This is a genomic window from Pseudomonas sp. BF-RE-22, assembly GCF_019956155.1.
In the GTDB taxonomy this organism is placed as follows: domain Bacteria; phylum Pseudomonadota; class Gammaproteobacteria; order Pseudomonadales; family Pseudomonadaceae; genus Aquipseudomonas; species Aquipseudomonas migulae.
In genome coordinates this window covers 1-56,761 of sequence record NZ_JAHBDD010000025.1, presented here as the reverse complement: position 1 = coordinate 56,761, position 56,761 = coordinate 1, and the positions used below count along the sequence as shown (strand labels likewise).

At 61.6% G+C, this 56,761-nt stretch carries 50 protein-coding genes and 1 tRNA gene; 20 read left to right on the top strand and 31 right to left on the bottom strand.

Annotated features, from left to right (window positions below):
- The first annotated feature begins 122 nt into the window (after positions 1-122).
- The 5 genes from lon to KGA82_RS15080 all read left to right on the top strand — a co-directional run bounded on the left by lon (position 123) and on the right by KGA82_RS15080 (position 6,108).
- A complete protein-coding gene (lon, locus tag KGA82_RS15100) occupies positions 123-2,519 on the top strand; it encodes an endopeptidase La (protein WP_008034103.1) in 2,397 nt (798 codons plus the stop codon).
- A 147-nt stretch (positions 2,520-2,666) separates the two neighbouring features.
- Positions 2,667-2,939, top strand: coding sequence for an HU family DNA-binding protein (locus KGA82_RS15095; RefSeq protein ID WP_002552737.1), 273 nt, complete (start codon positions 2,667-2,669; stop codon positions 2,937-2,939).
- Between the two features lie 53 nt (positions 2,940-2,992).
- Positions 2,993-3,070 (top strand) — tRNA-Leu (locus KGA82_RS15090).
- Positions 3,071-3,172: 102 nt separating this feature from the next.
- On the top strand, positions 3,173-5,044 hold the full coding sequence (locus KGA82_RS15085) for a SurA N-terminal domain-containing protein (RefSeq protein ID WP_223451027.1): 1,872 nt from the start codon (positions 3,173-3,175) through the stop codon (positions 5,042-5,044).
- A gap of 230 nt (positions 5,045-5,274) precedes the next feature.
- A complete protein-coding gene (locus KGA82_RS15080) occupies positions 5,275-6,108 on the top strand; it encodes a DUF2242 domain-containing protein (RefSeq protein ID WP_207285965.1) in 834 nt (277 codons plus the stop codon).
- A gap of 349 nt (positions 6,109-6,457) precedes the next feature.
- On the opposite strand, the gene KGA82_RS15075 is transcribed toward KGA82_RS15080, so the two are convergent.
- Positions 6,458-7,498, bottom strand: coding sequence for an AraC family transcriptional regulator (locus KGA82_RS15075; RefSeq protein WP_223451026.1), 1,041 nt, complete (start codon positions 7,496-7,498; stop codon positions 6,458-6,460).
- A 3-nt stretch (positions 7,499-7,501) separates the two neighbouring features.
- Positions 7,502-8,632, bottom strand: coding sequence for a carbon-nitrogen hydrolase family protein (locus tag KGA82_RS15070; protein WP_223451025.1), 1,131 nt, complete (start codon positions 8,630-8,632; stop codon positions 7,502-7,504).
- A gap of 264 nt (positions 8,633-8,896) precedes the next feature.
- On the opposite strand from KGA82_RS15070, the gene KGA82_RS15065 reads away from it, so the two are divergent.
- The gene (locus tag KGA82_RS15065; protein WP_223451024.1) at positions 8,897-9,904 is read left to right on the top strand and encodes an Ldh family oxidoreductase; all 1,008 of its coding nucleotides are present in this window, start codon (positions 8,897-8,899) and stop codon (positions 9,902-9,904) included.
- Between the two features lie 39 nt (positions 9,905-9,943).
- Here KGA82_RS15065 and KGA82_RS15060 read toward each other — a convergent pair whose 3' ends face one another.
- From KGA82_RS15060 to KGA82_RS14990, 15 genes are all read right to left on the bottom strand, one after another.
- Entirely contained in the window at positions 9,944-11,524 is a 1,581-nt protein-coding gene (locus KGA82_RS15060) for an aldehyde dehydrogenase (NADP(+)) (protein ID WP_223451022.1), read from the bottom strand.
- Positions 11,525-11,661: 137 nt separating this feature from the next.
- Positions 11,662-13,059 (bottom strand): fosfomycin efflux MFS transporter AbaF, encoded by a 1,398-nt coding sequence (gene abaF, locus KGA82_RS15055; protein ID WP_223451020.1) that lies wholly within the window; start codon positions 13,057-13,059, stop codon positions 11,662-11,664.
- A 71-nt stretch (positions 13,060-13,130) separates the two neighbouring features.
- On the bottom strand, positions 13,131-14,048 hold the full coding sequence (locus KGA82_RS15050) for a dihydrodipicolinate synthase family protein (protein WP_008042630.1): 918 nt from the start codon (positions 14,046-14,048) through the stop codon (positions 13,131-13,133).
- Between the two features lie 128 nt (positions 14,049-14,176).
- Positions 14,177-15,205 carry a trans-3-hydroxy-L-proline dehydratase gene (locus KGA82_RS15045; protein WP_008024643.1) on the bottom strand — a complete coding sequence of 343 codons (1,029 nt, stop codon included), beginning with the start codon at positions 15,203-15,205 and terminating at the stop codon, positions 14,177-14,179.
- 126 nt (positions 15,206-15,331) lie between these two features.
- Positions 15,332-16,054, bottom strand: a complete 723-nt coding sequence (locus KGA82_RS15040) for an amino acid ABC transporter ATP-binding protein (RefSeq protein ID WP_008042626.1) — start codon at positions 16,052-16,054, stop codon at positions 15,332-15,334.
- Positions 16,047-16,697 (bottom strand): amino acid ABC transporter permease, encoded by a 651-nt coding sequence (locus KGA82_RS15035; protein WP_008024645.1) that lies wholly within the window; start codon positions 16,695-16,697, stop codon positions 16,047-16,049. Before KGA82_RS15035 ends, KGA82_RS15040 begins: the two co-directional genes overlap by 8 nt.
- A 10-nt stretch (positions 16,698-16,707) precedes the next feature.
- Positions 16,708-17,373, bottom strand: a complete 666-nt coding sequence (locus tag KGA82_RS15030; protein ID WP_008024646.1) for an amino acid ABC transporter permease — start codon at positions 17,371-17,373, stop codon at positions 16,708-16,710.
- Positions 17,366-19,144 (bottom strand): aconitase X, encoded by a 1,779-nt coding sequence (locus KGA82_RS15025; protein ID WP_223451018.1) that lies wholly within the window; start codon positions 19,142-19,144, stop codon positions 17,366-17,368. The genes KGA82_RS15030 and KGA82_RS15025 overlap by 8 nt, the downstream gene beginning before the upstream one ends.
- Positions 19,145-19,154: 10 nt before the next feature.
- Complete coding sequence (locus KGA82_RS15020) at positions 19,155-19,973, bottom strand: transporter substrate-binding domain-containing protein (RefSeq protein ID WP_008024648.1); 819 nt, start codon at positions 19,971-19,973, stop codon at positions 19,155-19,157.
- 229 nt (positions 19,974-20,202) lie between these two features.
- Entirely contained in the window at positions 20,203-20,952 is a 750-nt protein-coding gene (locus KGA82_RS15015; RefSeq protein ID WP_192229187.1) for an AraC family transcriptional regulator, read from the bottom strand.
- 74 nt (positions 20,953-21,026) lie between these two features.
- Positions 21,027-22,283 carry an FAD/NAD(P)-binding oxidoreductase gene (locus KGA82_RS15010; protein WP_223451009.1) on the bottom strand — a complete coding sequence of 419 codons (1,257 nt, stop codon included), beginning with the start codon at positions 22,281-22,283 and terminating at the stop codon, positions 21,027-21,029.
- Complete coding sequence (locus tag KGA82_RS15005; RefSeq protein WP_008042619.1) at positions 22,280-22,516, bottom strand: 2Fe-2S iron-sulfur cluster-binding protein; 237 nt, start codon at positions 22,514-22,516, stop codon at positions 22,280-22,282. The genes KGA82_RS15010 and KGA82_RS15005 overlap by 4 nt, the downstream gene beginning before the upstream one ends.
- A complete protein-coding gene (locus tag KGA82_RS15000; RefSeq protein WP_223451007.1) occupies positions 22,509-23,624 on the bottom strand; it encodes an NAD(P)/FAD-dependent oxidoreductase in 1,116 nt (371 codons plus the stop codon). Before KGA82_RS15000 ends, KGA82_RS15005 begins: the two co-directional genes overlap by 8 nt.
- Positions 23,621-24,553, bottom strand: a complete 933-nt coding sequence (locus tag KGA82_RS14995) for a 4-hydroxyproline epimerase (RefSeq protein WP_223436323.1) — start codon at positions 24,551-24,553, stop codon at positions 23,621-23,623. The genes KGA82_RS15000 and KGA82_RS14995 overlap by 4 nt, the downstream gene beginning before the upstream one ends.
- A gap of 114 nt (positions 24,554-24,667) precedes the next feature.
- A complete protein-coding gene (locus tag KGA82_RS14990; RefSeq protein ID WP_223451005.1) occupies positions 24,668-25,339 on the bottom strand; it encodes a GntR family transcriptional regulator in 672 nt (223 codons plus the stop codon).
- Positions 25,340-25,621: 282 nt separating this feature from the next.
- On the opposite strand from KGA82_RS14990, the gene KGA82_RS14985 reads away from it, so the two are divergent.
- Both KGA82_RS14985 and KGA82_RS14980 read left to right on the top strand, forming a co-directional pair.
- Positions 25,622-27,661, top strand: coding sequence for an FAD-dependent oxidoreductase (locus tag KGA82_RS14985; protein ID WP_223451002.1), 2,040 nt, complete (start codon positions 25,622-25,624; stop codon positions 27,659-27,661).
- Positions 27,662-27,828: 167 nt separating this feature from the next.
- Positions 27,829-28,764 carry a 1-aminocyclopropane-1-carboxylate deaminase/D-cysteine desulfhydrase gene (locus KGA82_RS14980; protein ID WP_223450998.1) on the top strand — a complete coding sequence of 312 codons (936 nt, stop codon included), beginning with the start codon at positions 27,829-27,831 and terminating at the stop codon, positions 28,762-28,764.
- A gap of 102 nt (positions 28,765-28,866) precedes the next feature.
- On the opposite strand, the gene KGA82_RS14975 is transcribed toward KGA82_RS14980, so the two are convergent.
- From KGA82_RS14975 to KGA82_RS14965, 3 genes are all read right to left on the bottom strand, one after another.
- Positions 28,867-29,427, bottom strand: coding sequence for a cytochrome b (locus KGA82_RS14975; protein WP_223450994.1), 561 nt, complete (start codon positions 29,425-29,427; stop codon positions 28,867-28,869).
- A gap of 269 nt (positions 29,428-29,696) precedes the next feature.
- Positions 29,697-30,524 (bottom strand): phosphonoacetaldehyde hydrolase, encoded by an 828-nt coding sequence (phnX, locus tag KGA82_RS14970; RefSeq protein WP_008040487.1) that lies wholly within the window; start codon positions 30,522-30,524, stop codon positions 29,697-29,699.
- Positions 30,525-30,646: 122 nt separating this feature from the next.
- Complete coding sequence (locus KGA82_RS14965; protein WP_223450993.1) at positions 30,647-31,756, bottom strand: 2-aminoethylphosphonate--pyruvate transaminase; 1,110 nt, start codon at positions 31,754-31,756, stop codon at positions 30,647-30,649.
- Between the two features lie 109 nt (positions 31,757-31,865).
- Here KGA82_RS14965 and KGA82_RS14960 point away from each other — a divergent pair, with 109 nt between their 5' ends.
- A complete protein-coding gene (locus KGA82_RS14960) occupies positions 31,866-32,729 on the top strand; it encodes a LysR substrate-binding domain-containing protein (protein ID WP_008029619.1) in 864 nt (287 codons plus the stop codon).
- Between the two features lie 107 nt (positions 32,730-32,836).
- Here KGA82_RS14960 and KGA82_RS14955 read toward each other — a convergent pair whose 3' ends face one another.
- Positions 32,837-33,709, bottom strand: coding sequence for a LysR family transcriptional regulator (locus tag KGA82_RS14955; protein ID WP_192229194.1), 873 nt, complete (start codon positions 33,707-33,709; stop codon positions 32,837-32,839).
- Positions 33,710-33,977: 268 nt separating this feature from the next.
- On the opposite strand from KGA82_RS14955, the gene KGA82_RS14950 reads away from it, so the two are divergent.
- Positions 33,978-35,303: an MFS transporter gene (locus KGA82_RS14950; RefSeq protein ID WP_223450992.1), complete on the top strand. Its 1,326-nt coding sequence runs from the start codon at positions 33,978-33,980 to the stop codon at positions 35,301-35,303.
- Between the two features lie 4 nt (positions 35,304-35,307).
- Positions 35,308-36,705, top strand: a complete 1,398-nt coding sequence (locus KGA82_RS14945) for an FAD-dependent oxidoreductase (RefSeq protein WP_223451032.1) — start codon at positions 35,308-35,310, stop codon at positions 36,703-36,705.
- Here the strand turns inward: KGA82_RS14945 and KGA82_RS14940 are convergent, their stop codons facing one another.
- Positions 36,706-38,034 (bottom strand): type VI secretion system Vgr family protein, encoded by a 1,329-nt coding sequence (locus KGA82_RS14940; RefSeq protein ID WP_223450991.1) that lies wholly within the window; start codon positions 38,032-38,034, stop codon positions 36,706-36,708. It abuts the gene before it with no gap.
- A gap of 219 nt (positions 38,035-38,253) precedes the next feature.
- Here KGA82_RS14940 and KGA82_RS14935 point away from each other — a divergent pair, with 219 nt between their 5' ends.
- Entirely contained in the window at positions 38,254-38,958 is a 705-nt protein-coding gene (locus KGA82_RS14935; RefSeq protein WP_008029612.1) for a YebC/PmpR family DNA-binding transcriptional regulator, read from the top strand.
- A gap of 108 nt (positions 38,959-39,066) precedes the next feature.
- On the opposite strand, the gene KGA82_RS14930 is transcribed toward KGA82_RS14935, so the two are convergent.
- Positions 39,067-40,368 carry a protein kinase gene (locus KGA82_RS14930; RefSeq protein WP_223450990.1) on the bottom strand — a complete coding sequence of 434 codons (1,302 nt, stop codon included), beginning with the start codon at positions 40,366-40,368 and terminating at the stop codon, positions 39,067-39,069.
- Positions 40,369-40,587: 219 nt separating this feature from the next.
- A complete protein-coding gene (gene zapE, locus KGA82_RS14925; RefSeq protein ID WP_223450989.1) occupies positions 40,588-41,718 on the bottom strand; it encodes a cell division protein ZapE in 1,131 nt (376 codons plus the stop codon).
- Between the two features lie 316 nt (positions 41,719-42,034).
- On the opposite strand from zapE, the gene KGA82_RS14920 reads away from it, so the two are divergent.
- The 7 genes from KGA82_RS14920 (at position 42,035) to KGA82_RS14890 (ending at position 48,431) form a co-directional block, all read left to right on the top strand.
- Positions 42,035-42,523, top strand: coding sequence for a spore coat U domain-containing protein (locus KGA82_RS14920; RefSeq protein WP_263290703.1), 489 nt, complete (start codon positions 42,035-42,037; stop codon positions 42,521-42,523).
- A gap of 106 nt (positions 42,524-42,629) precedes the next feature.
- Positions 42,630-43,154 (top strand): spore coat U domain-containing protein, encoded by a 525-nt coding sequence (locus KGA82_RS14915; protein WP_008040469.1) that lies wholly within the window; start codon positions 42,630-42,632, stop codon positions 43,152-43,154.
- A gap of 20 nt (positions 43,155-43,174) precedes the next feature.
- The gene (locus tag KGA82_RS14910; protein ID WP_008040468.1) at positions 43,175-43,708 is read left to right on the top strand and encodes a spore coat U domain-containing protein; all 534 of its coding nucleotides are present in this window, start codon (positions 43,175-43,177) and stop codon (positions 43,706-43,708) included.
- Positions 43,709-43,712: 4 nt separating this feature from the next.
- A complete protein-coding gene (locus tag KGA82_RS14905) occupies positions 43,713-44,213 on the top strand; it encodes a spore coat U domain-containing protein (protein ID WP_223436310.1) in 501 nt (166 codons plus the stop codon).
- Between the two features lie 44 nt (positions 44,214-44,257).
- Entirely contained in the window at positions 44,258-45,046 is a 789-nt protein-coding gene (locus tag KGA82_RS14900; RefSeq protein WP_192229199.1) for a molecular chaperone, read from the top strand.
- A 53-nt stretch (positions 45,047-45,099) separates the two neighbouring features.
- The gene (locus KGA82_RS14895; RefSeq protein ID WP_223450986.1) at positions 45,100-47,460 is read left to right on the top strand and encodes a fimbria/pilus outer membrane usher protein; all 2,361 of its coding nucleotides are present in this window, start codon (positions 45,100-45,102) and stop codon (positions 47,458-47,460) included.
- The gene (locus KGA82_RS14890; protein WP_223450983.1) at positions 47,457-48,431 is read left to right on the top strand and encodes a spore coat protein U domain-containing protein; all 975 of its coding nucleotides are present in this window, start codon (positions 47,457-47,459) and stop codon (positions 48,429-48,431) included. Before KGA82_RS14895 ends, KGA82_RS14890 begins: the two co-directional genes overlap by 4 nt.
- Positions 48,432-48,548: 117 nt before the next feature.
- On the opposite strand, the gene KGA82_RS14885 is transcribed toward KGA82_RS14890, so the two are convergent.
- The 7 genes from KGA82_RS14885 to KGA82_RS14855 all read right to left on the bottom strand — a co-directional run bounded on the left by KGA82_RS14885 (position 48,549) and on the right by KGA82_RS14855 (position 55,604).
- On the bottom strand, positions 48,549-49,595 hold the full coding sequence (locus KGA82_RS14885; RefSeq protein ID WP_008029601.1) for an ABC transporter substrate-binding protein: 1,047 nt from the start codon (positions 49,593-49,595) through the stop codon (positions 48,549-48,551).
- An 18-nt stretch (positions 49,596-49,613) separates the two neighbouring features.
- A complete protein-coding gene (locus KGA82_RS14880; protein WP_223450981.1) occupies positions 49,614-50,729 on the bottom strand; it encodes an NAD(P)/FAD-dependent oxidoreductase in 1,116 nt (371 codons plus the stop codon).
- Positions 50,726-52,081: an NAD(P)/FAD-dependent oxidoreductase gene (locus tag KGA82_RS14875; protein WP_223450980.1), complete on the bottom strand. Its 1,356-nt coding sequence runs from the start codon at positions 52,079-52,081 to the stop codon at positions 50,726-50,728. Before KGA82_RS14875 ends, KGA82_RS14880 begins: the two co-directional genes overlap by 4 nt.
- 538 nt (positions 52,082-52,619) lie before the next feature.
- The gene (locus KGA82_RS14870; protein ID WP_207285990.1) at positions 52,620-52,910 is read right to left on the bottom strand and encodes a (2Fe-2S)-binding protein; all 291 of its coding nucleotides are present in this window, start codon (positions 52,908-52,910) and stop codon (positions 52,620-52,622) included.
- Between the two features lie 7 nt (positions 52,911-52,917).
- Positions 52,918-53,712: an ABC transporter permease gene (locus KGA82_RS14865; RefSeq protein WP_192229204.1), complete on the bottom strand. Its 795-nt coding sequence runs from the start codon at positions 53,710-53,712 to the stop codon at positions 52,918-52,920.
- Positions 53,713-53,718: 6 nt separating this feature from the next.
- Positions 53,719-54,588: an ABC transporter permease gene (locus KGA82_RS14860; RefSeq protein ID WP_008041222.1), complete on the bottom strand. Its 870-nt coding sequence runs from the start codon at positions 54,586-54,588 to the stop codon at positions 53,719-53,721.
- Positions 54,585-55,604: an ABC transporter ATP-binding protein gene (locus tag KGA82_RS14855; protein WP_008041220.1), complete on the bottom strand. Its 1,020-nt coding sequence runs from the start codon at positions 55,602-55,604 to the stop codon at positions 54,585-54,587. Before KGA82_RS14855 ends, KGA82_RS14860 begins: the two co-directional genes overlap by 4 nt.
- Positions 55,605-55,846: 242 nt before the next feature.
- Between KGA82_RS14855 and KGA82_RS14850 the strand changes: the two genes are divergently transcribed.
- Positions 55,847-56,683 (top strand): IclR family transcriptional regulator, encoded by an 837-nt coding sequence (locus KGA82_RS14850; protein ID WP_008031920.1) that lies wholly within the window; start codon positions 55,847-55,849, stop codon positions 56,681-56,683.
- Positions 56,684-56,761 lie beyond the last annotated feature (78 nt).

The following is a 56,761-nucleotide window of genomic DNA, read 5'->3' as shown; positions in this document are numbered from 1 at the left end:
TTTTCTTTTAAAGCATTTTTAACGTCCTCTTTGCGCTTGTTTTTTTTCAAGGCAGCCCCCATCTTGGTTTCAAGCTTACTTCCATCTGTTTACGGCCTTATGGCCGCCGTAGAGGCGAAATCATGAAGACAACCATCGAATTGCCTCTCCTGCCATTGCGTGATGTTGTGGTTTATCCGCACATGGTTATCCCGCTGTTCGTGGGGCGCGAGAAATCCATCGAAGCCCTCGAGGCAGCGATGACGGGCGACAAGCAGATCCTTCTGCTGGCCCAGAGAAACCCTGCTGACGACGATCCCGGTGAAGAAGCACTTTATCGCGTAGGTACGATCGCTACCGTTCTGCAGTTGCTCAAGTTGCCTGACGGCACGGTCAAGGTTCTGGTCGAAGGTGAGCAGCGCGGCGCCGTGGAGCGCTTCAGCGAAGTGGACGGCCACTGCCGTGCCGAAGTCTCCTTGATCGATGAAGTCGATGCGCCTGAGCGCGAGTCGGAAGTGTTTGTCCGCAGCTTGCTGGCTCAGTTCGAACAATATGTGCAGCTGGGCAAGAAAGTCCCCGCTGAAGTCCTGTCGTCGCTCAACAGCATCGACGAGCCAGGCCGCCTGGTCGATACCATGGCCGCGCACATGGCCCTGAAGATCGAGCAGAAGCAGGAAATTCTCGAAATCATCGATTTGTCGGCCCGGGTCGAGCACGTCCTGGCGTTGCTGGATGCCGAGATCGATCTGCTGCAAGTCGAAAAACGCATTCGCGGTCGCGTCAAAAAACAAATGGAGCGCAGCCAGCGCGAGTACTACCTGAATGAGCAGATGAAGGCCATTCAGAAAGAACTCGGCGACAGCGATGAAGGCCACAACGAAATCGAAGAGCTGAAAAAGCGCATCGATGCCGCCGGCCTGCCGAAAGACGCCTTGGCCAAGGCCCAGGCCGAACTGAACAAGCTGAAGCAAATGTCGCCAATGTCCGCGGAAGCGACCGTGGTGCGTTCGTACATCGACTGGCTGGTTCAGGTGCCGTGGAAGGCTCAGAGCAAAGTGCGTCTGGACCTGGCGCGTGCAGAAGACATCCTCGACGCCGACCACTACGGTCTGGAAGAAGTCAAAGAACGCATCCTCGAATACCTCGCCGTGCAAAAACGCGTGAAGAAGATTCGTGGCCCGGTGTTGTGCCTTGTCGGTCCTCCTGGTGTGGGTAAAACCTCGCTGGCGGAGTCGATTGCTCACGCCACCAACCGTAAATTCGTGCGCATGGCCCTCGGCGGTGTACGCGATGAAGCGGAAATTCGTGGTCATCGCCGGACTTATATCGGTTCGATGCCAGGTAGATTGATTCAAAAGATGACAAAAGTGGGCGTCCGCAACCCGCTGTTCCTGCTCGATGAAATCGACAAAATGGGCAGCGACATGCGTGGCGATCCAGCATCGGCGTTGCTGGAAGTGCTCGATCCGGAGCAGAACCACAACTTCAACGATCACTATCTGGAAGTCGATTACGACCTGTCCGATGTGATGTTCCTGTGCACCTCGAACTCGATGAATATTCCGCCGGCGCTGCTCGACCGGATGGAAGTGATTCGTCTGCCGGGTTACACCGAAGACGAGAAAATCAACATCGCCGTCAAGTACCTTTCGCCGAAGCAGATTACTGCCAACGGTTTGAAGAAAGGCGAGCTGGAATTCGACGCCGAAGCGATCCGCGACATCATCCGCTACTACACCCGCGAAGCCGGTGTACGTGGGCTGGAGCGCCAGATTGCCAAGGTTTGCCGCAAGGCGGTCAAAGAGCATGCACTGGAAAAACGCTTCTCGGTGAAGGTCACTGCCGACATGCTGGAGCACTTCCTGGGCGTGCGTAAATTCCGCTACGGCCTGGCTGAATCGCAGGATCAGATCGGTCAGGTGACCGGCCTGGCATGGACTCAGGTGGGCGGCGAATTGCTGACCATCGAAGCCGCTGTCGTACCGGGCAAAGGCCAGTTGATCAAGACCGGTTCGCTGGGTGACGTGATGGTCGAATCGATCACCGCTGCCTTGACCGTTGTCCGCAGCCGCGCGAAGAGCCTGGGCATTCCCCTGGACTTCCACGAGAAGCGTGACACGCACATCCATATGCCGGAAGGGGCGACCCCGAAGGACGGCCCTAGCGCCGGTGTAGGCATGTGCACGGCCCTGGTGTCGGCGTTGACCGGGATCCCGGTGCGCGCTGACGTGGCCATGACGGGTGAAATCACCTTGCGCGGTCAAGTGCTGGCGATTGGCGGTCTGAAAGAAAAACTGCTTGCTGCCCACCGTGGCGGGATCAAGACGGTGATCATTCCTGAAGAGAACGTACGCGATCTGAAGGAAATTCCTGACAATATCAAGCAAGATCTGCAGATTAAACCGGTTAAATGGATTGACGAGGTCCTGCAAATTGCGCTGCAATACGCGCCGGAGCCCTTGCCCGATGTAGCTCCGGAGATAGTTGCAAAGGATGAAAAACGCGAGTCTGACTCTAAGGAAAGAATTAGCACGCATTAGTACGCATTTGCCTGGAGGGCTTGTTGACAGCTTTTTAGAGCCCTTGTTATAAAGCGGCTCTTAAGTGTCTGTAGGCCATTCAGCACTCGTTTTTGCTTTCACCAAAAAACTTAGAATCATACTCAAATAGATATAAGGGGACTTAGAGTGAACAAGTCGGAACTGATTGATGCTATCGCTGCATCCGCTGATATCCCGAAAGCTGCTGCTGGCCGTGCGCTGGACGCTGTAATCGAATCCGTCACTGGCGCTCTCAAGGCTGGCGACTCTGTTGTTCTGGTTGGTTTCGGTACTTTCTCCGTGACTGATCGTCCAGCTCGCATTGGTCGTAACCCACAGACCGGTAAGACACTGGAAATCGCAGCAGCCAAAAAACCAGGTTTCAAAGCCGGTAAAGCACTGAAAGAAGCTGTCAACTAAGTTCGATTCAGGTTTTTGCCTATCCGGGTCGGGGTCATGCCTGACCTGGCAGCGGAGCGGTAGTCCAGTCGGCAAGTTGCCGGTCCGAGACACCGAGGGTCGCAAGTTCGAACCCTTGGTCCGCTCCGCCAGTTACGAGAAGGCGCATCCTCGGATGCGCCTTTCTTCTATCCGGATTCTACCCACGCTCCACGGTTGCCTAATTTTGAAGTTCAACCGTTTCTGGGGGACGCATGCTGCAGAATATCAGGGACAATTCACAAGGCTGGATTGCCAAGACCATTATCGGGGTCATCGTTGCACTGATGGCTTTGACCGGTTTCGACGCCATTTTTCAGGCCACCACCCATCGTAACGATGCGGCCAAGGTCAACGGCGAAGAAATCAGCCAGAACGAGCTGAGCCAGGCGGTCGATATGCAACGCCGTCAACTCATGCAACAGCTGGGCAAGGATTTCGATGCTTCCTTGCTCGACGAAAAAATGCTGCGCGAATCGGCCCTCAAAGGCTTGATCGACCGCAAGCTGCTGCTGCAAGGCGCAGAAAACTCGAAATTCGCTTTTTCCGAAGCGGCTTTGGACCAAGTGATCCTGCAAACCCCTGAGTTCCAGGTGGACGGCAAGTTCAGCTCCGAGCGTTTCGATCAGGTTATTCGTCAGCTCGGCTACAGCCGCATGCAATTCCGCCAGATGCTGGCTCAGGAAATGCTGATCGGCCAACTGCGCGCAGGCCTGGCTGGCAGCGGTTTTGTTACCGACGCACAGGTGCTGGCCTTCGCCCGTCTGGAAAAACAGACCCGCGATTTCGCTACCCTGAACGTCAAGGCTGACCCGGCGGCAGTGAAGCTGACCGACGATGAGGTCAAGGCCTATTACGACGAACACGCCAAGGAATTCATGACGCCGGATCAGGTGATCATCGATTACCTCGAGTTGAAGAAGTCTTCCTTCTTTGATCAGGTCGCGGTGAAAGACGAAGACCTGCAAGCGGCGTATCAGAAAGAAATCGCCAACCTGTCCGAGCAACGTCGGGCGGCGCACATTCTGATCGAAGTGAACGGCAAGGTGACCGAGGCGCAAGCCAAGGCCAAGATCGAAGAAGTTCAGGCCCGTCTGGCCAAAGGCGAGAAGTTCGAGGCCCTGGCCAAGGAATTCTCCCAGGATCCAGGTTCGGCGAACAACGGTGGTGACCTCGGTTACGCAGGCCCTGGCGTCTACGATCCAGCGTTCGAAACTGCGCTGTATGCGTTGGCCAAGGACCAGGTTTCGGCCCCGGTTCGTACTGATTTCGGCTTCCACCTGATCAAGCTGTTGGGTGTCGAGGCGCCGGAAGTTCCGACCTTCGCCAGCCTGAAAGACAAGCTGACCCGCGAGCTGAAAACCCAGCAGGTCGAGCAGCGTTTCGTCGAGGCGACCAAGCAACTGGAAGACTCGTCGTTCGAATCTTCCGATCTGGCCCAGCCGGCACAGGACCTGAAACTGACCGTTCACACCTCCAAGCCGTTCGGCCGGGAAGGTGGCGACGGCGTTGCAGCCAACCGTGCGGTGATCGCTGCCGCGTTCAGTCCTGAAGTGCTGGATGAGGGTGCCAACAGCACCGCCATCGAACTCGATCCGGAAACCGTGATCGTGTTGCGTGCCAAGGAACACCTGAAGCCTGCGCAACTGCCTCTGGAAAGCGTGTCTGCCGCCATCCGTGGGCAATTGGCCAAGGAGCACGCCAGTGCTGCCGCCAAGACCAAGGCTGATGAGCTGATTGCCGGCCTGCGCGAAGGCAAGACGCCGCTGGACAAGGCGATTGATGGTCAGAGCTGGAAAGTCACCGCTGCGGCGAATCGCGCTCAGGAAGGGATTGACCCGACTGTGCTGCAAGCGTTGTTCCGCATGCCGAAGCCGGTTGCCAAAGACAAACCGACCTTCAGCAGCGTGACCCTGGCTGATGGTAGCCTGGTGATCGTGCGTCTGAACGGCGTCAACGAAGCCGCTGCGCCGACCGACGAAGAGAAGGCTCAATACCGTCGCTTCCTCGCCTCGCGTATTGGCCAGCAAGACTTTGCGGCCTACCGCAAGCAGCTGGAAGCCGAAGCGGACATCAAGCGTTTCTGATGCCTGACTGAGTTTCCCGCGACACAAAAACCCCGGCCAAACCGCCGGGGTTTTTTGTGGGCACAGAAAAAGCGGGCAGGGACTGTCCGTCGGCTGAGGTTTTTCCGGGCGACTTTTTCCTGTAAATGGCAGTCATTACACTTGTAACTGTTTCAAGACACTAATCGATGCGACGCTAAGCATCGATCTGTTGCACAATACGCCCCGGACCGTTTTTCTCAGGATGTTCAATGTTTAAATCATTTCCCGTGCGGGTTGTTGGGCTGGCGTTGGTGCTGGCCGTCGCGGCCGGTTGCTCTTCGAAAAAAGCCCCGATCTATGAGCATGAGAACTTCGACGACTCCGGAACCTTTTCGCGCAATTACCCGGTCACCGATGCGCAATCCTGCGAAGCCGCCCGTCGCGCGTTGCTCAGCCAGGGTTACATCATCACCAGCAACGACCCGAAGCTGATCAGTGGTCACAAGAGCTTCCAGCAGACTGGCGAGACCCACATGGAGATCAGCTTCAGTGTGGTCTGTGCCGATGATGGCAGCGAAGGCCATCACGCGACCATGTTCGCCAACGCCTTGCAGGATCGCTATGCGCTGAAGAAGACCAACAACTCCGCGAGCCTCGGTGTCGGTGTGTTGGGTTCGGTATCGATGCCGATCGGCTCGTCCGACGACTCGATGGTCAAGGTCGCCAGCGAAACCGTCTCGTCGGCTAAGTTCTACGAGCGTTTCTTCGCCCTGGTCGAATTGTTCCTGCCGCCGGAAGCGAAAAAAGCCGCGCACATCGTCGAAAAGCCGAAAACCGATCTGGGCGTGCCTGAAGCCAAGGCCGCACCGGCGCCTGAGCCGGCCTCTGCCGCTCAATCAGCTCCAGCTCCCGCTCCGGCAGCTGAGCCTGCGCCGGCACCTGCTGCGGAACCGGTTGCACCGCCACCTGAGCCTGCACCGGTTGCACCGGTCGAGAACGCTGAATCGGCGGCACCGTCGACGGAAAACGTCACGCCACCGGCGCAATCGAATTTACCTCCTCCGAGCGAACCGATTCCTGCCATGCCTGTGACCAGCCAATAATCGGTGACTGACGTTCCGGGATCGGCTCGCAGCCTGTCGATCCCGGAATCGTGTTCAAGTTTGATCCGCGTCAACCCAGGCCACATTCCGATGGCCTGTATCGAAAAATCCTGTGATAAATTCCTGACCACCTGCTACGTTTTATTCAGTAGCGACGGAGTGTCGTGCCTGCGTCATTTTTCTTTCACGCGGGCACTTTATGCTCAAGGTGCAGGTCATTTATTCAAGCGTTTTTTCAATGAGCGATGGGGGATTCAAAATGGACGATTATCAAGAAGAGCTGCTCGAGTTCCAGGCCTTTGAACTGGACCCGCTGGAACCGGCCGAAGACGCTACCGAGCTGTAAGCGTCAGGCCGACTGGCGGTGACTGCGGCGAAACTCGCCGGGTGTCTGACCGCTCCAGCGTTTGAAAGCACGTTGAAACGCTTCGGCTGAGGCAAAGCCCAGCAGGTAGGCGATTTCACCGAACGCCAGTTCGGTGTCACGAATGTAGGTCATGGCCAGGTCGCGACGAGTGTCGTTGAGAATTGCACGAAACTGCGTGCCTTCCTCGGTGAGTTTGCGGCGCAAGGTCCAGGTAGGCAGCTTCAGGCGTGCCGCCACTTCTTCCAGGTCGGGTTCCCGGCCACCATTGAGCAACGGCCCCAGTAACTGAATGATGCGTTCACGCAGGCTGCGGGTGCGTGTCAGTTGTTCCAGTTCCCGTTCACACAATTGCAGCAGGTGTCGCCACGTACTCGGGCAGTGCATCGGGTTGCGCTGAGCGAGGCTGGCCAGACTCAGGCGCAGTTGGTTCTGCTCGGCGCCAAACTGGATCGGGCAATCCCCCAGCACCGCATAAGCGTCCCGGTAATCCGGCTCGTCGAACTCGATCTCGATGCGCTCAGCGCTCAAGGGAACAGGGCTGACGCTGGACAATTGTTGCAACCAGCCGGCGATGATCGAATCCACCACGAAGCGGTTATAGGCGTTGTAAGGACTGATGGAATAGAACCGCAGCCACGCGCCTTGGGCATCTTCGTGGAAGCTCGATTGACCGCGATAGTTGGAGCCGTACAAGGCTTCGAAGCGAATCAGGCAACGTGCCGCTTCGCGTACTGTCGGTGCCTGCGCGGCGGTAACCCCGGCGAGGCCGGCCTGGCTCAGGCGGCTGAGCTGGCCCATGCGTAAACCCAGTGCCGGGTCGGCGGTCAGTTGGATGGCGCTGTGGCCCAGGCGCATGTAGCGCGGGATCGACAGCCGGGCGCAGGCTTCGCCAAGCCGGGCGGGGTCCAGGCCATACTGGTCGAGCAGGGGCTGAGGATCGATGCCGTGACTGCGCACCGCGTCGGCCAGGCTGTGAACAAAGCCCACCGACAGATCGCCCAGACGCATCGGCAACGGTTTCATGGTTTACAACCAAAGGTTCAGCAAGCGCGCGCCACGGAAGTTTCCACCGGCGAAATGCTGTCCGTTGCTGCTGAGAAAACTTTGCCCTGCGCTGCCCTGATCCCAGAACTGCCCGCGCAGGAACACGCTCATGCCGGCGATGGCCTGGCTGGCGGGCGGTTGAGCGGTCAGCGTCAGGCGATGCCAGGCTTGACCCTCGCTCAGTTCGCCAGCCTTGAGGCTGACGGAATCGGGCGTCGACAGACCCTTGTAGCCGCGCCATGGCTTGTCCCAGGCGCCGCGACCGATGACGAACGCCGGGACCGCGACCAGCTGCGCGCCCTGATCGTCGAGTTGGCGGTAGTTGTCCGGGTACCAGCTGTCGCTGCCGATCAACACGCCCAGGCGTCCGGCCGGGGTGTCGACGACATTGAGCGTGTGTTCGCCATTGGCCTGGATCACATCGCTTTCATCGACGATCGGGTGCATCTGGCGCTGTGGCTGGCCAATCGGCAGCCCGTCGCGGCCGAACACCACGCTGCTGTTGTACAGCGCACCGCGGCCGATTTTCAGCGTGCCGTCGATGATGCTCGGCTCGGGCAGCACGATGGAGCCCGCCACGAGCGTCACGTGAAATTCCTTTGCCAGCCCACCAAACAGGGCCTGGTAATCCTTGGCCATGCTCTTGGCTTTCATGCGCAGGTGCGCATCGTCGAGGCGGTTGTCACCCTTGGCGCCGATCAGCGCGCGGATGAACTTCAACGGGTTGCTCACCGCCAGCCAGTTCATGGCTTCCTTGAGCGTGGTGGCTTGATACAACTCGTCTTTCTCGCCGCTGACCATCAGCCAGGTGCCGACATGTTCGGGCAGCACGACGATGGTTTTTTCATTCAGCAGCCCCTGTTCCTGGGCTTTCTGCAAATAAGCCGCGAGTTTGCGGTGCAAGCGGTCGGTGCTTTGGTAGTCGGTGGGAAACAGTTCGGGCTGGATACCCAGCAGGTTGCCACGATCGGCAGGCGTTCCCTGATCGATGGCGAGATCGATGCGCAAGTCCGACAGGTAATGACCCGCCGGACGATCCGCGGCCCACATGGCGTAGGTCGTCAGGGCGGCAATCAATGCCATGGAGAAAGTCAGGTACAGAAGTTTGCGCATGGGAAAACAGTTAGTGGCCGTGTGCAGGGTTCAAGTTTGGCGTTCAGGATGGGGGACGAGGCTACGGTAAAACAACGCGTTGAGGGGCGGTTTTTTTGATTTTTTTGCGGTTTTGCAGCGAATGATGGCCGACGATGCCGAACCAATGCAAAGACGCATCGCAATGATCCATATGTGCCGAATTCGTCATGGCGTCGGCCTAAAGCGATCAAGCCGTGACGGCTGGAACGGGTCAGGCTGGACGGTCTGTTCAAGGAGATGATTATGATCCGTCTGTCCCTGGCCGAAGCTCGCGAGCTGGCCGAATCGATCTTGCTGCACAACGGTTTCAACCTTGCCCACGCTCAGGCGGTGACAGCCACAGTGATTGCCGGCGAGCGCGATGGCTGCGCCTCCCATGGTTTGTATCGGATCCTGGGCTGCGTCAATTCACTCAGGGCAGGCAAAGTGGCGGCCGATGCCGAGCCGCAGGTCATTGATCAAGCGCCTTCGATCGTGCGCGTGGACGCGGCGGGTGGTTTTTCACAATTGGCGTTCCAGGCGGGGCTGCCGTTGTTGGCGCAGAAAGCCCGGGCGAACGGTATCGCTGCGCTGGCAATCAATCGCTGCGTACATTTTTCTGCGCTGTGGGTTGAGATCGAGCAACTGACGGCGGCCGGCCTCGTGGCATTGGCCTGCAATCCCAGTCATGCCTGGGTGGCGCCAGCGGGCGGCAGCCAGCCGGTGTTCGGCACCAATCCCATTGCGTTCGGCTGGCCACGCTCGGGCAAGGATCCGTTTGTGTTCGACTTCGCCACCAGCGCGATTGCCCGTGGCGATATCGAGTTGCACCGGCGTGCCGGCAAAGCGCTTCCCGCGGGCTGGGGTGTGGACGCGCAGGGCCAGCCCAGCACCGATGCCAACGTGGTGCTCGATGCGGGTGCGATGCTGACGTTCGGTGGGCACAAAGGCTCGGCGCTGGCGGCCATGGTGGAGCTGATCGCGGGGCCGTTGATCGGCGACCTGACCAGCGCTGAGTCACTGGCTTACGACGCCGGCAGCAAGTCGTCGCCGTACCACGGCGAGTTGATCATTGCCCTTGATCCACGACGTTTTCTCGGTGAAGCCACCGAGCAGCATCTGGCCCGTGCCGAGGTCTTGTTTGAGAGTATTGAAGGGCAGGGCGCACGGTTGCCCTCGCAACGGCGCTATGAGGCGCGAGCGCGTAGCCTGGTGGAGGGCGTCGAGATTCCCGAGGCGTTGTACAACGATCTGAAAGCGCTGCTGGGATGAGTGAGAGCGTGCGCCACCGGTAAACCGGTGGCGCTTTTTTTACAGGGGCGTGCGTTGACTGCTGCCATCGACCAGGCGAGCGATGCCCAGCGGGTTGGCATTTTTCAGCGGGTCGGGCAGAAGCGCGTCGGGACAGTTCTGATAGCACACAGGGCGCAGGAAACGCTCGATGGCGAGGCTGCCGACCGAGGTGCCGCGCGCATCTGAGGTGGCCGGATAAGGCCCGCCATGCACCATCGCATCGCAGACTTCGACGCCGGTCGGGTAACCGTTGAACAACACCCGGCCAACTTTTTGCTCCAGCAGCGGTAACAGCCCGGGGTGATTTTGCAGGTCGCCGGCTTCAGCAATCAGCGTGGCCGTGAGTTGCCCGTGCAAGTGCTGAAGTGCCCGTTGCAGTTCGGCTTTGTCGGCCACTTCCACCAACACTGTCGCCGGACCGAACACTTCTTCTTGCAACAGCGGGTCGCCATCGAACAACAGACTCACGTCAGCCTTGAACAGTTGCGGCTGCGCCTGTGTGCCCTGTTGATCGCGACCGGCCAGGTGAGTGATGTTCGGGTGCGCGTGCAACGCCTGCACACCGTTGGCGTAGCTGTCGAGCGTGCCGAAGTTGAGCATGGTCTGCCCCGGTTGCCCGTCCATCACGGCGCTCAGCGATTGGGTGAAGGCGCTGAACGCTGGTGAGCGAATACCGATCACCAGTCCCGGGTTTGTGCAGAACTGGCCACAGCCGAGCACCACGGAGGCGGCGAGTTCGCTGGCAATTTTCTCGCCCCGCACTTGCAGTGCTTCGGGCAATACCAGCACTGGATTGATGCTGCTCATTTCGGCGAACACGGGAATCGGCTGCGCTCGTGCCGCGGCCATGTCGCACAGCGCGCGGCCACCCTTGAGTGACCCCGTGAAACCGACCGCCTGAATCGCCGGATGTTTGACCAGGGTTTCGCCCACGCCAGAACCGTAGATCATGTTGAACACACCCTTGGGCATGTCAGTCTGCTCGGCGGCACGGATGATCGCGTCGGCCACGAGTTCGGCCGTCGCCATATGCCCGCTGTGGGCCTTGAACACCACCGGGCAACCGGCGGCCAGGGCGGCAGCGGTATCGCCACCGGCGGTTGAGAATGCCAGCGGGAAATTGCTCGCACCGAACACCGCGACCGGGCCGACGCCGATCCGGTATTGGCGCAAATCAGCTCGTGGTAGTGGCTGACGCTCGGGCAGGGCCCGGTCGATGCGTGCCGCATAAAAATCGCCACGGCGCAGGACTTGCGCAAACAGGCGCATCTGGCTGCTGGTGCGCGTGCGCTCACCCAGAATGCGTCCGTTCGGCAGCGCCGTCTCGCGGGTCACCAGAGCGATGAAATCATCGTCCAGTGCCTCCAGTTGCGTGGCGATGGCTTCGAGAAACTCCGCACGGCGAATAGCCGACAACGTGCGAAAGGTCGGGTAGGCGGCTGCGGCAGCCTGGGCGGCGGCGTCGACTTCTTCGTTGGTGGCCTGCATGAACGCGTAGGGCAGCGCTTCACCGGTAGTGGCGTCGTGGCTGCGCACGGTGATCTTGCCAGCGGCACTGCTTGCACCGCCGATGTAGTTGTGGCCGATGATCTGGGGCATGAAAAGCTCCTGTCGGAATGTTGGGGACTGGATCTGTAGGAGCGAAGCTTGCTCGCGAAGGCGGTAATACATTCAACAGAGATGTCAGCTGACACATCGTCTTCGCGAGCAAGCTTCGCTCCTACAGGTCTGCGGCGTCAGGCCAAGGAATCGCTGCGGCGTGCGGCCACCGGTTCGGCGTCGTTCAGGGCGGCGATGCGCGCGGCAGATTCGCTGTCCACCAGGTGCAACGACTTGCCACGCGTCTCACGGGTCAGGCCGACCGCAATGATGGAGATCAGCGACGCGCCGACCAGGTAAAACGCGATCGGTGTCGAGCTGTGGTACTTGTTGAGCAAGGTGATCGCAATCAGCGGAGCGAGGGAGCCGGCGAAGATCGGCGCCACCTGATAGCACAGGGACAACGCGGTGTAGCGCACGTGGGTCGGGAACATTTCCGCCATCAGCGCGGAGTAGGGCGCGTAGGTCATCGACTCGATGGCCAGGCCCAGGGTGATGGCCGCCATGATCAGCCAGTTGTTGCCGGTGTCCATCATCGGGAAGCCGATGAAACCCCAGAACGCCGTGAGGATCGCGCCGGTCAGGTACACCGGTTTTCGCCCGACCAGGTCAGACAGATAACCCATCAACGGAATCATGAAGAAATGCAGCAGGTGCGCGCCGAACATCAGCAGCAGAATTTCGGACGTGTCCTTGTGCACCACCAGTTTCAGATAGGTAATCGAGAACGTCACGACGGTGTAGTAGAGGATGTTTTCGGCAAACCGCGCGCCAATACCGACCAGTACCGAACGCCAGTGGTGACGCAGCACTTCGACCACGCCCAGTTGCTGTTGCTTGGTCTGCGCCTGACGGGCCTGGGCTTCCTTGAAAATCGGCGCGTCATCGACGCTGGTGCGAATCCAGTAGCCGATCAGTACCACGAAGGCCGAGAACCAGAACGCCACGCGCCAGCCCCAGGCGAGGAATTGCTCCTCCGACAGGTTCGACGACAACAGTAGCAGCGCAACCGTCGCCACCAGGTTGCCGGCCGGCACACCGGCTTGCGGCCAACTGGCCCAGAAACCTCGGCGATTGTCCGGGCAATGCTCGGACACCAGTAGAATCGCACCGCCCCATTCGCCGCCAAACGCGAAACCCTGGATCAGCCGCAGCAGCACCAGCAACACTGGTGCGGCATAGCCGATCTGGTTGAAACCGGGCAGGCAACCCATCAAGAAGGTGGTGATACCGACCACCACCAGGCTCAGTTGCAGCAGGCGCTTGCGGCCGTACTTGTCGCCGTAGTGACCGAACACCAGGCCACCCAACGGGCGGGCGAGAAAGCCCACGGCGTACAGGGCGAAAGCGGCGATGATGCCATCGATGGGGCTGTCGGTCTGGCGGAAGAACAACTGGCCGAAGACCAGTGCCGACGCGGTGCCATAAAGGAAGAATTCATACCATTCGGCGACTGTGCCGGCCATGGCGGCGGCCACGACGCGCTTGAGTCCCGAAGGTGTGGTTGCGCGGTGAACGTGTTGAGCGTTGGGCATGCTGGCGTTTCCTGTAGGGGCGCAAAAACAGGTAGCCGGGCCGGGGCCGCAAAGCCCCGCCCGGCAATCACTCAGAGACCGACGTCCGGCAAGTGCGGACGGTTGGCCAGGGCCTTGGCCATGATCTGCTCGACGAAGAGCCGATCTTCTTCCGGCAGGGCCAGGCGTGGCGGACGGGTCAGCGCACTGCCGCGACCGGCGATGGCTTCGCACAGCTTGATGCACTGCACCAGGTCGGCGCGGGCGTCGAGGTGCAGGATCGGCATCAGCCATTCGTAGATCGGCATGGCTTCGGCATAACGTCCGGCCTTGGCCAGGCGGAAGATGGTTTCGCCTTCTTTCGGGAACACGTTGGACATGCCCGACACCCAGCCTTCAGCACCCACGGCGAGGCTTTCCAGCACCACATCGTCGAGGCCGGCGAACAACACAAAACGGTCACCCACTTCGTTGCGGATGTCGATGAAGCGGCGGGTGTCGCCAGAGGAATCCTTGAAGCACACCACGTTGTCGCAGTCGGCCAGGGCAATCAGGATGTCCGGGGTCACGTCGTTTTTGTAGATCGGCGGGTTGTTGTAGACCATCAACGGCACGTCGGCGTTTTTCGCCACGTAGCGGTAATGCTCGGCCGTTTCGAACGGCTTGGAACCGTAGACCAGCGCCGGCATCAGCATCACGCCATCGACACCGACCTTGCGCACGGCGTTGGCGACCTTGGCCGCTTGCACACTGGTGAATTCGGCCACACCGCAAATCACGGGCACACGGCCGCGCGAGGCATCGACCGCGACTTCGGTCACGGCGATTTTTTCTTCAGCGGTCAGCGAAGTGTTCTCGCCGACCGAGCCGCAAACCACCAGGCCCGACACGCCGTCGCGGATCACGTTGGAAATCACCTGATGGGTTTTATCCAGGTTGATCGAGAAGTCATCGTTGAATTGAGTGGTCACCGCGGGGAAGACGCCACTCCAGTTAATTCGCTTGCTCATTGTTGCCTCCGGGTTGTTTATTGTATTTCGTATACGATATTTAAAATGAAAAAATTCGGCTAGTGCTTTTTTCAGGTTTGTGGGGTTTTTGTCAGCCGTCGGTCGGGGTGGTCAGTGCTTCAGAGTGTTCAGGCACCGGGCCAGGTGTCTGACAGTCGATAGCCTTGTGGCCACGGATCGTTTGGATCGAGCAGCAATTGATGGGTGCCGGTAATCCAGGCCCGGCCGGAAATGCAGGGGTAGATAGCGGGGCGTCCGGCCACTTCGGTCAGCGAGTCAATCCGACAGTGGAATTCGGAGCCGATAATCGAGCGACCGATAAAGCGCTCGCCAACGCGCATCAAACCCTTGGCGTGCAACACCGCCATGCGCGCCGAGCAACCCGTGCCGGTCGGCGAGCGGTCGATCTTGCCCGGTTGAATCACCACCGCGTTGGCGCCGGTGGCAATGCCGTTCTCGTGGACGACGGGCGCGGCGATCTGGCAAAAGGAAATGTGTGACCACTCAGGGTTCAACGGATGCACAAAGCCCAATTGCTCGTTGGCGGCACGGGTGATTTTCAGCCCGACCGCCACCAGGTCGGCGGCTTCATCGGGGCGGATTGAAAAACCCAGTTCCCTGGCATCGGCGATCACAAAGCTGTCACCGCCATAGGCGGTATCGACTTTGAGGGAGCCGACACCTTCCACTTCGATCCACGCGTCGAGGCGATCGGCGAAGGACGGCACGTTTTTGATTTCCACCCGTTCGACCTTGCCGTCACGGCAATCGGCCACGGCTTCGATCAGGCCGCCGGGGGCTTCGAGCACCAGCCGGGTTTGCGGTTCGGTCATTGGCACAATACCGGTGTCGAGCAACACGGTGGCCACGCACAGGGAATTGGAGCCGGACATCGGCGGGGTATCCGCCGGTTCCATGATGATCCAGGCCATGTGCGCCCGCGGGTCCTTGGCCGGCACCAGCAGGTTGACGTGGCGAAACACCCCGCCACGCGGCTCGTTGAGCACGAAGTTGCGCAGGGTTTCATCCCTGGCGATCCAGCGTGATTGTTCCCAGACTGTGGCACCGGGCGGTGGTGCGACGCCGCCGACAATCACGTCGCCGACTTCGCCTTCGGCGTGGCAGCTGACTACATGAATCACTTTTGATGAGCGCATGGTTTGCTCCTTGTTTTGTCTGTTCGGGCCTCATCGCCGGCAAGCCGGTCTCGCTCCCACAGGGATCTGTGGCGCTCACAAAACACTGTGGGAGCGAGACCGGCTTGCCGGCGATGGGGCCATCCGTTATTTCACCGACTTCAAAAACGCAGCAGTTTCCGCATGCACCGGATTACCAATCACCTGATCCGGCGAACCAATCTCATGCACCAGGCCGTTGCGAAAGAACGCCACGCGGTCGGACACGTCCCGGGCGAAGCGGATCTCGTGCGTCACCAGCACCATGGTCATGCCGTCTTCGGCGAGCATGCGCATGGTGTCCAGCACTTCGCCGACCAATTGTGGATCGAGGGCCGAGGTGGCTTCGTCGAACAGCATGTAGTCCGGTGACATCGCCAAGGCGCGGGCAATGGCCATGCGTTGTTGCTGGCCGCCCGAAAGCTTGCCGGGGAACACCTTGAGCTTGTCGCCCAGGCCAACGTGAGTCAGTTGCTGCACGGCCAGCGCCTCGGCTTCGGCCTTGCTTTTGCCCAGGACCTTGCGCGGTGCGAGCATCACGTTTTCCAGCACGGTCAGGTGCGGGAAGGCATTCCATTGCTGGAACACGATGCCGATTTTCTGCCGCAGGTGATTGAGGTCGGTTGCGCGGTGATGCACCTCGACGCCATCCACGCGGATGTTGCCTTTCTGGATCGGTTCCAGGCCATTGATGCACATCAGCAGGGTCGATTTTCCCGAGCCGGAGCCGCCGATGATGGACACCACTTCGCCCTTGTTCACGGTCAGGCTGACACCCTTGACCACATCAAGGTCGCCGAAGGATTTGTGTACGTTGTCGATCTCAATCATTTTCTTGCCACCTTCTTTCCAGACGAGCGCCGAGGCGTGCGACCACCAGGCTCATGACGTAGTAGATAAGGCCCGCGATGCACAGCACCAGCAGCGGTTCCTGAATGCGGGTCACGATGGTTTGCGAGGCGCGCAGCAGTTCGACGATGCCGATCCACATCACCAGCGCGGTGTCTTTCATCACCCCGAGCACCAGGTTCAGCCAGCCGGGGAAGGCTACCCGCGAGGCCATCGGCAGGACGATCCAGCGCAGGTCCTGGAAGAAACTCAGGCCCAGTGAACGGCTGGCCCGGCGCAAGGTCAGCGGTACCGACAGCACGCCGCCGCGCACGATCTCGGTGAAGTACGCGGCGGCGTAAACCCCGAGCACGATGCAGCCCACGCTGAAAGCACTGATGTTCAGGCCGACGATGCTCTTGAGCGAGTTGAACAGCACGAACTGGATCAGCAGCGGCACGCTGCGAAACACGTCCAGTACCCATGCCAGTGGCAGGCTGGCCCGTGGCAACAGCGCACGCAGCAGGCCGAACACCAGCCCGGCGAATGTGCCGAGCAGGATCGCCCAGCAAGTCAGTTGCAGCGTGATCCAGGCGCCGTTAAGCAGGAACAGCAGGTCGTTCCAGGAAAAACCGGTGGAAAACATAGTCACGTCCTCAGTAACGGAACAGCCGCCAGGCCATCAGCCGGGCCGTCGCGACGATCGCCTTGGCAATCAGGTAATACAGCACCGCGGCGATGGTGAAATATTCGAAGGTGCGGAACGTCTTGACGTTGTAGTCCTGGGTCACGCCGGTGAGATCGTTGTTGAGCCCGACAATCACCCCCAGCGACGTCATCAACACCGCCCAGACCATCTGGTTGCTCAACGGGTAGAACACGATCCGCAACAGTTGCGGGACGATGATCATCCGGTAGGCCTGGAAGGCACTCATGCCCAGCGAGCGCGCAGCCCGCACTTGTGTGCCGGGCACTGCCTTGAGCCCGCCGCGAAAGTTTTCCGCGAGATAGCCGGCATTGTTGAAGGTGATCCCGGCCAACAGCGCGAGCCAGGAACTGACGTGCAGGCCCATTGAGCCGAGGCCGAAGTACAGGATGTAGATCTGGAACAGCGACGGGGTATTACGGGCAATCGACACCCAGCCGTTGCCGATACCGCGTAGCAGCGGGTGTCTGGTTTCACGCATGACTGTCAGGGCCAGGGCGATCAGTACGCCGAAAATCATCGACAGCGCGGCGGTCTCGAACGTGACCCAGGCACCGGCGAGCATGTCCGGCAAGGCGCGCAGGGTGGCGCGCCATTGGAAGGTGTAATCAAACATGCGCGAGGCTCTCCATCAGCAAGGCAGGTTGCAACCAGCTCGGCAGTCGCCCGCTGGCGCTGCCAGTGCAAGCGGATTCAACGCACTCGGCGAGGCTGGCGAAGTGCACTTTTCGCCCCACCAGACCGGGTGCGTAATGGGCGTATTTGCCCGAGTTGGTCATTAAGGTTGTGGCGGCTGGCGGGATCACCGGCTCGCCGAGCATGCACCAGCAGGTGTCCGTCACCAGGGTGGCGCCGAAGGCTTCAATGACGCCGATGTGTCCGGCGTCACGCGCCTGTTCCAGCACCGCACGACCGCACGTGATGGCGAGCACCACCTCGGGGTGTTTGTGCCGGCCGTGACACAGCCGCGCGAGTCGGGCGAACTCGCTGAGCGAGAAGTGCGGGTTACCCAGCGAGACCACCTCCACGTGGTTGTCACGGGCACTGTTGAGCTCGCGCCAACTGCCCAGCAGGTCCGCCAGGCGGATTGTTTCCACAGGCACCGGGACGTCGGCTTCCAGCGCTTGTGCAGGGTCGAGTGCTTCCGGTGTGACCCCGGCGATATGAAATAACGGCGCGGCCGACGTGGTGGCGAACGCCGCACCGAAGGCTTTCAGATCGTCGAGGTCTGGCTGGTACTGTTCCAGCCCGAACACCAGCGGGATCCGGCTGCCCGCGAGGGCTCCGATGTGGTAGCCGAGCAAGGGGTAAAACGCATCGTCGAGTTCGCCCAATTCCGGTAATTCAATGCGCAGGCGGGCTTTGCGTGGCGCTTCCAGATGACAACCGATCAGCGGCGCGCGGCCGGTCAGGGCGATGCAGATATCCAGATAGTCCGGGTACTTCAACGTGCGCGCACCGAGCACGCTGTTGGCGTAGACCACCGCGTTGGATTCGGCCCAGACGATCTGCTCGCCGGCCTTCGGTGCGGTGTCGAGCAAGTAGGGGGCGCAGGTGAAACTTAGCTGCGCACCCATCGCCATGTAGGCATCGCCCAAGGCACTGGCCGGTTCGCCGAGCAACGGGTCGATGCCCAACGCTCGCCAGCGGCGCTGGTCCACGGAAATTGAATTGAGGGTGGTGGGCACGCGAACCTTTGCGCCCCAGTGCACCAGTTGTTCGGCAAAGCGCAGGCTCGCCGGTCCCGTGTAAATACAACCGTCGATGTGGGCCTGAGCGATATCCACCAGTTGGTGGGCGCCTTGCAGTTCGGCCATGCGCAGGACAATCTGCATGGCCATCTGCGCGGCTTTGCCATGCTCGCCGTCGAGCAGCGAGCGGTCGAACCCGGTGAGCTCAATCGACTCGTTGGTTTCACCTGTGTGCATAAGTGTTTCGGTTGGCTGCCAGCCATCGATGGGCACGTGATCGAACATCGCCAGCGAGGCGCCTTCGACTCGGGCGAAGGCTTTGCCGCGCAAGGTAGCAAAGGCCTCCCGGCCGATGCACAGCACCGGCAGGGAGCGCTCGAAAATGGTCTGCGCCACCAGCACGCCCAAGGTCAGGATCTCATCGGCTTCGGCCAGGACCAAAGCGGCCGGAGCATGACCGTTGCTGATCAACTCCATCAGCACGCTGCTGCCGGTACACGAACCGCGACCACTGGGAATGGCCAGCACACGACCGTGCAGATGTTCGCCGCTGAGCGGATGGTGGCGGTCGATGACTTCACCCGTACAAGGGTCGACGCCGCCCCAGAAGCTCAGCCCGACATCGGCAAACAGCAGCGCGCCCTGGGCGGAGCCCGGGACCAGGTTACGACCAATGAGAGCAGTGGACCCAGGCATGCCGGACACCTTAGTAGTAGACCTTTGGCACGGTCAGGTCGGTCGGCGGGATTTCAGTGCCGACCCATTTGGTGAACAACTCGTTGTAGCGACCGCTGCGCACCTGCTGGTTGACGAACAGGTTGAGGTAGTTGAGCAGGCCGTACTCATTGCGCTTGGCACCCAGGGACACGTAGTCGATGGTGTAAGGCGCGTTGCCGGCGATTTTCAGGTTTTTGTATTTGCCCGACTTGATCGTCGCGGCGGCGACGGTATTGGTCACCACCGTGGCGTCGATGTGACCCTGGGCCACCGCCAGCAGCGTGTCGTTTTGTGACTGGTAGGCGCGGAAGGTGCCGCTGCCCCATTTCTTCACATCGCCCTCCAGCGCGATGGCCTCAAAAGTGCCGCTGGTGTTGCCCAGCGCTTTGCCCTTGATGTCGTTGAAGCTGTTGATGCCAGTGTTGTCGCGGGTCAGCACGACCATCTGGAAGGCGAAGTACGGCACGGTCAGGCCAACGGTCTTGGCCCGTTCGAGGGTGTCGGAGGTCGAGGCGACGATCACGTCAGCCCGTCCGGAGATCAGCGCCGGAATGCGGTCCGGGAACGGCGTTTCCACCACTTCGGCCTCGACCCCGAGGATCTTCGCCAGGTCGTTGCAATAGTCCACGTCGAAACCGGCAGGAGCGTTGCTGGCATCGCGGAAACCCATGGGCGGGAAGTCCAGGGTCACGGCGCAGCGCAGCTTGCCGGAACCGATAATGTCGTCGAGCTTGTCAGCCTGCGCGGTGGCAATGAAGGAGGTACTGAGAACAGCGCTGAGGGCTACGGCAAATGCGGGGTTTTTCATAGAGGCCTCGTTCTGTGGATGTGCTGTTGAATATCGTATTGGGGATTTCGTATACGATATTAACAATAGCAATGGCCGTGCCGTTTTTGCGTTTACCGCCGAATTTTTGCCAACCCTTGAAGCAGGGCGGCTCAGCGCAAGCGAGCGGGGCAACGCTACGACGGTGTTGGTCGAGGAGGTGTTACGGAAGGGAGCACGCAGGGTGCGCAGCGCCCCTTAAAGGAACATTTTAACGACGGCTATCGCGGTACTGGCTGGGCGAAAGACTGGTGAGGGCGCGGAATTGGCGGCTGAACGCACTGTGGTCGGTGTAGCCGCAGCGCAGAGCGATTTCGGTGATCGGCAGGTCGGTGTCGAGCAACAGGCGCGAGCCTTCTTCCAGGCGGGATTTGTGGATCATCTGCCGTGGCGTGAGCTGGAACACCCGTTTGCAATGGCGTTCCAGTTGCGCCACAGAGAAACCGGCGATGGCCGTCAGTTCAGCAAGGCTGATCGGTCGGGCGAAATGACGGCGAATGTGTGCGTCCACCGCTGCCAGTTTCTGGAACGCCGGATGGTTGGACTGGGGCAGTTGCAGGTCGCGGGAAATGCCGGCGAGGCCGACGATCCGCCCTTGTTCGTCATGCAGGGCGAGTTTGTGGGTCAGGCACCAGACTGGCTGGTTGCCGAAATACAGGTGCAGTTCCAGTTGATCCGCCAGTTCACGGCCGGTGGACAGCACGCGCCGATCCTGCTCGGTGTACAGCGGGCCAAATCGTGCCGGGAAGACCTGGTCCGCCGTCAGCCCGAGCAGTTGCCCGCTGTGCTTGAAACCACACCGTCGAGCCAGGGTCTGGTTGACGAAGACATAACGCGCCTCGCTGTCCTTGATGAAGAACACCACGTCCGCCAGGGTGTCGAGCAGCGTCGCGATGGGCTGCAGACTGCTCAGCAGCGTCGGCAAATCGCAGGGTTTGAACTGATTGAGTAAGGGGAACATAGCGCTGGGGGCCTGGTGGCAACTACCGGGATCATAAAGACTCGGCAGTGCCCCCGAAACCCCGGAGCGAGCGTTTACGCGGGCGGGGTGTCGTCCAGGCACATCAGGGTTTCGATTCGTGCCGGGCTGAACGGCGGTCGCGGGGCCGAGGGTTGCCAGTCGAACAGGTACTGCAAGGCGCCGCCACACACTCGCCCCTGACAGGCGCCCATGCCGCAGCGGCTGGCCAGTTTTGCCCCGCGCCAGTCAGCGTGCCCGGCCAGTGCCGCGTAGGGCACGTCTTCGCAGCGACAGACCAGCGTGTCGGCCTGCGCCAGTGACTTGAGGTGCGGGTTGAGGCTGAACGCGCTGTTCAACGCCTTGGCGAAACCCTGCCAACGCGTCCGACGCGGCCACAATTGGCGTGCCGCTGCGGTGTTACCGACGGCGGCATGCCCGGCAATGGCCCCTTCGACCAACGCCAGTTCACTGCCACCGAAACCGGTGCATTCGCCAGCGGCGTAGTGATCGGCAAGGCTCGTGGCTTGCCAGGCATCGACCGCGAGCGCCGTGCCGTCGAGTGCGCAACCCAGCGCCTGACCGAGTTGAATATTGGGAATCAGGCCGAAACCACAGGCCAGGCGATCACAGGCCAGTTCGACGATTTTGCCCTGTTGCCGCAGTCGCACACCTTCCAGCCGTTCATTACCCAAGGCTGCCACGACGTGGGAGCCGGTGCGGTAATGACGATCAAACAGGCTGAAGGATTGCACAAGCTTGCCCGGCCAACGTGGCAGTTGCAGGGCGAACCCGGCGACCGCAACCGAGGAGGCTTGCTCGGCAATACTCAGCACGTGGGCGCCGTTGTGTTTCGCGGTGGCCGCACTGGCCAGTAACAACGGCCCGCTACCGGCGATCACCACGCGTTCGTCCTGCACCGGCAGGCCGCCCTTGATCAACGCCTGGAGTCCTCCAGCCCCCGTCACACCCGGCAATGTCCAGCCGGGGAAGGGCAGCAGCAACTCACGGGCGCCGGTGCACAAAATCAGTTTGTCGTAGCCGATCAGCCATCCGTGATCGGCGTCTTCCACCAGCAATTGTTTGGGGCCGGAACAGGCGATCACACGAGTGCCGCTGTAGTGGCGAATATTGCTGTTGGCGTGCAGGCGCTCGCGCATCTGCCGTGCCTGATTCGGCAGGCTGGCCTGAGGCCCGTCGCGCCAGATCTGGCCTCCCGGCAACGGGTTGTCGTCGAGCACGATAATGCGGGCGCCACTGGGTGCGGCGGCGAGGGCGGCGCTCATACCGGCGGGGCCGGCACCGATGATCAGCAAATCGGCGAATTCGTTCATGGTCGGGTCCGCACCTGCATGCCGTCATGACACAGCGTCTGGCAGGCCAGTCGGCGGCGTCCGTCGATGGTCACCCGGCATTCCTGGCAGATGCCCATGCCGCACAGCGGTGCGCGCCGCTGACCGCTGACCGAGGTGCGAGTGCACCCGTCGTCGGCCAAGGCTAATGCCGCGGCGACAGTCGTACCTTCGGCGACCCGCAGGGTGCGGCCGTCCAGGACCAAATCAGGCATACACGGCCTCCCCGAGAAAACGTTGCGGCAGATAGGCTTGCGCCGCCAATGGCGGCGTCTCATTGAACAGTTGCGCGACCAGAATATCGGCGGTGCCGGGGGCCGTGGTGACCCCCAGTCCCTCGTGACCGACCGCCAGCCACAAACCTTTGCGCGATGGGTGCTCACCAATCAGCGGCAGCCCGTCGGGGCTGGCGGCGCGAAAACCGGTCCAGGCGCGGATGCCGTTGAGCTGGGCCAGGCCCGGCATGTACTCGGTGGCGCGCTTGAGCATTTTCGCAAGCATCCAGCCTTCGACCTGCGGGTCGGTGGTGCCGAATTGTCGCGAGGCGCCGATGAACAGTTGTCCGGTCGGCCGGGGCTGAATGTTGCAGGCGGTCGATGGCCCTGTGGCGTTGTGGGCGCTGGTGACATAGCCGAGCTCCACCAGCGTGTGGGTGACCTTGCCGGGATAGCGGTCGGTGATCAGCAAGTGGCCTTTTTTCGGCTCGATCGGCAACTCGGGGCACAGGTCGTTGGCCTGGATGCCATTGGCCAATATGACTGCCTCCGCGCTCAACCACTGGCCGTCATCGAGTCGCACGCGATTGCCATCGACCTCGCTGACCCGCGCCCGACGTTGTTCGATGTCGGCGGAGTCGAGCATCCAGTTGGCGGTCGCCGGAGCGTAGAGAATGCCGTCGCCGTTGATCAACAAACCGCCTTCGAGGTCTTCGCGCAGTTCAGGTTCACGGGCGCGCAAGGCGTTACGAGCGATCAACTCGCAGGCAACGCCCTGGGTCTGAAGGTTCAGGTATTTGCTGTGGGCCACGGCCATTTCTTCGGCATTGGCTGCCAGCCACAACGTCCCGTTGCTGCGGTAAGCGCAGCCTTCAGGCAAGTCCGGCGCCAGTTCGCGCCAGCGTTGCAGCGAGTATTGGCTCAGGGCCAGCTCGGCCGGGTTGTCGTCGAGCACCAGCAAGTGGCCCATACCGGCGGCCGTCGCGCTGTGCAAACCGGCGTCCAGCACCAGCACGCGCAAGCCGCGCCGGGCCAGCGCCTGGGCGCACGCGGCACCGATGATGCCGGCGCCGATCACGATGACATCGGCCTCCAGGCCTTGGCTCATGGACGAATGCCCCAGGCGAACGGGTCGTCCTGTTCGATGATCAGGCTGGCCTCGGCGCTGATGAAGGCGCGGCCACGAATCGTCGGTACGATGCGCTCGCCGTGCTGTTCGTAGGAGCCTTCGAACTCGCTGCCGATGACGCTCGCCTGGCGCCAGATCTGGCCCGGCTGCAATTTGTCATCGGCCGCCAGGCACGCCAGTTTTGCACTGGTGCCGGTGCCGCAAGGCGAGCGGTCGTAGGCCTTGCCGGGGCAGAGCACAAAGTTGCGGCTGTCGGCCTGCTCATCCTCGGCGAACAGTTCGACGTGGTCGATCAACCCGCCGTCTTCGCCACGTATCCCCTGAACGTCCAGTGCTTGTTGCACGGCGAAGGTGTAGGCGGTCAACGCATCAAGGTTGTCGCTGGCAACGCGCAGACCATGCCCGGCGATCAGGAAAAACCAGTTGCCACCCCAGGCAATATCACCGACCACCTCGCCAATTCCCGGCACCTGCAACGCCACGGCTTTGCGATAACGGTAGGCCGGCACGTTGCGCACGCTGACGGAGTGGTCGTCGTGCAAGGTTGCCTGCACCGTGCCGACCGGCGTTTCGATGCTGTGCACGCCTGGTCCGATTTTGCCAAGGTGAGCAAGCGACGCCACCAGGCCGATGGTGCCGTGGCCGCACATGCCGAGGTAACCCGAGTTATTGAAGAAGATCACCCCGGCACAGGCCGCAGGGTCAACCGGTTCGCACAGCAGTGCGCCGACCAGCACATCACTGCCTCGCGGTTCGAGCACGCAGGCGGTGCGCCATTGGTCATGGTGTTCAGCCAGCCGTTGAAGACGTTCGGCCATGCTGCCGGTGCCCAGCTCGGGAAAACCGGAGGTCACCAGGCGGGTGGGTTCGCCGCCGGTGTGGGAGTCAATCACGGTGATACGTTTCATGAGTGGGCCACGTCCGTTCAGATGAGTGAACGCAAGAGTGGCCCGTGCGGGGGCTTGCAGGCTTGATGGTTTTACCCGGTGCCGATGACGAAATCGGCACAGTACCGCGGTCTGTCAGTGGTGGTGGGGCAGGTGCTCGAACAGGGTTTTGCAGACCCCGGCGATGTGTTCGTCCAGCAGCTTCACCGCCCGGTCGACGTCACCGGCGCGACAGGCTTCGAGGATCTCCCGGTGTTCGTGATCGGCGCGTTCCTTGCCTGCGGAAAGGCTCATTTGCATGCGCAGGTAACGTTCCAGTTTGTCGTTCACCGAACGGATCAGGCTCACCAGAAACGGACGTTGTGCCGGTTCATAGAGGCAGGCGTGCAGTTCCCAATTGAGCTCGGCCCAACGTCCCACATCATCTTCGCCGACGAACTCCTGGCAGATGCGTTCGGCCCGGGCGAAGGTTTCTTCGGTCATGTTGGGAATGGCCAGGCGAAGCACCTTGTCTTCGAGCAACATGCGCACTTCGAACATCTGCGCCAGCTCGGCATCGGACACCCGTGTGACCATCGCCCCGCGATTGCGCTGGAACATCACCAGGCCTTCGGCTTCCAGGCGCTTGAGGGCCTCACGCACCGGGATCTTGCTGACGTTGAACTGCCGGGCGATGTCGTCCTGGCGAATCGGCTCGTCCTCGGCGAAATGCCCGGCGACGATGGCGTCACGCAGATGGCGGGTGATGATTTCAGATGTCGAAGGCGCATTGCCCAAGTCTGGAGCATTGAATTTGGGAAGGGTCACGGCGGCAGTCGTTCGGATTGAGTTGGAGATATGGTATACGAATTTTCATTGGGTTCAGTGCACTTGCGCTGCCTTTCGACAGCCGCACCCTGACTCCCTGCCGTTAATTGCAGAGGAGATGGCGCAAACGTCCGACACCCGAGCCGTTGCGCATTTGGATCATTAAGTTGTCAGTTTCGGTCATTGAGCGGCCGGGGGAGTGCTCATAGTCTGTTACACATGACAGAGGGGCGCCAAAGAGCGCCCACACTTTTTCCGTGAACGCTCGTTGTGGAGTTACCGATGACCGCCGCTCATTACCCGCACCTGTTGGCTCCGTTGGACCTGGGTTTTACCACGTTGCGCAACCGCACCCTGATGGGGTCGATGCACACCGGTCTTGAGGAAAAACCCGGCGGCTTTGAACGCATGGCTGCTTTCTTCGCCGAGCGCGCCCGTGGCGGTGTCGGCCTGATGGTCACTGGCGGTATCGGCCCGAACGACGAAGGCGGTGTGTATTCCGGCGCGGCCAAACTGACCACCCTCGAAGAAGCGCTCAAGCATCAGATCGTGACCCGCGCGGTGCACGAGGCGGGCGGCAAGATCTGCATGCAGATTCTGCATGCCGGCCGTTATGCCTACAGCCCGAAGCAAGTTGCGCCGAGCGCCATTCAGGCGCCGATCAATCCGTTCAAGCCCAAAGAGCTGGACGAGGAAGGCATCGAGAAGCAGATCAGCGATTTCGTCACCTGCTCGACCCTGGCGCAAACAGCCGAGTACGACGGCGTCGAGATCATGGGCTCCGAAGGTTATTTCATTAACCAGTTCCTCGCGGCTCACACCAACCACCGCACCGACCGCTGGGGCGGCAGCTACGAAAACCGCATGCGCCTGCCGGTGGAAATCGTCCGCCGTGTACGCGAAGCCGTAGGCCCGAATTTCATCATTATCTTCCGCCTGTCGATGCTCGACCTGGTGGAAGGCGGCAGCAGCTGGGAAGAAATCGTGACCCTGGCCAAGGCCATCGAACAGGCCGGTGCAACCATTATCAACACCGGCATCGGCTGGCACGAAGCGCGGATTCCGACCATCGCCACCAAAGTGCCGCGCGCGGCGTTCAGCAAAGTCACCGCCAAGCTGCGCGGCTCGGTGAGCATTCCGCTGATCACCACCAACCGCATCAACACTCCGGAAATCGCCGAGCAGATTCTTGCCGAAGGCGATGCCGACATGGTCTCCATGGCGCGGCCGTTCCTCGCCGACGCCGACTTCGTCAACAAGGCCGCTGAGGGCCGTGCCGATGAAATCAACACCTGCATCGGTTGCAACCAGGCGTGCCTCGATCACACGTTTGGCGGCAAGTTGACCACTTGCCTGGTGAACCCGCGGGCCTGCCATGAAACCGAACTCAACTACCTGCCGGTGCAGCAGATCAAGAAAATCGCCGTGGTCGGTGCCGGCCCTGCGGGTCTGTCGGCCGCAACCGTGGCTGCCGAGCGTGGTCATCAGGTGACGCTGTTCGATTCGGCCAGCGAAATCGGCGGTCAGTTCAACATCGCCAAACGCGTGCCGGGCAAGGAAGAGTTCTTTGAAACCCTGCGCTACTTCAACCGCAAGTTGCAAACCACCAACGTCGAGGTCTGCCTGAACACTCGGGTCGATGTGGCGAAACTGGTTGAAGGCGGTTACGACGAAATCATCCTCGCCACCGGCATCGCGCCGCGTGTGCCGGCGATTCCGGGCGTCGAGAACGCCAAGGTGTTGAGCTACCTGGACGTGATTCTTGAGCGTAAGCCGGTGGGCAAACGGGTCGCCGTGATCGGCGCGGGCGGGATTGGTTTCGACGTGTCCGAGTTCCTGGTGCATCAGGGCGTTGCCACCAGCCTGGACCGTGAAGCGTTCTGGAAAGAGTGGGGCATCGACACGCTTCTTCAGGCGCGTGGCGGTGTCGCCGGCATCAAGGCTGAGCCGCATGCACCGGCGCGTGAAGTGTTCCTGCTGCAACGCAAGAAATCCAAGGTCGGCGACGGCCTGGGCAAGACCACCGGCTGGATTCACCGCACCGGTCTGAAGAACAAGCAGGTGCAGATGCTCAACAGCGTCGAATACCTGAAGATCGACGACGAAGGTTTGCACATCCGCATCGGCGAAACCGGCGAGCCGCAAGTGCTGCCGGTGGACAACATCGTGATCTGCGCCGGGCAGGATCCGTTGCGCGAGTTGCAGGACGGGTTGGTTGCGGCAGGGCAGAACGTGCATTTGATTGGCGGCGCGGATGTGGCGGCGGAGCTGGATGCGAAGCGGGCGATCAATCAGGGTTCGCGGTTGGCTGCTGAGCTTTAACAGCAGGTCCAGCGTGCCAATGGCCTTCGCGGGCAAGCCTCGCTCCTACAGGTGCTGTGTCGTTCACAAAATTGATAAACGACACAGCACCTGTAGGAGCGAGGCTTGCCCGCGAAGGCGTCCTCAAGGCTGCTAATATGCCGGCTCTTTACCCAGAGCCAGCGCCAATGCTTTTCCCGCCCAACGACTGGCTCCCCAAAGCCCCCCTCGACCACCTTCATCTCGACTGGCTCGAAAGCACCGGCATCGAAGTCGCCATCCTGCGCCTGGACCAGATCGATCCGCTGATCAGCGGCAACAAGTGGTTCAAGCTCATCGAACACCTCAAAGCGGCTGACCTTGCCGCAGCCAAAGGCATCATCAGCCTCGGCGGTGCTCACTCCAATCATCTTCATGCACTGGCTGCCGCCGGCAAGCGCTTCGGTTTCACGACCGTGGGTTTACTGCGCGGCCATCCGCAGGAAACGCCCACAGTGAGCGACTTGCAAGTCTTCGGCATGCAGTTGCACTGGCTCGGTTATGGCGGCTATCGCGCGCGGCACGATGCGGGTTTCTGGGAACCCTGGCAGGCGCAATACCCTGATCTGTTTGCGGTGCCGGAAGGTGGCGGCGGTTTGTCGGGGGCGAAGGGCTGCATGCAACTGAAGTCGATGGTCGGCGCGCAACTGAACGGTCTGGGCTGGAGCGACTACGACGGCTGGTGGCTGGCCTGCGGAACGGGCACCACGCTGGCCGGCCTGGCGTTGGCTGAAGGGGGGGATCATCCGGTTTATGGCGCGCTGGCGGTGCCCGACGATCATGGCGTGGCGCAGCAAATCGCATCGATCGTGCAGGAAGCGGGCTTGCAGAATGCGGCTTATGAATTGCTGGATGCCAGTCGCGGCGGTTTCGCCAAAGTCGATCCGCTGTTACTCGAATTCATCGAGCAAACCGAACAGGCCAGTGGCATTCCCCTTGAACCGCTGTACACCGGCAAAGCGCTGCTGGCGCTCAAGCAGCAAGTCGAAGCCGGACGATTCGCACAGGGTACGCGACTGATCTTCATCCACACCGGCGGCTTGCAGGGCCGCCGCGGATTTTCGTCGCAACTCATACCCCTGTAGGAGCGAGGCTTGCCCGCGAACACAGGCGACGCGGTCTGTCCGACAAACCTCGTCATCGTTCTTCGCGGGCAAGCCTCGCTCCTACAGGGGAGGGCGTTGTTTTCAGGTATCACGGTTTACGCGCTTGGGCATCATCCGCAGCAGGGTGTTGTCGCCCACCACATAGTGGTGATAAATCCCCGCCACGGCGTGCAGCCCGATCAGCCAGTAACCGATGGTGCCGCCGAGTACATGCCAGCCTTCGATTTGCTTGGCCAACTCCTTGTCCTCTGACAGCAGCATCGGCAGATCAATGCCATAGAACATCACCTGATGCCCCTTGGCGCTGGTGACCAGCCAACCCAGAATCGGCATGGCGATCATGAACAGGTACAGCGCCCAATGCATCAATCTGGCCAGCACGGTCTGCCAGTGCGGCGAAGCGGGGAAGATCTGCGGTGCCGGGCCTAGGCTGCGTGCGAACAGCCGCAACCACACCAGCACAAACACCGTCAGACCGAGCATGAAATGCGCTTCAACGATCAGCGTTCGGCCACCACTGCCTTTGGGAAAGATTCCGCGAAATTCGATGCTGGCGTAAACCACCGCGAGCAACACCAGCATCAACCAATGCAGCGTGATCGACACGGTGCTGTAGCGTGAGTCGGAGTTCTTCCAGGGCATACGGCGTTCCTCACAGGTCGGGTCAGGTCACCGTTCTTGGTTGACGGTGTGCGTTAACTGTAAGCCTGTTTCGCACGGTTTGCCTCAAGCCATTGGCGGTTCAATGCTCTAAGTCAGGTGATTGAGCAAAAAAACACAATTCCCCCTGTAGGAGCGAGCGGTGCGGCGATCCGACTTGCCCGCGAAGGCGTCTGAACATTCAACATGGATGTCGGCAGATAGTACGCCTTCGCGGGCAAGCCTCGCTCCTACGGGGGGAATGCGGTGGATCAGTTGGTTTGCGGCATCTCGCCGTTGGCCAGGCGCTGGTTGATGTCGGCGATCACGGCCGGCAAATCGGTGATGGTGTCGATCATGTAGTGCGGGCGCGAGCCTTCGAACAGTGCGTGGATACGCTTGCGTTCGCTGTCCAGTTCGTCACTGCCGAGGGCGCGATAACCTTCGTAGTCCAGGCCCAGCGCGTTGCCCGAGCAGATCAGCGCCACGGTCCACATGCCGGCGCGACGACCTTCCAGAATGCCTGGCACGGTGTCGTCGATCTTCACGCACGCGGCGACATCGTCGATGCCCAGGGCGATCACGTTGGCCAGTGCCTGAGCCGGCCATGGGCGGCCGTTGGGCACTTCGTCGGTGGCGACCACGTGATCGGCGACGTAGCCGTTGGTGGCGGCGAGTTCGACCACTTTGTCCATGACCTGTTTCGGGTAGCCGGAGCAGGAACCGATCTTGATCCCTTGCGCACGCAGGTTGGCGATGGTCTCCAGCGCGCCGGGGATCAGCGCCGAGTGCTCGGCGATTTTTTCGATTTGCAGCGGCATGAAGCGTTGGTAAATCGCAGTGACGTCATCGTCGGTCGGCGTGCGGCCGAAGGCCTTGCGATAACGTTCGGCGACTGCCGGCTGATCACACAGGGTGCGGATGTGATCCCACTTGCCCATGCCCATCGGGCCACGGGCTTCTTCGATGGACACCTGGACGTCGAATTCGGCGAAGGCTTCGACAAAAATCTGGGTTGGGGCGAAGGAGCCGAAGTCGACCACGGTGCCGGCCCAGTCAAGAATGGCGGCTTGCAGTTTGGTTGGGTTTGCGTAGTTCATTTTTTTGATCCTGTAGGAGCGAGGCTTGCCCGCGAAGAACGATGACGAGGTTTGTCGGACAGACCGCGTCGCCTGTGTTCGCGGGCTAGCCTCGCTCCTACAGGGACGGCGGTGTCTGTGGTTCAGATTTCGAGCACTTCCATCTCGCGCAGCACTTGGGCAATCGCCGCCACCGCCGCGTGCATCTCGGCCTGGTTGACGTGGCCGATGCAGCCGACGCGGAAGGTTTCGACCTGGGTCAATTTGCCGGGATAGAGGATGAATCCCTTGGCCTTGACGCGTTCGTAGAACTCCTTGAACTGGTAACGCGGGTCTTTCGGTGCGTGGAAAGTGACGATGATCGGCGCCTGGATCGCGGCGGGCAGGAAGCTGCGCAAGCCGAGCCTGGCCATGTCATCGAGCAACACTTTGCAGTTGTCGGCGTAGCGCTGATGCCGCGCCGGCAAACCGCCTTCTTCGTTGTATTGCAGCAGGGCTTCGTGCAGCGCCGCGACCACATGGGTTGGCGGGGTGAAGCGCCATTGGCCGGTCTTGGCCATGTAGGTGTGCTGGTCGAACAGGTCCATCGCCAGCGAATGCGAGTTGCCGGCGGCATTTGCCAGCGCGTCTTTGCGAGCGAAGACAAACCCCATCCCCGGCACGCCTTCCAGGCATTTGCCCGAGGCGGCGATCAGCGCGTCGAACGGCACCTGTTGCGCATCCACCGGCAACGCGCCGAAGGAGCTCATGGCGTCGATGATCAGGCGTTTGCCGTGTTGCGCAATGACCTGAGCGATTTCCGGCAGCGGGTTGAGGATGCCGGTGCTGGTTTCGCAGTGGATCAGCGCGACGTGGGTGATGCTGGCATCGGCCCGCAGCAGACGGTCTACGTCGGCGGCGGTGGTCGGTTCGTCTTCGGCGGTTTCAAAGGTGCTGAAGGCGCGGCCGAGCACTTCGCAGATTTTCGCCAGGCGTTTGCCGTAGGCGCCGTTGATCAGCACCAGGACTTTGCCGTCGCGAGGCACCAGCGTGCCGATTGCCGCTTCGACGGCGAAGGTGCCGCTGCCTTGCAGGGGCACGCAGTGGTGACTGTCGCCGCCGTTGATGATCGCCAGCAGTTGCTCGCAGAGGCTGGCGGTCAGTTGATTGAAGCGGTCATCCCATGAACCCCAGTCGACCATCATCGCCTGACGGGTGCGGGCCGACGTCGTCAACGGGCCGGGGGTGAGCAGGATGGGTTCGGCAGTACTCATTCTCGTGTCCTCGCAATCGATGGGATGAAGCTACGGGGCTTAAATTGCAATTTGCCGTGCTATCAATCAAATTGTTTGTTGTTATGCCAGCCATCAGTGAGGGTTATTCATGAACCTGTTCCAGCTCCGCGCCTTCGATGCGGTGGCCCGCGAGGGCAGCTTTACCCGGGCCGCTGCACGGCTGTTCATCAGCCAACCGGCGGTCACCGGGCACATCAAGGCGTTGGAGGAGCACTACCAGATCACCCTGCTGCGGCGCACCGCGCGTCGGGTCGAGCTGACGGAGGAGGGCACCAAACTCGCCGCGATCACCCGGGCGATGTTTGGTCTGGCCGAAGAAGCGCAAGTGATGCTGGAGGCCAATCGGCAATTGCTCACCGGGCGTCTGGAAGTGGCGGCGGATGGGCCGCACATGGTCATGCCGATGCTCGCGAGCCTGCGCGCGCGGTATCCGGGGATCACCGTGAACCTGCGCCTGGGCAATGCGCAGGAAACCCTGGCGGCGCTGTTGTCCGAGCATGCCGATGTGGCGGTGCTGACCGAGGTTGAGCCGCGCAAGGGTTTGCATTTGCAGGCGCTGAGCGAGTCGCGGATTTGTGCGCTGGTGCCTGAGGGGCATGCTTGGGCGCAGCGTTCGAAAGGGGTGCCGCTGAAGGAACTGGATCAGGTCATCATGGTGTTGCGCGAACCGAGTTCGATTACCCGACGCACGTTCGATGACGCTTGCGCCCAGGCGAAGGTGAGCCCTCGGGTGTTGCTGGAACTGGACAGTCGCGAGGCGGTGACCGAGGCCGTCGCGGCGCAGTTGGGGGTTGGCGTGGTGTCGTCGGTGGAGGTCAGCCACGACCCACGGGTGGCGGCGGTGCCGATTATTGGCGAGGGATTGGTGAACCGGCACATGATCGGGTGCATGGAGCGGCGGCGGGATTTGCGCTTGATTCAGGCGTTTTTCGAGTTGGCGCCGGTCAGTTAGACCGAGGTGCGGCCTTCGCGGGCAAGCCTCGCTCCTACAAGGTCGTATGCAACCTGTAGGAGCGAGCGGGCGGCGATCCGACTTGCCCGCGAAGGGGCCGGACCTGCCTAAGCAAGACTCTCGCGCACCATCTCCAGAAACGTCGCCACCACCCGCCGCGAACTCTGCTCGCGCAAACACACCAGCGTTTCCGTCAGCCGCCGCTTGCAGTCGGTGATCGGCAGCGCACACACCCGCGAATCCGCACCAAACTCCGCCGCCGAAACCACGCCCACCCCGATCCCCACGACCACAGCCTCACGCGCCGCCTCCCGGCCTTCGACCTGAATCGCCGGGCGAATCCGAAACCCGGCGCCAGCCATTTCCTCCTCCAGTGTCTGGCGCGTCACCGAGCCGATTTCCCGCAGCACCAGCGGCGTGTCGTCGAGGTCCGCGAGGCAGATCGACTCGCGGTCGGCCCACGGATGATTGCGCGAAACAAACGCCACCATCGGGTCATTGCGCAGCGGCAGCGAGATCAATCGTTCATCGCTGACATCGCGCCCGAGCAACGCCAGGTCCGCCTGATAGTTGAACAGTCGAAACAGCGATTCATCAGTGTTGCCGGTTTCGATCTTCACGCTGATGCCGGGGTAGCGCTCGCAGAACCGCGCGATCTGCGGCAGCACGTGCACCGGGGCGTCCACCGCCAGAATCAGGCTGCCGGTCTGCAACGCCTGCGAGTCGTGAAGCAACTCCTGCGCCTCGGCTTCGATGACGAACAATCGCTGGGTAATGCTCAACAAGCGCTCACCCAGATCGGTCAGGCGCACCGACCGTTTGTTGCGATGGAACAGCAATACCCCGAAGCGCTCTTCGAGTTTGCGCACCTGGTCGGAAATCGCCGGTTGCGTGAGAAAAAGCCGCTCGGCGGCTTTGGTGAAGCTTCCGTGAACAGCCACGGCATGGAAGGCTTTGAGCTGGGCGTGGGAAACCGACATCGAAACCTCCAGTAACAAGCTGAGCTTATATTTGAAATACGATAAATCGATTTCACTTATTAATCAGTAATTGTTTTTATCGGCTCCAGTCGCGGTGACTGGTCAGTCGAACAGCCTCCGTGACCATGAGCCTGCGCGTGCAACAGCAGGACTCATCTGACCGGTATCGCCAAAGGGACGCAGCGATATCGCAGTGCTCAACAATAAAAAACACAGGCGTTTTCTTCCAATTCTGCCGGCACACTCACACCCTGAGGTCAGAACCACAATGAACAAGCGCATCGGCACCATCAAGCGTTGGCGCGTGCAGATCTTCGCGATCACCTGGCTCGCCTACGCCGCTTTCTACTTCACCCGCAAAGCCTTTTCCGTGGCCAAACTGGGGATCGCCGAAGACCCCACCTTCATGCTCGACAAAATGGCCATGGCCAACCTCGACGCCATCTATCTCGCGGCCTACGCCATCGGCCAATTCACCTGGGGCATCCTCGCCGACCGCTTTGGCCCAAGGGTCGTGGTGCTCGGCGGCTTGCTGATTTCCGCTGCGGCTGCGCTGGTGATGGGCAGCTTCGCAACGTTACCGATTTTCGCTACCTGCATGCTGATTCAAGGGCTGGCCCAGTCCACCGGATGGTCGGGGCTGTGCAAGAACATCGGCAGTTTCTTCCCCGCCGAACAGCGCGGGCGAGTGCTGGGTTTATGGAGTTCCTGCTATGCCTTTGGCGGGCTCGTGGCGTCGCCGTTTGCCGGTTGGTGGGCGTACACGCTCATCGGCAGCTGGCATGCGGCGTTCTTTTCCAGTGCGGCGGTGGTTGGGCTGGTCGCCGTGCTGTTTTTTATTTTGCAACGCAACAAACCGCAAGACGTTGGCTTGCCAGCGATCGAACCGGAACCAGAGATGACCGCCGAAGAGGCGCATGCGCAAAGCAAGATCAGCGTGCTGGAACCGCTGAAGGAAATCCTGCGCAACCGCACGGTGCTGGTTCTCGGGCTCGCGTACTTCCTGCTGAAACCGGCGCGCTACGCGATTCTGTTGTGGGGGCCGGTGATCGTTTTCGAGCAGATGCCGACCGTGGGCAAGGTCGGTGCGGCGATCATCCCGACGGCGTTCGAACTGGCCGGGTTGCTCGGGCCGATCCTGCTCGGGCTGGCCTCGGACAAACTGTTCGGCGCCCGACGCATGCCGGCCTGCGTGATCAGTTTGCTTGCGTTGACCATTTCGCTGGCGTTGTTCATGGGTGCCTTGCACACCGGCAGTGTGATGCTGGTGGTGGCGCTGCTGTTCGTGATGGGCCTGACCCTGTACGGACCGGATTCGATGATCAGCGGCGCGGCGGCCATCGATTTCGGCACCGCCAAGGCCGGCGCCACGTCGGCGGGCTTCGTCAACGGTTGCGGCTCGGTCGGGGCGATTCTCGGCGGTTTGCTGCCGGGCTACTTCGACTCGGTCACCGTGTTCATTATCTTCGCCGGCTGCGCCTTGTTTTCAGCGCTGGTGCTGATCCCCTACTGGAATAGCCGCCCGGCTGGCCTGCGTGGCGAAACTGCATTCGTGCCGAACCGGCCGATGAGCGTCAAACCCCTGCGTACCTGAGGAAATACCGATGAGACCTTTCTGGCTGGAACAGGCGCTGGCGGCTGAGTCGTGCGCGCCGTGCGAACCTTTGCCCGGCGACACCCGTGCCGATGTCTGCATCGTCGGCGGTGGCTACACCGGTTTGTGGACCGCGATCATGCTCAAGGAGCAGAACCCGGAACTGGATGTGTTGCTGATCGAAGCCGACATCTGTGGTGCCGGCGCCAGCGGCCGCAACGGCGGTTGTGCGCTGTCGTGGTCGGCCAAGTATTTCACCCTGGAAAGGTTGTTCGGCGTCGAAGAGGCGGTGCGGCTGGTCAAGGAATCCGAGCGCAGTATTCATGCGATCGGCACCTTCTGCGAACAGTACGGCGTGGACGCCGATTACCGCCTCGACGGCACGCTCTACACCGCGACCAACCGCGCCCAATGCGGCTCGACCGACGCGGTGATCGCAGCGCTCGAACGCCACGGCATCAACTCGTTCACGCAACGGCCGGTGGCGGATGTGCAGCGCATGGCCGGTTCCCGAAAACACCTGGAAGGCTGGTTTTCACCGGCCGCCGCCAGCGTGCAACCGGGCAAACTGGTGCGTGGTTTGCGCCGGGTGGCGTTGCAGTTGGGCGTGAGGATTCATGAGAACACCGCGATGACCGGACTGGAAGAGGGCAAACCGGCAGGGATCCAGACCCCGCACGGCACTGTCCGTGCGGACCGGGTGGTGCTGGCGATGAACGCGTGGATGGCCCGCGCGTTCCCGCAGTTCGAGCGCAGTGTGGCGATTGTCTCCAGCGACATGCTGATCACCGAAGCACGGCCGGACCTGCTCGACCAGATCGGTTTGACCAGCGGTGTCACGGTGCTCGATTCACGGATTTTCGTGCACTACTACCACAACACCCCGGACGGCCGGATCATGCTCGGCAAGGGCGGCAACACGTTTGCCTACGGTGGCCGGATGCTGCCGGTGTTCGATCAGCCGTCGCCCTATGCAGGCCTGTTGCAGCACAGCCTCAGCGAGTTTTTTCCGGCGTTTGCCGAGGTCAAAGTCGAAGCGACGTGGAACGGTCCGTCGGATCGCTCGGTCACCGGTTTACCGTTCTTCGGCCAGATGAGCGCCCACGGGAATGTGTTCTACGGCTTCGGTTATTCCGGCAGCGGGGTCGGGCCCTGTCACATGGGCGGGCAGATTCTCGCTTCGATGGTTCAGGGACTCGACAATGCCTGGACCCGTTCACCGCTGGTCAACGGTCCGTTGGGCTTCTTTCCGCCGGAGCCGATTCGCTACCTCGGTTCGCTGATGGTGCGCAACGCCATCCGCCGCAAGGAGCGTGCCGAAGATCACGGGCGTCGGCCACGGCATCTGGACGTGCGCCTGGCGAAATTCGCGGCGGCAGCGGGCAAGGCGGACAAGGGCTGATCAGGCCTGACGGTTGATCAGCCAATCGAGCAGCAGCCGGTCATCGCCGCGTGGTTGGCGGGTGGTTCGAGGCGCTGGCGGATGGCTCGCCGTCGCGCACAACACCGGGCGGTCCGGATCGCTGTCGAGAAAACTGATGAACACCTCGGTGCCGGCGACCGGCAGCTTCGACGGATCGATCCGACCGTCCGCTGTTGCGAGAGCCAGGGGCAGCCAAAGGCCGGGGGATTCATCGTCATCGGACTCCGGGGTGGGCCACAACCTGACCTGTACCCGGCCTTGTTCATCGAGCACCGCAGGCTGGCCGACCGGGCCGAGCACCCGCGCGGTCTGGAAGCCCGGAATGTCGGGCCTGGCGTGTGTCAGCGCGGGGCGGAACACCGTTGACCACGCAATGGCGGTGAACTGATTGCTGTAACGCCGGCTCATGTCGGTGGTGGCCGGGGCGAGAATCGACGGTTGCTGTCCCTGATGACAGAGCTCGGTCAGCAGCCATTGATCGTTGAAGTTCTGCAACGGATGTTCCGACACTTGCACGATGCGTCCGCTGCGCAATTCGCTGTGATTGCTTTGACCCTGTATCTGCCGATGCAGACAGCGCAAGCGCTCGAGTATTCGGCGGCTGAGCCGTTCGCGATCGAGCGGTGGCGGGGCGGGGTGCGCGCAGAGTGGCGGCGAGGTGTGCCGCTGGAACAGTTCGTTGATCACCGGCCCGTTCGCGTGCTCGGGAGTGTCGCCATGAAACGGCGTCAGCAGCGGTTCCTGGGGGAAACTCAGGCAGTCATCCGCGAGCACCAGCACATGGCCGTCGCATCGATGTTCGAAGTGATAGTGGATGCCTTCTTCTTCGCACAGACGTTGCAGGAACGTCAGGTCGCTCTCGTCAAACTGAATGCAAAACGGCCTGGCGGGATAACGTCCGTTCGGCAGCTCAAAACGATAGCTGTCTTCGGGCACTGAGTTTTCTGCGAGTAACTGGCGCAGGATCGCTGGCACATTGAGCTGATGAAACACCCGGCGGCAACGCTGCCGGTCGAGGTTTTGCAGCCAGGGCACCACCACCAGTCTGTACCCGATCCAGTGCGGGCCACGATGTTCATGGCTGACGCTGTGGACGACGCCATGAATGCCAAGGCCTTGCGTCAGGCTGAGGAACACCGGTTGTTGCAACAGGCGATCCGGGCTCATCGCCGGTGACAGGCCGATCACTTCGATATCGAATCGATAGGGCTGGTTGAGCGCTTCATGGCCACTGAACTGAACCACCTGCCAACTCAAATCGGCGTCCAGCAGTGTCAGGGTGAAGGGACTTTCCTTGTCGTTGTGCATCGATCGCGCTTCTGCCAGGGAGTACGGGCACAGAGGGTACGAAACCGTGGGCCTTTATGGTCACCGCAAATCGACGTTTCAGAATCGCCCTACAACCAGCGGTGAAGAAGTCGATTCGACAGGATGGATTTTTTGGTCGATTGCCAACTTTAGGCCGTATAAACTTGCGCAAAGCGTCGGCCAATAGATGTCTCGGCGCCATAGATAAGAGAGTGAGTAATGGGCGCACAGTGGAAGGTTAAACACAAAGAAGCGGCAGCCAACGCCAAGGGCAAGATCTTCGGCAAACTGGTGAAAGAAATCACCATTGCTGCGCGTAACGGTGCCGATACCGCCACCAACGCACACCTGCGTCTGGTGGTCGAACAGGCAAAAAAGGCGTCGATGCCCCGCGAAACCCTGGAACGTGCGATCAAGAAGGGCTCCGGCCAGCTCGGCGAAACCGTGCAATACCATCGCGTGACTTACGAAGGGTTCGCGCCGCACCAGGTGCCGCTGATCGTTGAATGCGTGACCGACAACATCAACCGTACCGTCGCTGAAATCCGCGTCGCGTTCCGCAAGGGCCAGCTCGGCGCCTCCGGTTCCGTTGCGTGGGACTTTGACCATGTGGGCATGATCGAGGCGTCCCCGGACAGCCCGGATGCCGATCCGGAAATGGCCGCTATCGAAGCCGGCGCGCAGGATTTCGAACCTGCCGATGACGGCGCCACCCTGTTCATCACCGAAGCGACCGATCTCGATTCGGTGCAGAAAGCCTTGCCTGAGCAGGGTTTCACCGTGTTGTCGGCGAAGCTGGGCTACAAGCCGAAGAACCCGGTCAGCGGCCTGAGCGACGAGCAGATGGCTGAGGTTGAAGCGTTCCTGGAAGGCCTCGACAACCACGATGATGTGCAGGACATGTTTGTCGGTCTGGCTGGGTAATTTGCTTCTTCAGTGATACCGCTTTCGCTAGCAGGCTAGCTCCCACACTGGATTGTGAACACCGGTCAATTGTGGGAGCTAGCCTGCTAGCGATTGACCGCGCAGCGGTCACCAGCCGTTCAACTCCCGCACAATCTCGCTGAACCCCGGCCGCGCCAGCACTTTCGGCTGGCAGCAACGCTGCTGCAAATCCTCCAGCTTCACCCGCGCCTGATCACTCAGCCCCGAGTCGATCCGCTCCAGCAATTCCCCCAACAGAACACCAAACGCGCGCACCTCGATCCGCTGCAATGCACGGGTTTCAAGGCTGTCCTCGGTCGCGTGGAAAGACGCTGCGCCAAAGTCCCCCAACAGACAATCGCCGTGCTCGTTCCATAGAATATTGTGGCCATAGAGGTCGCCGTGGGTGATGCCCTGGCGGTGCAAATGCTCGGCCACCGACGCGATGCCACAAGCGATCCGCAAGGCCACATCGGCGCTGAACCGGGTATCGCTGGCGTAGACATCGCGGCTGCAGGACTCCAGGCTCGGCAACCCGGCGAGGTTGCGATAGCTCGGGTCGATCAACTCCATGACCAACCCGGCCTGGGCCTGCGGATGCTCGACAATCCGTCCTTCGACCCGGATCAGGTTGGGGTGAAGGCCGGCGGTGATGCAGGCGTTCATTTCATGCAGCGGCGAGCCATCGCTGGTCATTTCGCCCTTGTAGAGTTTGACCGCGACCGGCGTTGCCTGCTTCCACAACGCCTGATGAATGACACCGGAAGCGCCTTCGCCCAGCTTCTGTTCAAGGCTCAACTGAGACCAGGGAATCGTCGGCGTGGCATCGAGCGCGGCGGCATCGGCTTCGGTTTCCAGCGGATTGCCGGCATAGGCCAGCCAGGTCAGGCTCGGCAGGGTCAGCAACCAGGAGGGCAACTCGGTCAACTGGTTGGCGGCGATGCGGGTCAGCTCGAGGCGATGGCAATTGCTCAGGCTCTGGGGCAAGCACCGCAGGCGGTTACCGGCCAGCATCAGTTTTTGCAGATACGGGCGTTCGCCCAGCTCGGTCGGCAATTCGCTGATGCGGTTGTCGGTCAGGATCAACCAGCGCAACAACGGCGGCAGCGCGGCGCCCGGTACGGTTTCGATGCGGTTGGCCTTGAAACCGACCATGGTCAGTGCGGGGCACTGGCCGAGGCAGGCAGGCAGTTCGCTGAACTGGTTGCGGTCGCAGAACAACACGCGCAAACGGGTCAGGCGATGAAAGTCGTCCGGCAGGCTGCGCAACGCGTTGCCACTGAGGTTGAGCACCTCCAGCGAATCCGCCAGGTCGAGGATTTCCCGGGGGAACTCCGTCAGGTCGGCGGCCAGGTCCAGGCGAGTGGTGCCAGCCAGCAGGCCGGCGCGCAGTTGGGCAAGGGTATCCATGATCAGATTCGCTATTGATCGAAGGTAGGGCGCGAGGCCCGATAAAGGGCGACATGATAGCGGTAAAACCCGGGTGGCTGTCAGACCGCCATCGCGAGCAGGCTCGCTCCCACATTAGACCTGGTTATCTGGATGTACGCGGTCAACTGTGGGAGCGAGCCTGCTCGCGATGGCGGCGATCCGACGAAAGCGATAGATGCTGCACCGCCAATCCGGTTTTCAGGCCGGTTCTCTGACTTCCATCAACTGTCCCAATCGACTGCGGGTGCGCGCCAGGTCAATGGCATCGCCGCCCAGGCTTTCGCGCAACGAGCGGTGGCCGAGCAGGATCAGGTGCTTGTCCTGGTCGTACAAAACGTCCACCAGATTGATGAAACGCTGCTGCGCGGCAATCGAGCAGTCGGCGAGGTTGGGCAGTTTATCGATGATCCAGTGGTCGAAACGTCGGCACAGCTCCAGGTAATCCATGACCGCCGTGGGGTGGTCGCACAGATCGCCGAAGGTGAAACCGATGGTGCGTCCTGCGCAATATCGGGCTGGGAGATGCCGGTTACCGACGGGCAAAGGAATGGACGGCGCGTCGGGCTCGGGCAGGTTCAGTGCCTGACGTTGCGCCGACGTAGCCGGCCAGACGTAGTGACCCTGGGTAAACAACTGCTGGGCGTGGGTTCTCGCCTGACTGCGATAGTCGTGCGGGCCGCCGACTTCCATGACTTGCATGCGCGCATTGATCAGGTCGATCACCGGTTTGAAGCGCGCGTGGTAGAGCGGGTTTGGCAGCAAGCCCTCAGGCGGGTAGTTGGAGGTCACCAGCAGCAGAATGCCTCGGCGAAACAGAGCCTTGAACAGCCGCGCGATGAGCATCGCGTCGCCGATGTCGTGGACGTGAAACTCGTCGAAACACAGCACCCGGCAATCGTTCAGCAAATCGTCGAGCGTCGTCGCCAGCGCATCCGGGTGATCGCGATGACTGAACATGCCTTGGTGCAATCGAGCGAAAAACTCGTGGAAGTGCAGGCGCTGTTTTTCCGCGATCGGCAGCGCCTGGAAAAAGCCGTCGAGCAACCAGCTCTTGCCACGCCCCACGGCGCCGTACAGATAAAGGCCCGGCAGCGTTTTTGCCGAAGTGCCGAGCAGTGCCGCGGCGTGCTGCGCCATGCAGTCGACCACGCGCTGCTGGCTGTGGCTGAGGGTGTAACCCTGTGCGTGGGCCTTGTGCCGGAAATAGTCGTGGATCACGCGCCCCGTCGCTGAATGAGCGGCTGAGGCCGTCGATGCCTTGCCGAAGAGGCGGCGCAGCGCGGGCCAGCGTGGTGTGAATCGCGAACGGTTGGGCGGTCGAACGGCCACTGTGTCACCCCGTAATCGTCAGGCAGGCTCCCCGAGCTGCGGCGGCCTAGTGTAACCAAATGGGGAAATTTGCTTCCAGTTGTGTCGACGGGCGTGGGGTGTAATTGGACAGAATTGTGCGGTGTGTACAGCTTGTAGGGCGTAGGGGTTGTGGGGTTTTGCCAGCAATTCGACATAAAAGCTCATTCCTTCGGCGGATCCAATTTTTTTGGGCCACTGGAAAATCCTCGGGGCGTTGCTAACCTGAATTTCTAGACGCCCCCCCCACAAGGAATCGGCCGTGAATGGAATCATTGCATGTGCAGTCTTGGGCGTGATGCTCAGTGCGCAAGTGTCGGCCGCAGAACTTCAGGTGCACGTGCGTGTCGACGTGCTGCGCGGTTGTCAGGTGGTTGGCCAGCAACGCACAGCGGGCGTCGAGCAACTGGGGGTGCTGGACTTCGGCAATACCGCGCGCCTGGACGACCCCGCCGGGCCATTGGCGGCGGCGCTGATGAACGAGCGCCTGCCCCGACTCGAATGCAATCCCGACACCCCTTATCAACTCCGGGTCGACGGCGGCCTGCACGGTGGCGTCGGTGACACGCGCTACATGGCCGGTTCCGCCGGCAGCAAACCCATTCCGTATCGGCTCTATCAGGACCCCGCGCGGTTGATCCCGCTGGCGGTGGACGTCCCGGTGAGCGGCCGTGTGCCGGATACCGGTTCAGTGGATTTACCGTTGTATGCACGCATCGAACCGCTGGCGGAAATTCCCCGGGTCAGTCGCTATTCCGACCTGTTGAAAGTGACCGTCATCTGGTAGCGGCAACTGTGTAACTGCCGCCAATGGATTCGGCTGGCGCAGGGAAGGGGGCGCTCCTCGTTGTGCGCCTGGGTTCTGGAGTCCTGATGGAATTGGGATTGGCGTTATGACAAGCAAACTCTGGATATTGATGGCCGTGGGTGCAGGGGTATTGCTGACGGGGGGCGCGCAAGCGGCGATCAGCGGGCAGATCCATGCGCGACTGATCATCATCGCCGGTTGTGAAGTGACCAATGGCGGCAGCCCGGTCAGTGATTTCGGCACGCTGGATTTCGGCCAGCAAGGCCCGACCTGGACCAACCCGATCAAAGCCCGCCTCGGTGCTGACGGTCGCGGCAGGTTGAACGTCGCCTGCACCCCTTCGGTCACCGGCTTCACCGTCACCATCGATGGCGGCACCCATGGTGACGGCACCACCCGGCGCCTGAGCAACGGCAGCCAGACCCTGCCTTATCAATTGTTCCTCGATGCATCCGGAAGCCAGAGCTACAGCATCGGGCAACAACACAACTTCGCCGTCACCAGCGGGGCCCAGATACCGATTCCGGTGTTTGGCTCGGTGGTGGCGAATACCCGCGCGATACCGGCCGGGGTCTATACCGACACCCTGACCGTGACGCTCGATTGGTAAACCCGTAGAGGACGGACACCATGCGCATGCTCGTATCAAGGATAGTTTTGTCACTGCTTGGCCTGACGCTGGTGTCCGGCGCGCAGGCGGCCACCACGGTCACCGGCCAGATCTCTGCCAGCCTGATTCTGATCAGCAGCTGTCAGGTAAATGGTGCGGGTGGCTCCAGCGGGCTGAACTTTGGTGCCTTGAACTTCGGCACCGACAACAGCCTGTTCACCACAAAAGATGCACAAGTCATGGGCGGTGGCGTGGCGCTGTCGATCCTCTGCTCCAGCGGCACCACGCCAACGGTCAAGGTGCGTGCCGGTGCCCATGACGGACTGTCGGCGGGCGGTTCTCGCGCGCTGTACGACGGTGTCGCCAACTACGTGCCGTACGACTTGTACACCGATTCCGGGCACTCGCAGCTTTTAGCCATTGACGGGGTGATCAACCTTGACCCCAGCACCGGCGTAGCGCAGACCGTGAACATCTACGGTCAGGCGAAGGGCAAGGCCGGGCTGCCGGCCGGTACTTACAGCGACACGATTTCCGTCGAACTGACGTTCTAGGGCGATGAACCGCCATGGATGGCTGGCGATGGCGCTGTTGTGCGCGGCCGGTGTGCCGTTGCCGCTGGCAGCGGTGACCAGCCAGAGTTTCCTGGTCAGCGCCACGGTCACTGCGGGTTGTCTGGTGGTCGGCGGGGTGTCGAACTACGGCAGCCTGAATTACGGCAGCCAATCGGCGCTGGCCACCGGCACGGTGCAAGTGGCCCTGACGGGGGATGTACAGCTGCAATGCACACCGGGCGTGACCATGAACATGACCGTCGATGGCGGCCAGTACAACAGCAGCGGGCGACACCTGCAGCTGACCACCGGCAGCAACCGCGTTTCGTACCAGCTGTTTCGCGACGCGGCTTACAGCCAAAGCCTGGGGATCGGCCAGAGCGTCGCGGTGGCGTACACGGACGCAAACAACATCCGCCTGCCGATTTACGGTCAGGTGCTGTTACCGGGCAATCAGCCTGGGGGGACCTACAGCGATGTGCTGCAAGTGCAGCTGTCGTGGTAACGCGGCGTTTTTGATCGGGCCTGACAGGCACAAGGAGTAGGCAAATGGATTTACCCGCGCGGCGGCATTCTGTTGTGCGTCAGGCAGTGTTGGCGATGCTGCTGTTGGGGGCGGTCAAGGTGCAGGCGGCCAGTTCGGTGCTGATCTGGCCGATCGATCCCGTGCTGGAGGCCGATCAGCAGGCCAGTGCCTTGTGGCTGGAAAACCGTGGCAACGAGACTGCGAATTTGCAGATCCGGGTGTTCGCCTGGAGCCAAAGCGGTTTCAACGACCAGTACCAGAACCAGCGCGACGTGATCGGCAGCCCGCCGGTGGCGAAAATCGAACCGGGCCAGAAACAACTGGTGCGCCTGACCCGTACCCGGGAGATCCCACCGGGGCAGGAACTGGCTTATCGCATCATCATCGATGAAATCCCCTCGGCCACCCCGCCCGCCGGCGAAAGTGGCAAGACGGCGGCGGCCATTCGGTTCCAGATGCGTTATTCGGTGCCGCTGTTTGCTTACGGCGCGGGGTTGTGGAGCAAGGAAGACACCAGTCGCAAGCGTGATCCCAAAGGCGCGGGGCTGCCGGATTTGAGCTGGCGCACGGTGGCGGTGGACGGTCGCCCTTATGTGGAGGTGCGCAATCAGGGGGCGGTGCATGCGCGGTTGACGGACGTTGCGCTGAAGCAGGGAGGCCAGACAAAACCTCTGGTGGAAGGCCTGCTCGGTTATGTGCTGCCGGGCGCGATCATGCGCTGGCCGGCGCCCGGTCCGATGGCGCAAGACCCGGCGTTGCAGGTGCGGGTGAATGGTTCGCCGCAGGTACAAAGCATTACGCCCGCGCGCTGATCTGCAACTGACGGGAAAGGGAGGCAGGGTCCATCGACGGACGTAAAGCGGTAATGAGCCCGCATCGGGCCCGCAGTTTCCAGCGTCCGTTGATCTGCGCCATGAGCTGTGTGGGTTGCCTGGCGTTCGCTCACCCGTCCCAGGCCGGTGATTTGCCGCCGCCACCTGGCAGCATGGAGGCCGTGGCTGATGCGCAGTTGTTTCTGGAATTGGTGGTCAATCAAATGAATACCGGACACGTCGTGGCGGTGGAGCAACGCAACGGGCGGCTTTTCCTGTCGGCCAACGCGTTGCGTGACACCGGTATGAAACTGCCGGACACCCTCGGCGCCGAAGTCGACCTCGACAGCCTGTCGGGCCTGCACAGCGAGTACGACAGCGCCGGTCAGCGCCTGCTGCTCGACGTACCGCCCAGCTGGCTGCCGGAGCAATTCGTCGGCAATCGCGACGCTTACCCGCGCACTCCGGCCCTGAGCAGTTTCGGTGCCTTGTTCAACTACGACCTGTACCTCAACGACACCGATGATGCCGGCACTTACCTCGCGGCCTGGAACGAAGTGCGACTGTTCGACAGCTGGGGCACGCTGTCCAGCACTGGGCAATACCGGCGCACGTTGTCCGGCGATTCGGTCAGTACGCTGAACAATGGCTACCTGCGTTACGACACCACCTGGCGCTACTCCGATGACGAGCGATTGCTGACCTACGAGGCCGGTGACCTGGTCAGCGGCGCATTGCCCTGGAGCAGTTCGGTGCGCCTGGGCGGGGTTCAGCTGTCGCGGGATTTCGGCGTGCGCCCGGACCTGGTGACTTATCCGTTGCCGCAGTTTGCCGGGGAAGCGGCGGTGCCATCCTCGGTCGACCTGTTCATCAACGGCTACAAATCCAGCAGCGCCGACCTGCAACCCGGCCCCTACACGCTGACCAATATTCCGTTCATCAACGGCGCCGGCGAAGCCGTGGTGGTCACCACCGATGCCCTCGGTCGGCAGGTCTCGACCACCGTGCCGTTTTACGTCACCAGCAGTTTGCTGCAAAAGGGCCTGAGCGACTTTTCCGTGGCGGCCGGTACCTTGCGCCGCGATTACGGCATCAGCGATTTCGGTTACGGTCCCGGGGTCTCATCGGGCAGCCTGCGCTACGGCCTGAGCGACAACTTCACCCTGGAAAGCCACGCCGAAGCGTCGGACTCACTGACCCTCGGCGGTGTCGGCGGCAACCTGCGCCTGGGCAATTTCGGCGTGCTCAATACCGCACTCAGCCAAAGCCGGTTCGATGGCCACAGCGGTCAACAACTGAGCCTGGGTTATCAATACAGCAGCCAGCGCTACAGCTTCTCTTATCAACGCCTGCAACGTCGCGACCAATACGCCGATCTGACCGTGGTCGACAGTCCTTTCACTACCCTCAGCAAACGCAGCGAACAGGCGACCCTGAGCCTGAATCTCAATGCCTGGGGCAGCCTCGGCGTCGGGTATTTCGACGTGCGCGCGGCGGATGATTCTCGCACCCGTTTGCTCAACCTGACCTGGAGCAAACCGCTATGGCACAACAGCAGTTTCTACCTGTCGGCCAACCGCGAAATCGGCGACAGCAACTGGGCGGTGCAGGCGCAACTGGTGATCCCGTTCGACTTGCGCGGCAGCCTCGCGCTCAGCAGTGAGCGCAGCAAGACCGGGCAGAGCCAGCAGCGGGTCAATTACAGTCGCGCCGTGCCGACTGAAGGTGGGGTGGGGTTCAACCTCGGTTATGCCCACGGCGACGGCCCGGCCTATCGTCAGGCCGACCTGACCTGGCGCCTGCAGTCGGTGCAATTGCAGGCCGGTGTGTACGGCAACAGCGACGCCGAAACCCGTTGGGCCGATGCCAGCGGATCGCTGGTGTGGATGGACCGCCAGGTGTTTGCCGCCAACCGTATCGACGATGCCTTTGTGGTGGTCAGTACCGATGGTTACGCCGATATTCCGGTGCGCTACGAAAACCAGCAGGTCGGCCAGACTGATCGCAATGGCCACCTGCTGGTGCCGTGGAGCAGCGCCTATTACCGAGGTAAGTACGAGATCGATCCACTGAACCTGCCGGCCAACGTGCGCAGCCCGAATGTGGAACAGCGGATTGCCGTGCGCCGTGGCAGCGGTTATTTGCTGACGTTTCCATTGAGCCGGGTGATCGCCGCGAGCATCGTCCTGGTGGATGCGCAGCAGCGAGAGCTGCCTCTGGGCAGTGGTGTCGTGCATGAGCAGAGCGGCACGCAAACAGTGGTCGGATGGGACGGTCTGGTGTACCTGGAAAATCTTCAGGCGCAGAACACATTGCAGGTGACGCTGGCCGACGGGAAAGCCTGCCGCGTCCAGTTCGCGGTGGACATGAATCAGGATCAGATTCCGCTGATCGGGCCGTTGGTGTGCCAATGAGTGCCGTGAAATGGCTGGTGCTGCTGGCGGTCTGGTTGCCAGGCTCGGCATGGGCGTTGTGTTCGGTGGTGGTCCCTGCCACGGCGGTGGCATTCGGTTCGGTGAGCTCGATTGCGGTTCGTACCGCCGTGCAGAACAGTTCAAGCCTCAACGCCGGTTTGAGTTGCACCGGCTCATTGGTCTCGTTGCTGACCAACAATGACCATTTCTACGCCACGATTACCTCGACTCAAACCGGACTGCTCGGGCCGACCGGAGACGTCATCGGTTACACGCTGTATGCCAACAACACCACCAGTTACCCGATCGAACGTGGCACGCCCTTCGACTTCGCGCGCAACGGGATCATTGATGCGCTGGGGCTACTGGGCAGCGTGGTGCCGAAAACCGCACCGATTTATCTGGGGACAATCACGGGCAGTAACGTGGCGGCGGGTATCTATACCGAGACCTTGAGCATTGCCTGGAGCTGGAATTATTGCTCCGGCATTGGCGCCGGCAGTGTTTGCCTGGGGCGCGATATCAGCAGCGGCACCACCAGCATGACCGTCACCCTGACGGTCGCCAATGACTGCACCATCACCGCCCCGAACATCAGTTTCGGCAGCGCGCCGGTCGTCAGTGCCTTTGCGCCGGTTACCGGCCAGACCATCAGCCTCGCCTGCACCAAGGGCAGCGCTTACACCGTAGGCCTGGGCGACGGTCTGCAGGCAGCCAGTGTTGGGGGACGACGACGGATGGCTTTCGGCGGTAATTACCTGGCGTATGACATCTTCAAAAGCGCCGGCACCACCCGCTGGGGCAGTGTCGGCAGTGCTCGCCGGGCCAGCTCCGATGCCGAGGTCAATCCCGGTAACGGTTTGGGCTCCGGGAGCCAGATCTTCAATTACAACGCGAAAATTTACACCGACCAGACCACACCGCCGGCGGGCACGTATCAGGACAGTGTGATTCTGGATGTGGGGTTTTGACCTTTGTAGGAGCGAGCTTGCTCGCGATGGTGTATCAGTCATATTGATGTTGACTGACACTCCTTCGCGAGCAAGCTCGCTCCTACAGGGTTGTGTTGCGTTTGAACGACCAGTGAACTACCGCTCGATACTACGATTCCACCGCGCATTCCACGCCGGGCGCTGTTCGTTGACCTGGTCCCAGTCGATGGCAATCGCCGTTGTCAGATACTGTTTCATCGCCTCGACCTGGCCACGGGTTTTGTCCGTGGTCGGGGTGTTCGGGTTGGACGGGATCTGATCGCCATCTTCAAGTGCAGCGGCTTGCGCCTCGGGGGTCAGCAGAAACGCGGCGAGTTTCTGCGCCAGTTCCGGTTGGGTGTTGTTGGCGATGGCGCATTCGGCAACGTTGAGCACCACTGCGCCTTCCTTCGGTTGCGCATATTCGACCGGCATGCCTTTGAGTTTCAGCGCGGTGACCTGGGTTGGCGTCAGCGGGAACAGCGCCGCTTCGTCGGTCTGGAGCATTTCGGAAATCTTCGCCGAGCTCGGAATGTATTCCAGCACGTTGCGCCCGACGGTGTTCGGCCACGCCTTGAAGCCCGGCTCGACGTCGGTTTCGCTGCCACCCTGAATCCGGTTGAACATCAGGAAACCGTGCAGGCCGAAGGTCGAAGAAGCCATCGACTGGAACACCAGTTTGTCCTTGAAGCGCGGGTCGGCCATGTCCATCCACGAGGTCGGCGTCGCCCAGCCTTTTTCCTTGAACAACCGCGTGTTGTACGCCAGCCCCGTGACACCGAGGCTGACTGCCACGGCCTGGTCCTTGATGCGGCCCTTGGCCGGAATCTGCGCCAGGGTCGGGCTGTCTTCAAGTTTGTCGCACAGGCCCATGGCGATGGCGCGGTACATGATGCCGTCGTCGAGGAACATCACGTGCATTTGCGGGTTGCCTTTGCTGGCCTGGACCTTGGCCAGAATATCGGCGGACGTGCCGGGCACGATCACCACTTTGACGTTGTTGGCCTTCTCGAAAACCGGCAGCACCTTGTCGGCGTAGAGCCGTTCCATGGTCCCGCCGTTCATGCCGAGGTAAAGCGTCGGTTCGGCCTGGGCCTGGGTGACCGTGAGCAGGGCGCTCAGGCACGAAAGTCCGAGCAGTGCAGTGCGTTTGACGTTATTCATTGGCGCGACCTTCCTCTATCAAGCAACGGAGATGGAGTGAAACCGGGTGATGGAAAACGCATCCAGCGACGTGGTTGAGGCGCCGCTGCAGATGATCTCGGTGAGCGCCTGGCCCACCGCTGGACCGATCTGGAAACCTGCGCCGGCAAAGCCGAACGCGTGCAACAGACCGGGTTGAGTGCCACTGTGACCGATCACCGGTTGGCGATCGGGCAAGTAACCTTCGGTGCCGCTCCAGGTACGAATCGCCTGGGCGCCTTCAAGAAACGGATAAAGCTCTACGGCTTGGCGCAGGATTTCGATCACCGCGTGTTGACCGGGGCGGGCGCGCGCGCCGTCGAGGGCAAACCCCTGGCCGCCGCCCAACACGCAATTGCCGCGCGCGACCTGACGCGCATAAATACCGCCGCCCTCGACGCCGGTGCTGGCATCCATCACCCATGGCAAGGGTTCGGTGACCAACATCGCCGGGTGCCCGGCGTGCATCGGCACCGCTTCGTCGAACTGCGCGGCAAGGCTGCCGGCCCATGCGCCAGCGCAGTTCAACAGCCAGGGCGCTTGCAGTTGCAGGCCGTTTTGCGTGCTGACGCAAAAGCGCTGACCGTCATGCTCCACGGCGCTCACCGCGCATTGTTCGTGGACTTGCGCGCCGTGGCGCTGTGCTGCCCGGGCAAATGCGGGTGAAACCAGTCGTGGGTTGGCGTGACCGTCATCCGGGCAAAACGAAGCGCCGACCGCGACGTCGCCGACCCACGGAAAACGCCTGCGTAATTCACGGCGATCAAGCACCTGCAAATCGAGGCCGAAACCCTGACTGCTGGCGGCATAGTCCTGCAATGCGCGCAGGTCGTTGAGGCTGCGCGCCAGTTTCAAGTGACCGCTGCGCTGGTATTCACCGTCAATGCCGATCAACTGCGGCAACTGCCCCCAGATTTCGTGAGCCTGTTGCGACAGCGGCAGTTGCGACAACGGTCGGCCCTGACGCCGCACGCCGCCGTAATTCACGCCGCTGGAGTGCGAACCGCAAAAGTCGCGCTCCAGCAGCGCCACGCGACGACCGGCCTTGCTCAGGAAGAGCGCGGCGGAGGCGCCGACAATGCCGCCGCCAATGATCACTGCATCGACCTCGATCATGGCTCGACCTCCAGACCAAACGGCAACGGTTTGATCGGTGCCTGTGCCCGCAAGCGGCCGATGTCAGAGACGTTTCGCTGACTGGCGCAGGCAATGATTTCTGCGGCGGCAGCGCCACACATGCGCCCCTGACAGCGGCCCATGCCGACCCGGCAATGGGCCTTGACCCGGTTGATTTCCCAATGGCCCTCGCGCACGACGTCGCGGATGTCACCGGCGCGCACTTCTTCGCAGCGGCAGACCATCACGTCGTCCGGCGTGTCGGCCGCCCAGTTTTGTGGAAACACGAAGGCGCGTTCCAGGCCTTGGCGAAAGCTATCGATTCGTTCAAGTGCCTGCTCCAGTTGCACGCCACGCTTGGGCGCAACCACGTGACCCATGTCTTCGAGCAAGGCGAGGGCGGCCCGCTCGCCGGCCATTTCCGCCGCGTCGGCGCCCATGATGCCGGCGCCGTCGCCGGCCAGATAAACCTCGGCGACACTGCTGCGACCGGCACTGTCACGCTGCGGCAGCCAGGCGCGGTTGAGCGGGTGCCAGGCGAACGCGCAGCCGAGCAAGTCGGCGAGTTGGGTTTCACTGCGCAGACCATGGGCGAATGCCACGGCGTCGCAGTCCAGTTGATGTTCGCCGTTTGAGTTGGCCCAACGCAGCGACTGCACGCGGTGTTCGCCATCGATGCATTTCAAGGTTGCACCCTGATGCACCGGGATGCCGTGAGCGGTCAGCCAGCTGCGGTAATAAATGCCTTTGGCCAATGTGGCCGGTTGCGCCAACAGATCGGGCAGGGCGCGGGCCTGGGCGCTGAACGGCGAGCTGTCGAGCACCGCGACCACGTTCGCGCCGGCCTTGGCGTATTGATACGCCACCAGATACAGCAACGGTCCACTGCCGGCGAACACCACGCGTTCACCGATGGCGCAGCCCTGGAATTTCAGGGCGATCTGCGCAGCGCCGAGGCTGTAGACGCCCGGCAGCGTCCAGCCTTGCACCGGCAAAACCCGGTCGGTGGCGCCCGTGGCGACAATCACCCGAGAGAACTCCAGCCGTGCGGCGCGCTGCTCGTGCAAGGTGTCGAGCGCGCCGGCCTCGGCGTTCCACACCAGGGTTTCAGGACGGTAATCGAGCTGCTCGCGCAACTCGTCAATCGTCTGGTGCAAGGCCTTCGCCTTGCGCGCTTCGAAGCCATACAGCTTGACCGCCGAGCGCTTGAAATTCGCCGGCTGCCGCCGATAAATCTGCCCGCCACCGCGCGCGGCTTCGTCCAGCAAAACCGGGCGCACACCGTGTGCCACCAGCGTCTGCGCCGCACGAATCCCGGCCGGCCCGGCCCCCACAATAACCACCGACTTCATACCCAACCCCCTGTAGGAGCCGGCTTGCCGGCGATGGCTGCCTCACATCCAACACCCATGTCGGCTGACCCACCGCCATCGCCAGCAAGCTGGCTCCTACAGTTGATTGGGGTTGCCCACCAGTTTTGTGCCCGACACAGATCCCCTGTAGGAGCTGGCTTGCTAGCGATGGGGGCCTCACATCCAACACCCATGTCGGCTGACACACCGCGATCGCCAGCAAGCCGGCTCCTACAGTTGATTGGTGTTGGTCGCGAATTTTGTGCTCGACACCGCTCCCTTGTAGGAGCTGGCTTGCTAGCGATGGCGGCCTCACATCCAACATCCATGTCAGCTGACCCACCGCGATCGCCAGCAAGCTGGCTCCTACAGTTGATTGGGGTTGGTCGCGGATTTTGTGCTCGACACAGCTCCCTTGTAGGAGCTGGCTTGCCGGCGATGGGGCCCTCACATCCAACATCGATGTCGGCTGATACACCGCCATCGCCAGCAAGCTGGCTCCTACAAAGAACCAGGTTTGGGGAGATGTAATGTGTGTTCATAGCGATCGCCCCGGTTCGCGGCTGATTTGCTCGCCGGCTTCTAGCAGCGTCGAGCACGCGCGTACTCGCCGGCCATCGCCCAGACGGACCCAGCAGTCCTGGCACGCGCCCATCAAGCAAAACCCGGCGCGGGGCTGCGCGCTGAAATCGCTGCCGCGCAAGTGTTCGCTGCAGGTCAGCACGGCGGTCAGCACGGTGTCGCCGAGCAGCCCGCTGGCCGGTTCGCCGTCGAGGGTAAAGTTCACGGCCGGGCGGTCGCCTTCGGCCAGTCGTTTCAGCAGAGCCATGGCGCCCTCATTGTTTACCCACCAGAACCCGATCCAGGCCGTAGACCCGATCAAGCAGAATCATCGTCAGCGCAGTCAGCGCGATCACCAGGGCCGACACCGCCGCCATCATCGGATCGATGGACTCAGTGGCGTACACGTACATGCGCACCGGCAAGGTTTGCGTGGCCGGCGAGGTGACGAAGATCGACAGCGTGACCTCGTCAAAACTGTTGATGAACGCCAGCAGCCAGCCACCGGCGACCCCCGGCAGAATCATCGGCAAGGTGATTTGGCGAAACAGCGTGAAGCGCCCGGCACCCAGCGATTGCGCCGCGTGTTCGGCGCTGCGATCCAGGCCAATGGCCGAGGCCAGCACCAGTCGCAGCACATACGGCGTGATCACCAGCACGTGAGCGAAAATCAGCCAGGCGAAGCTGCCGTTGACGCCCATCAGCGCAAACAAACGCAGCAGTGCCACGCCCAACACCAGATGCGGAATGATGATCGGCGACAGAAACAGGCCATTGAAAAAGTCCCGTCCGGGAAACTCGAAACGGGTGATTGCCAACGCTGCCGGCACCGCAATCAGCGTCGCCAGGCTGGCCGCGCTAAACGCCAGGATCAGGCTGTTGTAAAACGCATCGACAAAGTCGGCACGCTCGAACACCGCACGGAACCAGCGCAGGGAAAACTCCGTGGTCGGCAGGCTCAGGGTGTTTTCCGGGGTGAACGCCACGAGGCAGACCACCACCAGCGGCGCCAGCATGAACACCACCACCAGGGTATGGAACAGCAGGGCGAAAGGACCGTTCTTGGACATGACGAGTTATCCCAATGACTTCTTGTAGCGGCCTTCGATCATCCGGTTCCACGACAGCATGATCAGCAGGTTGAGCAACAGCAGCGCGACGGCGATGGCGGCGCCCATCGGCCAGTTGAGCTCCGACAGGTACTGGTCGTAGATCAGCGTGGCGACCATCTTGATCCGCCGCCCGCCGAGCAGGCCGGGAATGGCAAAGGAGCTGGCCGCGAGACCGAACACGATCAACGTGCCGGACAGCACGCCGGGCATGATTTGCGGCAACACCACCTGGCGCATCACCGTGAAGTGACTGGCACCCAGCGACATCGCTGCTTGTTCGGCGGCCGGGTCGAGTTTTTGCAGCGAGGTCCAGACCGGAATGATCATGAACGGCAACATCACATGAACCAGCGCAATCACCACCGCGAACGGCGTGTACAACAGCTTCATCGGTGAGCCGCCGAAGGCTTGCAGTGTCTGGTTGACCAGGCCGTCGGCGCCGAGCAAGAGGCTCCAGCCGAAGGCGCGCACCACCACCGAAATCAGCAACGGCGTGAGGATCAGAATCAAGAAAATCGAACGCCATGGCGCGCCCATGCGGCTGAGGATGTAAGCCTCAGGCACGCCAATCACCACGCAGAGCAAGGTGGTCAGGGCGCTGATCCAGAACGTGCGCAAAAAGATTTCGTAGAAGTACGGATCACCCAGCAGGCTGCTGTAATGGTCGACGGTGTAGGCGTCGCCGTTGATGCCCGAGCTGTAGTCGAAGACGTTGAACGACAACACCAGCGTCAACAGCAGCGGGATCACCAGTAGGCAGACGTACAACGCCAGCGCCGGTGCCGACAACAAATAGCCCTGACGTCCCTGGCGAACAGCCACGAGCGTACTCATGCCGACACCTCGTCGACACTCAGCACCCGCAGCAGCGCCGCGTCCCAGTCGAGGCCGACCGGTGTGCCTTCGTTCAGCGGTGCCGAGCCGTCGTTGCGGCGCACCACGCTGAGTTCGCCGAGGCTGGTCGAAACGCCGTACAACCATTGGCTGCCGAGAAAGAAGCGGCTGACGATCCTGCCTGGCAGGCGGCCGTGATCCTTGTCCCGCAGATCGATTTTTTCCGGACGCAGGCTCAGGGTCAGTTCACCGCCGCTGCGCACCTGAACCACACCCGCACTGTCACGCTCGCCGGGCAGCAGGTTGGCCTTGCCGACGAAGCCGGAAATGAACTCGGTGCGCGGGTGTTCGTAAAGGGTGTAGGGCGCGTCGATCTGGGTGATGCGCCCGGCCTGCATCACCACCACGCGGTCGCTGATGGACAGCGCTTCGGACTGGTCGTGGGTGACCATCAACGTGGTGATCCCGACTTCGCGCTGGATGCGGCGGATCTCGAATTGCATCTCTTCGCGCAGGTTGGCGTCGAGGTTGGACAGCGGCTCGTCGAGCAGCAGCACCGGCGGCTCGATCACCAGGGCGCGGGCCAGCGCCACACGCTGGCGCTGGCCACCGGACAGTTCTCGTGGGTAACGTTCTGCGTGCTGGTCCAGACGCACCAGTTTCAACACCCGATCCACGCGCTGCTGCAACTCGCCGTTGGGCACTTTGCGCATGCGCAGGCCGAAGGCGACGTTGTCTTTGACGGTCATGTGCGGAAACAACGCGTAACTCTGGAACACCACGCCCAAGCCACGGCTGGCGGGTTTGGCGTGGGTGATGTCGCGACCGTCCAGCAGAATGCGCCCGCTGGTGACTTCGACGAAGCCGGCGATCATTTGCAGGGTGGTGGTTTTGCCACAGCCGGAAGGGCCGAGCAGGGACACGAACTCGCCTTTCTCGACCGAGAGGTGGGTGGCGACGACGGCATCGATGTCGCCGTAACGTTTGCCGAGTCCTTCAAGTTGCACAAAAGCCATAACTGCGCTCCACCTGAGATTGTTATGCGCGGCCTGAGGTCGCGCTTTTTTGTATGGGCAGATACGAAAGGGTGTTGCGGGGTGCGTTGGCGCTCGACTTGGGTCGGCTGCCGCTGTTGTTCGAATCGCCCCTGTGGACGCAGATTAGGACGAAGACTAGGATGGGCTCAATGGCCTATTTCACTGAAGCGATGACTATTTTCAGTTTCATTCGGTGAGTAAATTAATTGTCGAGAAATGGCATGACTGATTCCATTGAGCGGAATGAAAACAAAAATGAAGTCGGCGTCGGTGCGGTCTCCCGGCTGTTTGCGGTGCTGCGCAGTCTGGGTGACACCGTCGAGGGCGGAGAGCGCGTGACGCAACTGGCCCAGCGCATCGGTTTGTCGCAACCGACCACGCACCGTTTACTGCGCAGCCTGATGGACGAGGGCATGGTCGAGCAGGACGTGCGCAGCAAACGCTATCGCCTGAGCCTGGATTTTTTTGCGCTGGCGGCGCGTGCCGGCAACACCGGAAACCTTCGCGAACTGGTGCGGCCGTCGTTGCTGCGGTTGTCGGCTTCGCTAGGGGATTCATTGTTTCTACTGGCGCGCAGCGGGTTTGATGCGATCTGCCTGGACCGCAGTGAAGGGCCGTTTCCGATTCGCACCTTTACCGGCGACATCGGCGGGCGGGTGGCGCTGGGCGTGGGCCAGGGCAGTCTGGCGATCCTGGCGTTCCTGCCGGAAGAGGAGCGCGACACGGTGATCCATTACAACCTGCCGCGGCTGAAGGATTTTCACCTGTACGACGAAGTGTTCCTGCGTTCGGAAGTCGAGAACGTGCGCGCCCTCGGTTATGCCGGGCGCAACACCGGCGTGCTGCAAGGCATGGCCGGCGTGGCGGTGCCGATTCTCGATCGCGAGGGGCGTGCGGTGGCGGCGTTGAGTGTGGCCACTGTGAGTGACCGATTGGGGCCGGATCGCTTGCCGACGGTGGTGGAGATGCTCAAGCGCGAAGCCGCGCTGATCGGGCCGCGGATCAATCCGTTTGATCCGTTGTTGCGGCGGCCGTCCCAAGTCTTCGGCCAAAGCTGAATCCACCGCAAATCCCTTGTAGGAGCCGGCTTGCTGGCGATGGCGGTGTGTCAGTCAAATCAATGGTGACTGATACAC

What these genes read in the sequence shown, in the direction of transcription:
- lon (WP_008034103.1), top strand. Translation starts at nt 123, where the DNA reads ATGAAGACAACCATCGAATTGCCTCTCCTGCCATTGCGTGATGTTGTG.
- KGA82_RS15085 (WP_223451027.1), top strand. Translation starts at nt 3,173, where the DNA reads ATGCTGCAGAATATCAGGGACAATTCACAAGGCTGGATTGCCAAGACC.
- KGA82_RS15080 (WP_207285965.1), top strand. Translation starts at nt 5,275, where the DNA reads ATGTTTAAATCATTTCCCGTGCGGGTTGTTGGGCTGGCGTTGGTGCTG.
- KGA82_RS15075 (WP_223451026.1), bottom strand. Translation starts at nt 7,498, where the DNA reads ATGAAACCGTTGCCGATGCGTCTGGGCGATCTGTCGGTGGGCTTTGTT.
- KGA82_RS15070 (WP_223451025.1), bottom strand. Translation starts at nt 8,632, where the DNA reads ATGCGCAAACTTCTGTACCTGACTTTCTCCATGGCATTGATTGCCGCC.
- KGA82_RS15065 (WP_223451024.1), top strand. Translation starts at nt 8,897, where the DNA reads ATGATCCGTCTGTCCCTGGCCGAAGCTCGCGAGCTGGCCGAATCGATC.
- KGA82_RS15060 (WP_223451022.1), bottom strand. Translation starts at nt 11,524, where the DNA reads ATGCCCCAGATCATCGGCCACAACTACATCGGCGGTGCAAGCAGTGCC.
- abaF (WP_223451020.1), bottom strand. Translation starts at nt 13,059, where the DNA reads ATGCCCAACGCTCAACACGTTCACCGCGCAACCACACCTTCGGGACTC.
- KGA82_RS15050 (WP_008042630.1), bottom strand. Translation starts at nt 14,048, where the DNA reads ATGAGCAAGCGAATTAACTGGAGTGGCGTCTTCCCCGCGGTGACCACT.
- KGA82_RS15045 (WP_008024643.1), bottom strand. Translation starts at nt 15,205, where the DNA reads ATGCGCTCATCAAAAGTGATTCATGTAGTCAGCTGCCACGCCGAAGGC.
- KGA82_RS15040 (WP_008042626.1), bottom strand. Translation starts at nt 16,054, where the DNA reads ATGATTGAGATCGACAACGTACACAAATCCTTCGGCGACCTTGATGTG.
- KGA82_RS15035 (WP_008024645.1), bottom strand. Translation starts at nt 16,697, where the DNA reads ATGTTTTCCACCGGTTTTTCCTGGAACGACCTGCTGTTCCTGCTTAAC.
- KGA82_RS15030 (WP_008024646.1), bottom strand. Translation starts at nt 17,373, where the DNA reads ATGTTTGATTACACCTTCCAATGGCGCGCCACCCTGCGCGCCTTGCCG.
- KGA82_RS15025 (WP_223451018.1), bottom strand. Translation starts at nt 19,144, where the DNA reads ATGCCTGGGTCCACTGCTCTCATTGGTCGTAACCTGGTCCCGGGCTCC.
- KGA82_RS15020 (WP_008024648.1), bottom strand. Translation starts at nt 19,973, where the DNA reads ATGAAAAACCCCGCATTTGCCGTAGCCCTCAGCGCTGTTCTCAGTACC.
- KGA82_RS15015 (WP_192229187.1), bottom strand. Translation starts at nt 20,952, where the DNA reads ATGTTCCCCTTACTCAATCAGTTCAAACCCTGCGATTTGCCGACGCTG.
- KGA82_RS15010 (WP_223451009.1), bottom strand. Translation starts at nt 22,283, where the DNA reads ATGAACGAATTCGCCGATTTGCTGATCATCGGTGCCGGCCCCGCCGGT.
- KGA82_RS15005 (WP_008042619.1), bottom strand. Translation starts at nt 22,516, where the DNA reads ATGCCTGATTTGGTCCTGGACGGCCGCACCCTGCGGGTCGCCGAAGGT.
- KGA82_RS15000 (WP_223451007.1), bottom strand. Translation starts at nt 23,624, where the DNA reads ATGAGCCAAGGCCTGGAGGCCGATGTCATCGTGATCGGCGCCGGCATC.
- KGA82_RS14995 (WP_223436323.1), bottom strand. Translation starts at nt 24,553, where the DNA reads ATGAAACGTATCACCGTGATTGACTCCCACACCGGCGGCGAACCCACC.
- KGA82_RS14985 (WP_223451002.1), top strand. Translation starts at nt 25,622, where the DNA reads ATGACCGCCGCTCATTACCCGCACCTGTTGGCTCCGTTGGACCTGGGT.
- KGA82_RS14980 (WP_223450998.1), top strand. Translation starts at nt 27,829, where the DNA reads ATGCTTTTCCCGCCCAACGACTGGCTCCCCAAAGCCCCCCTCGACCAC.
- KGA82_RS14975 (WP_223450994.1), bottom strand. Translation starts at nt 29,427, where the DNA reads ATGCCCTGGAAGAACTCCGACTCACGCTACAGCACCGTGTCGATCACG.
- phnX (WP_008040487.1), bottom strand. Translation starts at nt 30,524, where the DNA reads ATGAACTACGCAAACCCAACCAAACTGCAAGCCGCCATTCTTGACTGG.
- KGA82_RS14965 (WP_223450993.1), bottom strand. Translation starts at nt 31,756, where the DNA reads ATGAGTACTGCCGAACCCATCCTGCTCACCCCCGGCCCGTTGACGACG.
- KGA82_RS14960 (WP_008029619.1), top strand. Translation starts at nt 31,866, where the DNA reads ATGAACCTGTTCCAGCTCCGCGCCTTCGATGCGGTGGCCCGCGAGGGC.
- KGA82_RS14955 (WP_192229194.1), bottom strand. Translation starts at nt 33,709, where the DNA reads ATGTCGGTTTCCCACGCCCAGCTCAAAGCCTTCCATGCCGTGGCTGTT.
- KGA82_RS14950 (WP_223450992.1), top strand. Translation starts at nt 33,978, where the DNA reads ATGAACAAGCGCATCGGCACCATCAAGCGTTGGCGCGTGCAGATCTTC.
- KGA82_RS14940 (WP_223450991.1), bottom strand. Translation starts at nt 38,034, where the DNA reads ATGCACAACGACAAGGAAAGTCCCTTCACCCTGACACTGCTGGACGCC.
- KGA82_RS14935 (WP_008029612.1), top strand. Translation starts at nt 38,254, where the DNA reads ATGGGCGCACAGTGGAAGGTTAAACACAAAGAAGCGGCAGCCAACGCC.
- KGA82_RS14930 (WP_223450990.1), bottom strand. Translation starts at nt 40,368, where the DNA reads ATGGATACCCTTGCCCAACTGCGCGCCGGCCTGCTGGCTGGCACCACT.
- KGA82_RS14920 (WP_263290703.1), top strand. Translation starts at nt 42,035, where the DNA reads ATGCTCAGTGCGCAAGTGTCGGCCGCAGAACTTCAGGTGCACGTGCGT.
- KGA82_RS14915 (WP_008040469.1), top strand. Translation starts at nt 42,630, where the DNA reads ATGACAAGCAAACTCTGGATATTGATGGCCGTGGGTGCAGGGGTATTG.
- KGA82_RS14910 (WP_008040468.1), top strand. Translation starts at nt 43,175, where the DNA reads ATGCGCATGCTCGTATCAAGGATAGTTTTGTCACTGCTTGGCCTGACG.
- KGA82_RS14905 (WP_223436310.1), top strand. Translation starts at nt 43,713, where the DNA reads ATGAACCGCCATGGATGGCTGGCGATGGCGCTGTTGTGCGCGGCCGGT.
- KGA82_RS14900 (WP_192229199.1), top strand. Translation starts at nt 44,258, where the DNA reads ATGGATTTACCCGCGCGGCGGCATTCTGTTGTGCGTCAGGCAGTGTTG.
- KGA82_RS14895 (WP_223450986.1), top strand. Translation starts at nt 45,100, where the DNA reads ATGAGCCCGCATCGGGCCCGCAGTTTCCAGCGTCCGTTGATCTGCGCC.
- KGA82_RS14890 (WP_223450983.1), top strand. Translation starts at nt 47,457, where the DNA reads ATGAGTGCCGTGAAATGGCTGGTGCTGCTGGCGGTCTGGTTGCCAGGC.
- KGA82_RS14885 (WP_008029601.1), bottom strand. Translation starts at nt 49,595, where the DNA reads ATGAATAACGTCAAACGCACTGCACTGCTCGGACTTTCGTGCCTGAGC.
- KGA82_RS14880 (WP_223450981.1), bottom strand. Translation starts at nt 50,729, where the DNA reads ATGATCGAGGTCGATGCAGTGATCATTGGCGGCGGCATTGTCGGCGCC.
- KGA82_RS14875 (WP_223450980.1), bottom strand. Translation starts at nt 52,081, where the DNA reads ATGAAGTCGGTGGTTATTGTGGGGGCCGGGCCGGCCGGGATTCGTGCG.
- KGA82_RS14870 (WP_207285990.1), bottom strand. Translation starts at nt 52,910, where the DNA reads ATGGCTCTGCTGAAACGACTGGCCGAAGGCGACCGCCCGGCCGTGAAC.
- KGA82_RS14865 (WP_192229204.1), bottom strand. Translation starts at nt 53,712, where the DNA reads ATGTCCAAGAACGGTCCTTTCGCCCTGCTGTTCCATACCCTGGTGGTG.
- KGA82_RS14860 (WP_008041222.1), bottom strand. Translation starts at nt 54,588, where the DNA reads ATGAGTACGCTCGTGGCTGTTCGCCAGGGACGTCAGGGCTATTTGTTG.
- KGA82_RS14855 (WP_008041220.1), bottom strand. Translation starts at nt 55,604, where the DNA reads ATGGCTTTTGTGCAACTTGAAGGACTCGGCAAACGTTACGGCGACATC.
- KGA82_RS14850 (WP_008031920.1), top strand. Translation starts at nt 55,847, where the DNA reads ATGACTGATTCCATTGAGCGGAATGAAAACAAAAATGAAGTCGGCGTC.